This is a genomic window from Salegentibacter flavus, assembly GCF_900115145.1.
Taxonomy (GTDB): Bacteria; Bacteroidota; Bacteroidia; order Flavobacteriales; family Flavobacteriaceae; genus Salegentibacter; species Salegentibacter flavus.
Genome location: NZ_FOVL01000004.1, coordinates 109461 through 167131 on the forward strand (window position 1 = coordinate 109461; position 57671 = coordinate 167131).

Sequence of the window (57671 nt, forward strand, 5' to 3'; positions counted from 1 at the left end):
CATTTCCGGAGAGATCTTCGCGGGCATCAGGTTCAGTATACCCAAGATCTCCGGCTTGCTTCAAGACTTCAGAAAATTCCCCCTCGCTTTCAGAAAAAGTATTAAAGATAAAGCTCAGCGAGCCCGAAAAAACCCCGCGAATACGGATCACCTTCTCCCCAGCCTGGTGCAGCCCCTGCACGGTTTGCACAATAGGTAGGCCGGCACCAACATTGGTTTCGTAATAAAAATGTTTTTTGTGCTTTTCGAGTTCCCTTCTTAATCCATAATAAAATTCATCGGAAAGCGTATTGGCCACCTTGTTCGCTGCCACCAGATGAAAGCCGTTTTGCACAAGTTTGGGATAGTCGAGCACCAGGTCTTTACTGACCGTAGCATCTATGGCCACAGGATTTTCAAGCTGATGTTTTTGGCTGAATTCCAAAATATCTTCCAGTTTATAAGCCTCCGCATTCTTATCGAAATCCTCTTTCCAGTTTTCACCGATCCCTTTAGGCATAAAAAGGGCTTTTCCCGAATTTGCGATTACGGGGATATTAAGTCTAATCCCTGATTCGGCGGTCCACCGGGACCTGATTTTTAAAAATTGGTCTATAAGCGTACTGCCTACATTACCTACTCCAAATAAGATGATGTTCACTTTTTTCAATTTTGTTGGTTTTAAAAACAGGTTTTAAAAATCGGGTTAGTTGGGAGGCTTCGATTAAAAAGGCATCATGCCCGTGTATGGATTTGATTTCGTGAATACTCACATTGGGTTTGGCCAGAGACAGATCCACATAGGTTTCCCAGTTTTCATCAGCCAGGAAAAACCAGTCTGAATTCACCGTGATAATGTGGATATTTCCTTTTATTTTTCTAGCGGCTTCCAGGTAATTCCCGCTGCCACTGCTGATATCTATAGTGGTAAGCAGGTGATTCATCAATTTGTACGAAGCCAGTTGAAAGCGCTCCTCCAGCTTATCGCCATGGTATTTCAACCAACCTTCTACTTTGTAACATGCCTGCGCTTCTTCCCGCGAGCGATTAAATTTTCTGGCGAGCGATTGCGGGGTTCGGTAGAAGGTCATCGCGTGCATCCGGGCATCCTTTACCGGACTGCTGGAATTATTTAAAATTTGTTCCTGCACCTTGCAGTTTGCAATTACCCAATCGGTGGCTTTATAATCGGTTGCGATGGGAATGATATTTTCGGCAAGATCGGGTTGTAAAGCTGCCAGCTCCCAGGCCAGAGCTCCTCCAATAGATCCGCCGATTACGGCAAACAGCTTTGTGATTCCCAGCTCTTCCAGAGCGAGCGACTGTATGCGGGCGATATCTTTTAAGCTGAAATCCTTATAGTTTTCTATCAGGTCCTCTTTTTTTCCGCTAAAACCATTTCCGGGAATATTAAACGCCAGCACCGCATATTGATCGGTATCTATAGTTTTTCCCGGGCCTACGATCCCACTCCACCAGCCATTTTGGCCGGTGATCTGGGAATTTCCGGTTAGGGCATGATTTACCAGTACTACCGGGGCCAACTCAAGAGGCCGCCCGAAAAGCTGGAAACTAAGCCGAATATCCTGAATCCCGCCGGCGGAATTTTTAAAGTCTTTTATCCAAATCTCGTGAAGCATATTTTCTTTTTTTTTCGAAAGGCGGCAAGGGAAAAGTCTTAACCTGGATGCTTTTCCCTGCGCCTTCCAACCAACAAATAATTATACCAATGCTTTTTTTCCAATCTTAGAAAATGCTTCTTTAAGATCGTTTTTCAGGTCTTCCACATCTTCCAACCCAACCGAAAGTCGTATAAGGTCCTGGGTAACTCCCGTGGTTGCTTGTTGTTCTTCGTTGAGTTGCTGGTGAGTAGTACTGGCGGGATGGATAATAAGGGATTTAGTATCACCAATATTGGCTACTAAAGAAAAGAGTTTGGTCTCATCGGCCACCACTTTTGCCGATTCGTAGCCGCCATCAACCCCAAAGGTTACTACCCCGCTTTGTCCTTTCGGAAGATATTGCTTCGCCAACTTGTAGTATTTGCTGCTTTCTAGTCCGGGATAATTCACCCATTTTACTTCCGGTTGTTCCTGAAGCCATTTGGCCAGTTCCAGCGCATTTTCGCTATGCTGTTTAATGCGTATCTCCAGGGTTTCCAGCCCCTGGAGGATCTGGAAAGCATTAAACGGACTTAGTGCAGCCCCATGATCTCTCAAACCTTCAATACGCACTTTCGCGATAAAGGCAGCTTCCTTTAGAGCTTCGTGATAAACCAGGCCGTGGTAGCCCGGAGAAGGTTCGGTAAACTCGGGAAATTTTCCATTAGCCCAGTCGAATCTTCCGGCATCGATTATCGCGCCGCCAAGGGCAGTACCATTTCCGTTGATGTATTTTGTTAGGGATTCGATCACGATATCGGCGCCGTGCTCTATGGGTTTCAGAAGTGATGGGGTTGCCACCGTATTATCGACGATAAAAGGAACTTTAAATTTTTTAGCTTCCGCAGAGATTGCTTTAAGATCAAGCACATCCAGTTTTGGATTCCCCAGGGATTCCACAAAGAACACCCTGGTATTCTCTTTGGCCGCTTTACTAAAGTTTTCCGGATTCCCTGGTTCCACAAAAGTGGTGGTAATCCCAAGGCGAGGCAGGGTTACATTCAGGAGATTATAGGTTCCACCGTACAAACTGTTGGAGGCCACGATATGATCTCCCGCTTTCAACAAAGTTAACAGAGTCGTATTTATAGCCGCGGTTCCCGAGGCGGTAACCACCGCTGCGATTCCACCTTCCACTGCGGCAAGACGCTGTTCCAAAATATCGTTTGTAGGATTATTGATTCGGGTGTAAATGAATCCCGGCTCGGCCAATGAAAAAAGATCGGCGGCGTGTTGGGAATTCTTAAATACGTAGGAAGTAGATTGATAAAGCGGTACTGCTCTGGTTCCGGCGTTAGCTGTTACATCGTATCCTGCGTGAAGGGCGTTGGTTGAAAATTTTTGAGTACTCATGATATTAGTTTTTTAATGTTTGAATTTCGTTTTGAGATTTCCACCTGCGCGGAAATGACTAATGTTTAAATGAAAAATCCCCCTGGTTTCGCTATTACCAGGGGGACTTGAATCGAACTTTAAAAACTAAGTTACATTCGCTTCTGGCAATAGCATTTCATGTGCATAGACATACACATCATCATAATTTGCATCATCATATTTTTTGCTATTGACAGATTATTACTCATACTAATTATTTTTTGTCATTCCCTCGGAGGCGGGAATCTTTACTCTTTATTCTTTCTCTGGATTTCCGTCTTCACGGAAAAGACAAATTATTATATAAAAAAAGCCGCTGCGGTGGCAGCGGCTTTTGCAAAATATCTTTTCAGTTTTATGCAATAGTGCGCGCTGCGGAGACTTTCCACATCATCATACGCATCATATTGCAAATAAACTTGTACATTTCGTTGTTTTGTTGGCTACAAAGATAAGTGCACAATCTTTTAATATCCAAGCTAAAGACCAACTTTTACGAAATATTTATTTTAAATGAAAAAAAAGTTGTTTTTCAGAAAATTAATATAGCTTTCCTAAAGTTCTTTTAAAATAACCGGTTACCTTCCGAGGGAAAGAGTTGAATTAAACTTTAAAAAAGAAATATTGAATCCCGCTTATTTTTATACATTTGTATCCGAATAATTTAAAGGGAAGGATTTGACTGATTGCAACCCTATATACACTAAGGTGTATTGAAAAATGCTAAAGCAGTAATATTACTCCTGTTAGCTCCACACGTCAAATTCCGCCCATAATTCTATAATACTTAAAAGAAATATGGCTTATTTATTTACTTCTGAAAGCGTTTCTGAAGGACACCCAGATAAGATCGCCGACCAGATTAGCGATACCCTTCTCGATAATTTTCTTGCTTTTGACGAAAACTCCAAAGTTGCATGTGAAACCCTGGTAACAACCGGACAGGTTGTTCTTGCCGGAGAAGTACGCAGCGATACTTACCTGGATGTGCAAACTATAGCACGGGATGTGATTAATGATATTGGGTATACCAAAGGTGCCTATAAATTCAGCGGGGATTCCTGTGGCGTCATCTCGCTTATTCACGAACAATCGCAGGAAATCAACCAGGGGGTGGATCGAGGAAATAAAGAAGAACAGGGTGCCGGCGACCAGGGAATGATGTTTGGTTACGCCACAAATGAAACCGAAAACTACATGCCCCTGGCTTTAGATATTTCTCACAAGATCCTTATTGAGCTGGCAAAAATAAGACGGGAGGAAAAAGAAATAACTTACCTGCGTCCCGATTCTAAAAGCCAGGTCACCATAGAATACAACGACGAAAATATTCCGCAGAAAATAGTTGCCATTGTAGTATCTACCCAGCACGACGAATTCGATGAAGATGAGGCGATGCAAAAACAAATTGAAAAAGATATTAAGGAAATTCTTATTCCTCGGGTTAAAGAACAATTGCCTGAATACGTACAGAAACTCTTTAATGAGGATATCACCTATCATATCAACCCTACCGGAAAATTTGTGATCGGCGGGCCACACGGTGATGCAGGATTAACCGGGAGAAAGATCATCGTAGATACTTACGGAGGGAAAGGCGCTCACGGAGGCGGTGCCTTTTCAGGAAAAGATCCGAGCAAGGTAGACCGATCGGCTGCCTACGCTGCAAGACATATTGCTAAGAATTTAGTTGCTGCAGGAGTGGCCGATGAAATTTTGGTACAGGTTTCATATGCCATTGGTGTGGTAGAACCTACTTCTATCTTTGTGGATACCTACAGAACTTCCAAAGTGAAACTTAAAGATGGAGAGATCGCCAAAAAAGTAAGAGAGATCTTCGATATGCGCCCTGCAGCCATCGAGGAACGACTAAAGCTAAGAAATCCAATATACCGCGAAACAGCTGCTTACGGGCATATGGGAAAAGAACCGAGGACCATCACCAAGGTTTTTGAAAGCCCGTATAATGGCAGGATTACGAAAGAAGTGGAACTCTTCACCTGGGAGAAACTGGATTATGTAGATAAGGTAAAAGAAGCTTTCGGACTTTAATTTTTTTCCATAAATAGTACTAAGTAGACCGCGATTTTCGCGGTTTACTTTTTTAGGTTTTCTTCGGAAAGCTTTAACAGCGGGCAGGAGAAATTATTCCTAATTTTAAGATCCAACCAATCCCACACTAAATGTCCGTTTTCAAAAAAGTTCGTGATACCTTCAGCCTACTAAGATCAGTTGACATGGAGCAGCTGGCAAAAATAAATCAACAAATAGATCTATCAGAAGCTATGAAAACTTTGGGTGCGCTTGATGAACGCCAACTCAAAGGGCTGATGAAAATGTTAAAAACGAAGCGGAAAAAAGGCAAAAGTGACCTACCTCCTATCGATGGGGATTTCTATGACCTGGATCTCAAATTAACCGAGGAACAGCGCAAATTGCAGATGGACGTCCGGAATTTTATGGAAGATGAGGTTCGACCTTTGGTTAATGATCACTGGAACCGGGCTGAATTTCCTTTCGAGATCATCGAAAAATTCAAAAAACTCAATATAACCGGTGTTCCTTATGAGGGTTACGGCTGTCCCAATCTTCCGTTTTTAATGGAAGGTATCATCGCTCAGGAAATCGCCCGGGTGGATGTTTCCATCTCCACATTTTTTGGAGTTCACAGCGGCCTGGCAATGGGGTCTATCTACCTCTGTGGAAGCGAGGAACAAAAGCAGGAATGGCTTCCGGAGATGCAGAAACTGGAAAAAATTGGTGCCTTTGGACTTACCGAACCAAACGTAGGTTCGGGAGTGGCAGGAGGTCTGGAAACCACCTGTAAATTAGATGGTGAAAACTGGATCTTAAACGGACAGAAAAAATGGATTGGCAATGCCACCTTTGCCGATGTGATAGTGATCTGGGCCCGCGATGAAGATTCCAACCAGGTTAAAGGTTTCCTGGTAAGAAAAGAAAATCCCGGTTTTAAAGCCGAAAAAATGAAAGATAAGATGGCGCTGCGAATTGTGCAGAATGCACTTATCACCCTGGAAAATTGCAAAATTCCTGAAAGCGACAGGTTGCAAAAGGCCAACAGCTTTAAGGATACAGCCAAGGTGCTGCGGATGACACGTGCCGGAGTTGCCTGGCAGGCCGTGGGTTGTGCCCGTGGTGCTTATGAAAGCGCCTTGAAGTATACTAGAAAACGGGAACAATTTGGAAGACCGATTGCTTCCTATCAGCTTATTCAAGATCACCTCGTTGAAATGCTTTCCAATCTTACCGCAATGCAAACCCTGGTTTTCCGACTTTCGGAAATGCAGGATGCCGGGTTGCTTTCAGATGAACATGCTTCTTTGGCCAAAGTCTTCTGTAGTATGCGCACCCGGGATGTGGTGAGCCGGGCCAGGGAAGTAATGGGAGGAAACGGAATTTTACTCGAATATGATGTGGCCCGGTTTGTGGCCGATGCCGAGGCTATCTACAGCTATGAAGGCACCAAAGAAATAAATTCATTAATTGTAGGCCGTGCCATAACTGGTCACAGTGCCTTTGTTAGTTAAATATAAACAATTTTAAAAGAAAACGAATGTCATTATTAATTGTTAGTCCGGGGAAAGACCCGAAACCTTGGGTAAAAGCTTTACAAAACCAACACCCGGGATTAAATATTTATGTATATCCTGAAGAACACGATAAGAAAGAAGTGGATTTTGTGCTTGCATGGAAGCATCCACGTGGACTATTCAAAAATTATCCAAATCTAAAAGTTATTGCCTCTATGGGCGCCGGAGTAGACCATATCACCTCCGACTCGGAGCTACCGGAAAATATACAGATAACCAAGGTTGTAGATAATATGCTTGAAGAAGATATGGGTAATTTTGTTTTAAGCCTTATTCTTAATTATCAGCGTAATCTTTTAATTTACCAAAAACAACAAGCGGAGAAAACCTGGAATCCCGTAACTTACAAGAGAAACAAAGACGTTAATGTGGGGGTCTTAGGTCTTGGCCATCTTGGCCAAACGACGGCAAAAACTTTGGCGAAAAACGGCTTCAAGGTACATGGCTTCTCAAAAACTCCGAAGAATATAGAAAATATTGAAAGTTTTTCAGGTGAAGATGAAATGGAAGCTTTCCTTGAAAAATCTGAAATACTGGTAAACCTACTCCCCCTTACCCCCGAAACCAAAAATATTCTTAACAAGGGACTATTTGAAAAACTTCCCGAAGGGGCCTATGTGATAAATGTAGCCCGGGGAGAACATCTTGTGGAACTCGATCTGATAGAAATGTTAGACAAGGACCATCTATCTGGAGCGGCTATGGATGTTTTCCGGCAGGAACCTCTGCCCGAGGATCATCCGTTTTGGGAACATCCAAAAGTTTTTATAACTCCTCACATAGCAAGTGTTACGCATCCAAATTACGTTGTCCCCCAAATCGTGGAGAATTATGAAAGAATGAAGGAAGACGAACCACTAAAAAATGTAGTAGAACGTGAAAAAGGTTATTAAACATTAATATTATGGATACATTTAAAAACATTCTGGTTGCCGTAGATTTCAATGACACTATTGGAGAACTTATGGGTTATGCGGAAAGCATTGCTGAAAAATTCGGATCGAAGATTTGGGTTGTTCACGTGGCTGAGCCAAGTCCCGAATTTACCGGATACGAAGTTGGTCCGCAGTATATCAGAGATGTAAAGGCGGATGAATTCCGGGAAGAACATCGGCAGCTGCAAGCCATTAGCAAACTCTTTGTAGATCAAAACATCGAATCTGAGGCTCTGCTTATTCAAGGATCTACGGTTCAGACTATCATCGAAGAAGTAAAAAAACTTAATGCCGACCTTTTGATCGTTGGCACCCACAAACACGGATTTCTCTTTAATATCCTTTCGGAAAATGTTTCCCTGGAATTACTCAAAAAGGCAGAAGTGCCCTTTTTGGCCATTCCAATTGAGGAAGAGAAATAAGAATCCGCATTTGGAAAGTTTTTGATTTTAGTGAGAAACCTTAACTTTAGGGATTAAATATTTTAATCCCTAATCCGGGTATTGCCCTTATTTCACAAGATGATTAGCAAAAGAGAATTTCAAAAGCTCCACGAAAATATAAAACCCCATATTCATCGCACACCTGTAATGAATTCCCATCTGCTTAACGAAATAGCTGGGACAGAAATTTTCTTTAAATGCGAAAATTTTCAGCGGGCCGGAGCTTTTAAAATGCGGGGTGCTACAGCAGCTATTTTGAACCTGAGCGAGGAAGCGCGGGAAAAAGGAGTGGTCACCCATTCTTCCGGAAATTTTGCCCAGGCAGTTTCTCTGGCAGCAAAAAGCCTGGGGATTCCTGCTTATATTGTAATGCCTTCTTCAGCTCCGGAAGTAAAGAAAGCAGCGGTTCAGAATTATGGCGGAAAAATCACAATTTGCCCTCCTACCATAAAAGACCGGGAGGAAGCCGCTGAAAAGATAGTGAAGGAGACCGGTGCTACTTTTTTACATCCTTCCAATCAACTTGATGTGATTTACGGGCAGGGAACCGCGGCCATCGAACTGCTGGAAGAGCATCCCGATCTGGATGTGCTGATCACTCCCGTAGGTGGTGGCGGACTCCTGGCCGGAACCGCCCTTGCGGTAGATTACTTCGGAAAAAACTGCAAATGCATTGGCGCCGAACCTTTTGAAGTCGATGACGCATACCGATCCCTTAAAAGCGGAAAGATAGAAACCAACGAGACAACAAACACCATTGCCGATGGTCTGAAAACCCAACTTGGAGACAAAAATTTTCCACTGATTCAAAAGTATGTTTCAGAAATTATTAGGGTGGAGGAAGATGAGATCATTTTAGCAATGCGCCTAATCTGGGAACGCATGAAGATTATCGTGGAGCCTTCGAGCGCGGTAGCCTTTGCGGCCGTGCTTCGCGAGAAAAAAAAATTCAGAGGAAAGAAAACTGGAATGATCATTTCGGGTGGAAATGTGGATTTAAGCAACCTGCCTTTCTAAAAAGCTGATTTCTATTTCGCTTTTATCAAAAAAAAGAAGCCGTATATTTATCCCCCTTAAAATATATAATATGTTTAAAAATTTCATTCCGGTCATATTTCTACTTCTGGCCGCCCCTAACCTGATCTCACAGGAAGAAAAAGACAAAGAAAAAGACAAATGGAACGTTAACGATCCTTATTCCGACGACTGGAATATCAAAGAGGTGCAGCTTCAAACCGACGAAGGTACCTGGATGAACCTTGACGTTAGCCCTGATGGGAAAACCATAGTTTTTGACCTTTTGGGCGATATTTATTCAATGTCTGTTTCTGGTGGAAAAGCCAAGGTCCTTCGCAGCGGGATGGCCTATGAAGTACAACCCCGGTTTAGCCCTGATGGATCCAAAATCTCCTTCACCAGCGATGCCGCCGGGGGTGATAATATCTGGATAATGGATAGTAATGGCGAAAACGCAAAGCAGCTCACCAAAGAAGATTTCAGACTTTTAAATAATGGGGAATGGACTGCTGATGGTAATTCCATCATTGCCAGAAAACATTTTACCTCAGGACGTTCCCTGGGTGCCGGTGAAATGTGGCAATATCATATTGGCGGAGAAGCAGGCCTGCAGCTAACCGAGCGCAAGAACGACCAGCAGGATGTAAATGAACCCAGCATTTCTCCCGATGGCAAATATCTTTATTACAGCGAAGATATGTATCCCGGAGGTGCTTTTCAGTATAATAAAGATCCTAACAAACAGATCTACGTGATCAAACGTTACGATTTTGAAACCGGCGAGAACACTACCATTACCGGAGGTCCCGGAGGCGCAGCAAGACCTCAGGTTTCACCCGATGGCAAGAAACTGGCTTTTGTGAAGCGCATCAGAACAAAATCTGTTTTATACATTCACGACTTGGAAACCGGCGAGGAATGGCCGGTTTATGATGAGCTAAGCAAAGACCAACAGGAAGCCTGGGCAATTTTTGGCGTTTATCCCGGCTATTCCTGGATGCCCAACAATAAGGAAATCGTATTCTGGGCCGAAGGCAAGATCAACAAAGTGAATATTGAAACTTTCGAAAGCCAGGTTATTCCTTTTGAGGTAGAAAACACTATTGAAATCGCAGAAAGCCACCGCAGTGAGCATCAGGTATTTTCTGAAGAATTTGATGCTAAAGTAATACGTCACGCCATGACTTCACCTAACGGAAAGACCTTAGTGTTTAGCGCCGTAGGTCATCTCTGGAAAAAAGACCTGCCCAACGGCAAACCTCAGCGCATCACTAAAAACGACGAATTTGAATTTGAACCTGCTTTTTCACCCGACGGAAAAGAGATCGCCTATGTAACCTGGACAGACGAGGGAATGGGCGCCTTGATGAAAGTTGGTCTTAATGGTAGGAATCCTCAAAAACTAACTTCAGAAAAAGGGATTTTCAGAAATCCTTCCTTTTCGAATGATGGAAAAACCATCGTATTCGTAAAGGAAAAAGGCAACTCAGACCAGGGACAGACTTTCAGCAAAGAGCCGGGAATTTACACTATTGATGCTTCCGGAGAGAATTTGAAAAAGATCCACGATTCCGGAGATTTCCCGCAATACAGCGCCGATGGTAAACGCATCTTTTTTCAAACCGGTGGCGGACTTATGGGCAGCATCGAGAAAAATCTAAAAAGTATTAACCTTAACGGCCATGAGGAGCGCACGCACATCAAGTCTAAATATGCGAACCGATTGGTTCCAAGCCCGGACAACAAATGGGTGGTTTTTTCACATTTGCATAAAGCCTATGTTGCCCCGCTTCCAATGAACGGTCGCCCGGTAGACCTGGACAATAACACCAAAACAGTTCCGGTGAGCCAGATCGCCAAAGATGCCGGACTTAACCTGCATTGGTCTAACGATAGCAAAAATTTGCACTGGACCCTGGGGGACGAATATTTCACCAACAAGGTATCAGAAAGGTTCACCTTTTTACAGAATTCGCCCGATTCTATTCCCCCAATTACTGAAAAAGGCACAAAAATAGGGCTAAAGCTGGAAACCGATGTTCCTTCAGGGCAGATCGCCTTTACCAATGCGCGCATCATCACTATGAACGGTGACAAGGTCATTGATAATGGAAGTATATTAATTGATGGCAATAAAATTGTTTCGGTTGGCGAAGCTTCCGAAGTGGATATCCCAAATCGCGCAAAGGTTTATGACCTGGAGGGCAAAACGGTTATGCCTGGGATCGTAGATGCTCACGCCCATATTGGCGCTTTCCGTTACGGGCTTACCCCTGAAAAGCACTGGCCCCTATATGCAAATCTTGCCTTCGGGGTAACTACAGTTCACGATCCTTCCGCACTGAGTGAAACGATCTTCAGTATGGCCGAGATGGTGAAGGCCGGAGAAATGATTGGCCCAAGGATTTATTCCACCGGAGTTATTCTTTACGGAGCCGATGGAGATTTTAAGGCCGTTATCAACAACCTGGAGGATGCACGCTCTGCCTTGAGAAGAACCAAAGCTTTTGGAGCGACTTCAGTAAAAAGTTACAATCAGCCGCGCCGGGAACAGCGTCAACAAATCATGCAGGCTGCTAAGGAACTGGAGATGAATGTTGTACCGGAAGGCGGAAGTACTTTTCTCCATAATATGAACATGATAGTTGACGGCCATACCGGAATAGAGCATAATATTCCTGTCGCGCCGGTTTACAAGGACATAGAAACCCTTTGGGGTAATAGCAGCGCCGGCTACACTCCTACTCTAATCGTGAATTACGGCGGCATTAACGGGGAGTATTATTTCTACGAAAAGGATAATGTATGGGAAAACGAGCGTTTGCTTAATTTCACCCCGCGATATTTGGTAGATTCCCGTTCACGTCACCGTACCAAACTTCCCGATGAAGAATATGAGAACGGGCCTGTGCTTGTATCAAAAACTGCTAAAGCCCTAACTGATATTGGCGTAAAAGTTAACCTGGGCGCCCACGGACAATTACAGGGCCTTGGTGCCCACTGGGAACTTTGGTTGCTTCAAATGGGCGGAATGACTAATATGGAAGCCCTACAGGCAGCTACCATTAACGGCGCTGATTATATTGGAATGGGAAGCGAGATAGGTTCTCTGGAAAATGGAAAACTGGCCGATTTGATCGTGTTGGAGAAGAATCCGCTGGAGGATATTCGCAACTCTGAAACTGTTATTTACACCATGGTAAACGGAAGATTATATGATGCTGAAACGATGAATGAGATTGGCAACGAGCCAAAGGAACGCGGTGATTTCTATTGGGAAAACAATAAATATAACGCAGCTTTTCCCTGGCATGAAGGCACTGAAAGCTTTACTGCACCGGGGTGCATCTGCCAGTAATTAGTATTTATTCATTAGAGGGTTAAAAAGATATGATTTGCAATACTATTTTTTAGTGGTGAAGAATGAAGGAGGACAGTACTTGCGTTTGTTTTTAGAATTTGAATCTTAAAAAGCTATCTTTTTAACCTGTTAAGAAAATAAAATTTATGAGGAAAGTTAAATTCGGAAGGCTTTTTACGGGAAGGAAGATAGATGAGAGTATCATCCGCGAACACCTTGCGCTGGAGCGGACGAAGCTCGCCAATGAGCGTACTCTGTTATCCTATACCCAGGCGGCGCTTTATTTTCTGCTTGGGGGTCTTGCGTTAATTCAGTTAAAGGAATATGAAGAGATGCATTACATTGGTTATCTCGCATTGGTATTCTCGGTGCTCTTTGTCACCGTGGGCATCTGGCGATTTATAGTTCTAAGGAATAAAATGAAGGATCTGCTGAGGGGAAAGGTGGAGTCTTCAGCCGAGGAGGAAGAAGAGGAGGATCCCGGGAATTTCTAAGTTAATCAGAAAATAATTCCAATTTCAAGGGATTCGATATTTATTATTAAGCATTCTAATTAGTTTCTAGGCACACTCCTTGGGTTCTGTTTCTAGTATATTATAATTGTACTTTAAAAGAGGTTGTATTTTAGAGGTATGGTTTTTGGAAAGTCAATTCCGAAACCGCCAACAAACAGAAAATAGTATACTCTGCAACTTCAACACATAACAACTCCAATTGCAAACTTTCACGCATTACTTCCTTCATTTTATAGCCATAGGTGCTATCGCCTACTGGTACAATAAAAAAAACTGGAAAAAGAACTGGCTGATTCTCCTGGCTACAATGGCAGTAGATCTCGACCACGTATTTGCGACGCCCCTTTTTGACCCTATGCGCTGCGGAATTGGCTATCATCCCCTACATTCAGAAATTCCAATATTGGGATATTTTTTAGGCGCCATTTTTGTAAAACATAAGACTATCAGGCTGATATTTATTGGTCTTTTATTCCATATGATCACCGATTTTATAGACTGCATGTGGATGTTCTCTAAATGTGAAGAATGCTATGTTAATTCTGAAATTTATAAATATTTCAGGTAAACTCTTCAGAAATAATGTTTAGCTATAAAAAACCGAGGCCTGAACATTTGAAGAAGTATTCAGGCCTCGGGTTTGATTTAAGTAACAAATTAAGGATTCAGCGTTTTGTTTTCTTCATCGGTTAACATTCTGGATTTGATGATGAACCGGTAACCGGTAGGAATATCAAGAGAAAAACTACCTCCTCTGCCCTTTATAATATCTACCGTAAGATGGGTATGTTTCCAATATTCAAACTGATCGTGGCTCATATAAAATTTAACACCACCAACTTCCCCCATTAAAATATCGTTCTCGTCTATATAGAAATCTTCCTTTGGTAGCAACATAGGCGAAGACCCGTCGCAACAGCCGCCGCTTTGGTGAAAGATTACCTCGCCGTGCTGTTGCTTGAGTTCTTGCAGCAGTTTTTCTGCTTCAGGAGTTATTTCTACTCGCTTAAATTCCATAGTCTAAAAGAATCCTAGTTTATTCTTATCATAAGAAATCAGCATATTCTTACTTTGTCGGTAGTGGTTTAGCATCATTAGGTGATTTTCCCTTCCAAAACCAGATTTCTTATAACCTCCAAACGGCGCGTGCGCAGGGTAGTCGTGATAGCAATTCACCCAAACCCGTCCGGCTTTTATCGCTCGCGGAATTTGATAAAGTTGATGCGCATCTCGTGTCCAAACCCCTGCACCAAGTCCATACATCGTGTCGTTTGCAATTTCAATAGCTTCGGCTTCATCTTTAAAGGTACAAACCGCCACCACAGGTCCAAAGATCTCTTCCTGGAAAACCCGCATTTTATTATGGCCTTTTAGAATAGTGGGTTGAATGTAAAATCCGTTAGCCAAATCTCCATCTAGTTTTGCGGAATCCCCACCGGCTAAAACCTCAGCACCTTCGTCTTTTCCTATTTTGATATATTCCAGAATTTTTTGGTGTTGATCGCTGGAAGCCTGAGCGCCCATCATCGTAGACTCCTCAAACGGATTGCCCATTTTAATGGCATTAGTGCGTTCAATTACCCGTTTAATAAATTCATCATAAATATCCTCCTGAATTAAAATCCTGGATGGCGCCGTACATACTTCTCCCTGATTAAAAGCGAAAAGCACGGCGCCTTCAATACATTTATCGAGGAAAGCATCGTCGTGATCCATAATACTATTAAAGAAAACATTTGGCGATTTTCCTCCCAATTCCATTGTTACAGGATGCAGGTTTTTTGAAGCATATTGCATAATTAACTGTCCCGTTGTAGTTTCTCCTGTAAAGGCCACTTTATCTACATTAGGGCTTGAAGCCAGTGGTTTTCCTGCTTCGGGGCCAAATCCATGAATTACGTTAAATACTCCGGGAGGTAAGAGATCGGCTATTTTTTCTGCTAAAAATGTTGCTGAAGCCGGTGTTTGTTCCGCAGGTTTTAAAACCACACAGTTTCCGGAAGCCAAAGCCGGAGCTACTTTCCATGCCAACATTAGTAATGGAAAGTTCCACGGAATAATTTGTGCAACCACGCCAAGCGGCTCATTGATAATTAAGGAAAGGGTATTTTCATTTAATTCTGTAGCCGATCCTTCTTCGGCTCTGATTGCGGAAGCAAAATACCTAAAATGATCTACCGCTAAGGGTACATCGGCATTCATTGTTTCCCGTATAGATTTCCCATTATCGGCCGTTTCCATTTGGGCGAAGGTTTCAAGGTTATCCTGGATAACATCAGCTATTTTATGTAGAATCGCAGCGCGCTCTGCAGCTGAAGTATTTCCCCACTCGTGTTTGGCATTATTGGCGGCTTCAATCGCACTTTTTACATCTTTCTCGTTAGAACGTGGATACTTAGCCAAAAGCTTGTTATTTACCGGCGAATGATTTTCAAAATACTCTCCATCTATAGGGTCCTGAAATTTTCCATTAATGAAGTTACCATATTTTTCTTTAAATTTTGGTGCTGAATAGCTCATAGAAATATTTTTTAAAATTAACACCGTAATATCCTTAATTTTAAAACCAATTAATTGAACATTTCTACAAATAAGTATTACATTACTACTAACTTATTAAATTAATCAGGAATTGAATACCAATCTGTCAAACTACAATCGCAATTTGAAGCTAAATACTTCTATTGAAAACAGAACAATTTACAGCGCCGATTACGCTGAATTAAATGTTTTTGAAACCCAGCAGGTTGCTGAGAAGGTGAATCTTCAATTTGGATTTCCAATTATTGCGAGTATGCTTACCGGTAAGAAAATAATGCACCTGGAAGGGATGAAATCTTTTGAATTTTTTCCCGGTGAATCGGTTGTCCTGCCTTCAGATAAAAAGATGGTGATAGATTTTCCGCTGGCAAATTCCAAGAACCCTACCCGTTGCCTCGCCCTGGGAATTGATCCCGATAAAATAAAGGAAACCGTTCAAATTTTTAATGAAAACACCCGTATCGAATTTGAAAATGACAGTCATAGTTTTGACGCCAGTGCCGTGCATTTAGCGAATAACCATCAGGTGCAATTTGTCTTGGATCGCATTTTTAGTACTTTTTTGGAAAACGGAAAAGCGAAAGATGCACTGCTGGACCTTATGGTAAAAGAATTAATTATCAGGTTGCTTCAAACCAAAGCGAAAGGGATGCTGGTAGATAATGAAACACTTTTTGATAATAACCGGATGGCATTTATTGTAAAGTATATGCGGGAACATCTTACAGAAAATATTAACGTTGACGATCTGGCTGGTAAAGCCTGTATGAGCACTTCTAATTTTTACCGAAGCTTTAAAAATACACTGGGAGAAACACCAATAGATTATTTAAACGGCGAGCGGATAAAATTTGCAAAAAAACTGATTCAAAAAACGGCATGGAAGTTTTCTGATATTGCATATAAAAGTGGGTTTAACAACACGAGTTATTTTAACCGGCAGTTTAAACGCTTTGAAAAAATCACCCCAAATCAATATAGAAAATTGGTAAAAAGTAATCTTGCTTAATTTTCTGCCGCTTTTTTACTTTTTAGGGTTTCGGCCGGTAACATCTTTAGCAATATCTTTCAGTCTCTTTTTTATATTTTTTAAAATCTTGCCTGACTTCAGCGCATGTCGGGTTTTTAGATGATTCACATCGCTATAAGCCAGAAACACCTTTCCTTTTTCATCTTACCCCAGAAAAATTTTCAGAGGGAGATCAAGACCGGTTACCTGCCGATTCTACATTAATGGGGTTCCTGCTTTGGTATTTCCGAAGATAATAAGCCTGGCAGGCTCCAATTGTAATCCGGCTTCCCGGCCATTTTTTAAATGATCAATTTCAGCAAGAATTTTTATTTCTGGATTTTCTGCGAGTCGATCTTTAAGACGGGTATAGGTTTCCTCAAAAGCAAAACAACTTTCGGCACGCATCACAGTAGTCTATTCCTCTTCCTGGACTTTTAACTGCCCCAGGAAGATAATTCTTGAAATTGCAAAAAACAGAGAATTAAAGAAGTGTACTGTTCCTGATTTTAAATTTTATAAGTAAATTTCACCGGGGCAAGCCCACGGTGCATTTTAGTGGAACACGTTTTCAAATTTTATAACATTTATAAACGAGGCTAGCCTCGGGGTATTTACCCTCCTAGAATAAATTGACAAACCCAAAAATTGGGTATTGTTCAAATCTTTTATCTTTACACCATCAATTACCAAATCTAACCAGCGAGTAAAATTTTGACTTATGCATGTAGCTATTGCAGGAAATATTGGGGCCGGAAAAACCACCCTCACAAAACTTTTAGCAAAACATTATAATTGGGAAGCTCATTTTGAGGACGTTCTGGAAAATCCTTACCTGGAGGATTTCTACAATACAATGGAACGCTGGTCTTTTAACCTGCAGATATACTTCTTAAACAGCAGGTTTAGACAAATTCTTCAGATTAGAGAAAGTGGAGAAAAAATCATTCAGGATCGAACCATTTACGAAGATGCCCATATTTTTGCTCCCAATCTGCACGCTATGGGTCTTATGACCAACCGTGACTTTGAGAATTACAGGTCTTTATTTGATTTAATGGAAAGTGTAGTACAAGGGCCGGATCTCTTGATTTATTTGCGCAGCAGCATCCCTAACCTTGTTAACCAAATACACAAACGCGGACGTGATTATGAAAATTCAATTTCCATTGATTACTTAAGCCGACTTAACGAACGTTACGAGGCCTGGGTTCACAATTACAACAAAGGGAATCTGCTTATTATTGATGTTGATAATATTAACTTTGTAGATAACCCGGAAGATCTTGGAAATATAATAAACCGGATTGACGGGGAATTGCATGGTTTATTTTAAAATCCAAAATTATGGAATCTACTAAACTAAAAAGACCAAAGCATAAGGGTTCTCCCAAATTATTCGATAATCCTATCCTGGAAAAATTAACCCATACCCACATTTCGCTTCCCCTGATAATTTTTGGAGCGATCGCTGCGGTTTTGGTATACTACGGAATTGTAGAAAAAGGCTTTGAAGCTCCTATGATGATCTTATTATTTATGGCTGGCTTATTTTTCTTTACCCTGGTAGAATATTTAATGCACCGATATATATATCATATTCCTGCAACCACCCCACGTAAAAAGAAAATCTCCTATACTATGCACGGCGTACATCATGACTATCCTAAGGATAAATCCCGTCTTGCTATGCCGCCGGTACTTAGCTTGATAATTGCTACCGTGCTTTTTATTATTTACCGGGCGGTTCTTGGTGATTATGTTTTCGGATTCCTGGCAGGATTTTTAATCGGTTACGCCGGCTATCTCGCTGTGCATTATTCAGTACACGCCTTTAAGGTTCCAAATAATTTTTTAAAGACCTTATGGCATCATCACAGTATTCATCATTACCGCGAACCTGACAGAGCTTTTGGAGTAACCTCTCCACTCTGGGATCATCTCTTTGGAACGATGCCTAGAAAAACCGGGAGATCAGAACGAACAGCGGTTGGAGCAAGTATAGACGACTAAAAAGCAAATCCCGCAAAAGGCGGAATTTTTTACTTAATAAAACCATTTTCACGGGCATGCTCCACGGCCTGTTTAGAGGATTCTACCATTAGAACCTCAGTGGTTTCAAAATTATCTATAATACTCTGCACCCGTTGCATTTGTCTCCTGTGCTTCACGCTTCTCAGGTAGATCGCCAGAATTCTATCAGGATATTGAGCAGCAATGTCAGTATAAATAGAAGCATCATGCTCCCCGCTATCGCCGATAAGAATAAAATTAAGGCTGGGATAGGTTTTTAAAATATTCGCAATCTCTTTTTGCTTATGAGGTTTTTCCGGTTTCAGGCTGCGATCAAAGGGAGTCCTGAAATTTCGAAGCAGGATTGGTCCTTTGGGAAACTGGTTATGGTCAAGGAATAGTTTAAGGTATTCATAAAGATTCCACGGACTGTTACTCAAATAAAACATCGGATTCTTATTCTTTCCTGAAGTTCCCAGATGTAGTTTTTTGTAAAATCCCGGGGCGCCTTTTAACGGGATTCTCTGGTAAGCATTGGTCAACAAACTATTTTTTAATAAACGCCATTTCAAAAAGGAAGTAACTCCCGTATGGAGAATAGTATCGTCTATATCGCTAATCACCCCAAATTCGGCTTCAGGATCAGGAATAAGAAAACTTCCGGTAAAAGGTTCTTCCAGTACTTCTGTTCTTTTACCTAGCGGGCCGCGGTAAAAAAGCTTAAAATCCACCCAACCTTCTTCATCTGCATGTTCAGCGAGGTTCTGGTCAAGAACATCGTCAAATAAGAAGTAACCTTCAGGCCCGGATTTGGTAGTTGCAATAATTTTGCCGGGTAACACCAACTCTACCTCCGCATCGGGAACCTCAAAAGTATCAAACTGTTTCCAGGTGTTTCTTATGGTTTTAAAAAAAGAAGGGTCTTTGGCGATTTGTAATGCTTCGTTATCCAATACCCTTCCAAGAATATAAAGGTGGGAATGAGTACCATAACTGCGGTATAACGTAATAAGGATCTGGTCTAACATTTTATATCTGCCAGCAAGTTTCCTTATTCGTTTCTTCATTATTCTTTGGTTTTAATCCAAGATATAAATTCTAAAGTCGCCTAAAACAGGCTTTAATTAAATTTTAGGAATTCTCCAGGCGCTTGATTGCCTTTTCTATAGAGATGCCTTTACCCAAGACTTTCTTAAAAAAGTCTTTCTTTTCTTTGAGGCGATCGGGTATAGTTTCAATAGTGAAATCTTTTATCTTCAGGCCAGACTTCACCTCTTCCCATTCCAGCGGTGCCGAAACCGGTGCCCCGGGTTTAGGCCTCACACAATATGGCGCTGCCAGGGTTTGCCCTCTACTGTTCTGAAGATAATCCAGGTAGATCTTCCCTTTTCGGCTTTTTACCGCTCGCTCCATGCTGGTGAGTTCAGGTAATCTCTCCTGAATGAAATAACAAAGCAACTTGGTGAAATCCCGGGCTTCATCATAAGTATATTTTGCAGCCAACGGAATATAAATATGCAAACCGCTGGAACCCGAAGTCTTACAATACCCATCGATTTTAGCGAGATCCAACACCTCCTTTGCAGCTTGTGCAACTTCAATAACCTCTTCAAAAGTATTTTTATCTGATGGATCCAGATCGATAACAGTATAATCGGGATGGTCAAGATCGTCTTTCCGGGAGTTCCAGGGGTTGATCTCTATACAACCCAGATTCGCCATATAAAGCAAGCTAGCTTCATTCTGACACAGCATATATTCTATCTCCTTCTCAGTAGATTCCGAATAAATACTGACACGTTCTATCCAATCGGGCATTTGGCCCTCGGTGTCTTTCTGATAGAACCCCTTCTTAGTAATACCGTTGGGATGCCGATGAAGATTCTGAGGTCGGTCCTTTAGATACCGCAACATATAATGGGCTACCTTGATATAATAATCTATAAGATCATATTTTCGAAAACCGGAATCGGGCCAATACACCTTCTCAAGATTAGTAAAATCTACTGAAATTCCGCCCACCTCAAGCGAAGCTCCCGATTTACTGGATTTCCCCTTCCCTTTAGGAGCTTTGGTTTGCTTTTCACGGGTGATCTCCTCAGGTTCTTTATCCTCCCTTAGTCCTTTAAAGACGGAATGCCTCAATAAGCCGTTTTTGGTCATTTCAGAATATTTTACCTCACAAATAAGTTTGGGTTGCATCCAGATAGGTTTTCTGCCTCTCAGGTTTATTTTCTTCGGAAAAGGACTTTCCTTTGTTTCGTGTTTTTTAAACTTTTTCAGCAGGTCTTTTTGTTCCTCATTGCTGAAACCCGTACCGCAATTCCCTATATAAATTAATTCTCCGTCCTTAAAAGTTCCCAGGATAAGAGAACCAAAAACAGATTCCTCCGAATCTGTGTAGCCACAAATAATAGCTTCCCGGGTTTGCACCGCCTTTATTTTTAACCAGCTTTCACTGCGATAACCCGGAGAATAAGTAGAATCCGCCTTTTTAGCAATTACCCCTTCCAGCCCTGCGTCTATTGCTTTCTTATAAAACGCATTTCCCATCCCCTGGATATGATCACAGTAAACCACAGCTTCCAGGTCTTCAAGTACCTCGGGAAGCAGACTCTTTCGCTCCAGCAACGGTAAATCCAGCATAGAATGATCGTTGAGATATAGCATGTCAAAAACATAATACCTCAACTCCCCCTTAGTCTTACTATCGTAGTTCTGTAAAGCCTGAAAATCGGGTACCCCATCCTCATTAAGGATCACCACTTCCCCATCCAGGATAGTGTCGTGAGGAATTTGCTCCAATTCCTTTCTAAGTCCGGGAAACTTTTTGTTGAATGAAATTCCGTTTCGGGAATATAAGTTTACCTCCCCATCCTGAATATTGGCAACTAGACGGTAACCATCCCATTTTATTTCATAAATCCAATCCGGATTATTGAATATCTTTTTAGTTACGGTAGCCAGCATGGGCTTTAAAAAATCTCCTGGGTCGATCTTTTTAATTTTTACAGGCTCTTTTTTGGAATCAGGTTTCTCTTTTTTTGCAAAGATTTCAGCATCATAATCCAGATCGGTAGAAAAGTCGCCTTTCTTCTTAATCAATAACCATTGATTTTGCTTTTCTCCCCTGCTGGTGTGTACCAGCGCGAATTCCCCTCTTATTTTTTGTCCTTTAAATTCGACTTTTAAATTACCCTCCTCCAATTGTTCCAGTAAATTATCGGCTGTACCTTCAGCGGCCCGGAAAGTTCCTTTATCCCAGATTTTCATCACGCCTGCTCCATAGTTCCCTTTGGGAATGGTTCCTTCAAAGTCCAGGTATTTTACAGGATGATCTTCGGTTTGAATTGCAAGGCGTTTATCCTTAGGATTCATAGAAGGCCCTTTGGGTACCGCCCAGCTTTTCAGGACCCCTTCCATTTCCAGCCTGAGGTCATAATGCAACCTGGAGGCCTGGTGTCTCTGGATCACGAACCTACCGCGGTTCTCATCGCTATAATCAGCCCCGGGTTCCGGAGTATCCTTAAAATTTCTTTTTTTCTTATAATCTTCAAGACCCATTTTCTAGGAGGCTTTTTTCTTTTTCTTTTCAAGGCTTGCCTTTAACTGGGCCATAAGATCTTTGGCGGGAGTGGGTTTGCTTTCGAAATCTTCAGTTTTAATCTTTTTACCCGTGCTTTTAGATTCGATGATCTTCATCAACTGGTCGTTATAAACATCCTTAAATTTATCGAGTTTAAATTTGGTGGTATGCTGCTCAATAAGGGATATGGCCATATCCACCTCTTTTTTTGTAACTTTTGTTTTTGGCAATTTAAGTTCTTCAGTATCCCGGATCTCATCAGAAAACCTTATGACGTGAAGAACCAATGCCTTTTTATAGACTCCAACTAAAGCCAGGTGTTCCTTCTGTCTCATTACGAAAGTGGCTACACCCAGTTTTTCGGTTTTTTTAAGGGCGTCTCTGAGTAAATTATAAGATTTACCGCCTTCTTTTTGCGGTTCAAGGAAATAAGGTTTTTTGTAAAGGACCTCCGCCACCTCATCTTCCCCGATAAATTCCTCAATATCTATGGTCTTGCTCTTTTTTAAATTTGCATTATCAAAATCTTTTTTCTCCAGGACCACGTAGGCGTCGCCTTTTTTAAAACCCTTTACAATATCTTTCCATTCAACTTCTTTTCCGGTTTCTTCGTTAACCCTTTTATATCTTATTCGTGCATTATCATGCTTATCAAGCATATCAAGTTCTATACGCCGGTCTTCTGAACCCGAATAAAGTTTTACCGGGATAGACACCAGCCCGAAACTTATTGAACCATTCCAAATCGACCTCATAATTAAGTATTTAGAACTTAAAATTAAGGGAATTATCTGCGAGCCTTAGTTGTAGCTATGTTAAAAATCATAATGCCGAATTCAAAAGCAATTTTAATAGAACCTCAACAAAGCTTTACCACATATTTAACTAAAAATGAACAACTTAGCCGTTAACTTTAATAGCCAATTTATTAACCATTCTAATTTAAATTTTATATAAAAAATTTCCGGATATGGCACCCTTGTTCGTTTTGCGAAAGAGCTGGGGCAAAAAGCGATCCCCAATAAAGTACAAAAAAACCTGGATGAGGAATATAAAGCCGATGACAATCTGGATAAACTTGCAGAAGGCAGAATTAATAAAAAAGCCAAATAACAAGTTTGAATTAGCCGAAAAAGCCCGTTTAAAGATAGACTTCAAACGGGCTTTTTTATTTAAGGTTTAAAAACTACTAAGTTTCCCTACACTTATTCTATACTAACTTCAAAAATATCCTCTGTTTGTGAAACCTCTCCTATCTGCGGAGTTTCTTCCGGTTCATTAGGAATTTCTTCCTCGGTGTGGCCTCCCAAAATTGGCGCCATCACCAATCCTATCAAACAGGTAAGTTTAATAAGGATATTCATAGAGGGCCCTGAAGTATCTTTAAAAGGATCTCCCACCGTATCACCGGTAACTGCAGCTTTGTGCGCTTCAGAGCCTTTATAGGTCATCTCACCGTTGATCATTACCCCGGCTTCAAAAGATTTTTTAGCGTTATCCCAGGCGCCACCGGCATTGTTCTGGAAAATCGCCCAAAGAACACCACTTACAGTTACTCCAGCCATATATCCTCCCAGCATTTCAGCAATAAGGAGATAATCATAGCCAAATAACATTGGTAAAACTACAATTGCAATCGGGAAACCAATGGTTAGCACTCCCGGCAATAACATTTCTTTTAAGGCCGCCTGTGTCGAAATAGCTACACATTTATCATATTCAGGTTTCCCCGTCCCTTCCATAATTCCGGGAATTTCCTTGAACTGGCGGCGTACTTCCTCTACCATTTTCATCGCTGCTTTCCCAACAGATTTCATCGCTAAAGCCGAAAATACCACCGGCACCATTCCACCGATAAATAGCATCGCCAAAACTGGAGCCTTAAAAATATTGATTCCGTCAATTCCAGTAAAGGTCACGTAGGCCGCAAAAAGAGCCAGCGAAGTAAGTGCTGCCGAAGCAATCGCAAAACCTTTTCCGGTAGCTGCGGTTGTGTTTCCTACGGAATCAAGGATATCTGTCCGCTCCCGGACTTCCGGGGGAAGTTCACTCATTTCGGCAATTCCTCCGGCGTTATCGGAAATTGGACCGAAAGCATCAATAGCAAGCTGCATTGCCGTGGTAGCCATCATCGCCGATGCTGCCAAAGCAACTCCGTAAAATCCTGCAAAAGCATAAGACGCCCAAATGGCAAATGCGAATAACAAAACTGAAAGGAAAGTAGAGATCATCCCGGTAGCAAGTCCGGCGATTATATTTGTTCCTGCTCCTGTACTTGAGTTCTGTACAATAGAAAGCACAGGTTTCTTACCAAGACCGGTATAATATTCGGTTACTGCGGAAATCACACCTCCTACAACAATACCTACAAGAGAAGCATAAAATACCCTGATGGCATCTATACTTTTATATTCAAAACCTTCAGCGCCTCCAACAAAGAAGCCCATTGTAAGCGAATCTGATGGTAACATCCAGGTTACCAGGAAAAAAGTAGCTACAGCTACCAAAATAATAGATACCCAGTTTCCTATATTAAGCGCTTTCTGAACTTCAGCTTCTTTTGCGCTATTACTGGTGATCTTCACCAACATAGTACCAACAATAGACATAATAATACCAACCCCGGCGATAGCCATAGGCAATAAGATAGGACCAATTCCGCCAAACCCGGAATCTACAATATTTCCGCCCATATCTTCAATGATATAATTTCCGAGTACCATAGCAGCAAGTACCGTGGCCACATAACTTCCGAAGAGGTCAGCACCCATTCCGGCAACATCCCCAACATTATCTCCTACGTTATCGGCAATGGTTGCCGGGTTACGTGGATCATCTTCCGGAATCCCGGCTTCAACTTTTCCTACCAGGTCGGCACCTACATCGGCTGCCTTGGTATAGATCCCCCCGCCAACACGTGCAAAGAGGGCGATAGATTCAGCTCCTAAAGAGAATCCTGCAAGGGTTTCAAGAACGATAGTCATTTGCGAAGTATCAGTCCATTGCCCCCCCATAAAATAATGGAAGAAAATAATAAAAAAGGTAGTTAATCCCAGTACTGCAAGTCCTGCAACGCCCAGCCCCATTACGGTACCTCCCCCAAATGAAACTTTCAGGGCTTTAGGTAAACTGGTCCTGGCTGCCTGGGTGGTACGAACATTAGTTTTGGTGGCAATCTTCATCCCCATATTTCCGGCTAGGGCAGAAAAAAAGGCCCCAAATATAAAGGCCACTATAATTAGGTAATGTGTGGTTGGCACCACATATGCAACCGCTGCCAGAGCAATACTGGCACCCACTACAAATATGCTGAGTAATTTATATTCTGCATTTAAAAAGGCGAGGGCTCCCTCATAGATATGCGATGAAATTTCTTTCATCTTGCCGTCTCCGGCATCCTGTTTTAAAACCCAGGATCTTTTAATGCCCATATAAATGAGCCCTATTATTGCCAGTATTGCAGGCATATAAATCATCATTGATTCCATATTAATCTGTTAAGTTTTAGTTAATACGGCTAAAGTAGTAAATTGAGGATAATTAAAAAAGCAATAACTTTTTAAGGTTATTGCTTTTTAATATTCAATGATGACGGTCAGTTTTTGCTATATCCCGAAGCGGTTTTTGTCCCCATCGTATTCTTCGAATCTCTTAACGCATTGTTTAATTATTTCACGCGCCTCACTTGCATCTCCCCATCCATCAACGTCAACTTTCTTCTTTTCAAGATCCTTGTAAACCTTAAAGAAATGCTCGATTTCCATAATAAGGTGACCGTTTAACTCTTTTAGGTCGTTCATTCTGTTCCAGATAGGATCTGAAACCGGTACGCAGATTATCTTTTCATCTGGCCCTTTTTCATCGGCCATATGAAAAACTCCAATTGGTTTCACTTCCATCACTATCCCGGGAAACGTAGGCTCTGCAACCAGCACTAACACATCCAGGGGATCATCATCAAGGGCCAGAGTATTGGGTATGAATCCATAATCAGCCGGATACATCATAGAAGAAAAGATCATCCTGTCGTATCGAACCCGCTTCAGTTTAAAATCGTACTCATATTTATTTCGACTCCCTTTCGGGATCTCTATCATTACATCAAAAGTCTCAGACATTTCTCTATTATTTTCTTATTTAAGGGCGGCAAATATAAGGAATTTTCAGCTTATTTACTCCCAATAAAAACCGAAAACCAATGTATCTGCGAAGGGTTCTTTCCTCGAAGGTGAATATTTTTACAATTCTGCTTAAAGGTAGATTCCTGGATTAAAAATTTCAGAAGAAATCATATCACAACAAACAAATAGCTCAATTCCATCTATAAAAAAAGCTTCACCTTTTTAAGATGAAGCTTTAATCCAGAGGATTCCTCTTTATTTAGTCTATATACATCACCTTTTTAACGGCCTTTACCACATCGTCGCTGTTAGGCAACCATTCTTTTAAAAGAACAGGGGAATAAGGAGCCGGGGTATCTGCAGTGTTAATCTTAACGATAGGTGCATCAAGGAAATCAAATGCTTTTTCCTGAACCTGGTAGGTGATCTCGGTAGCAACACTACCAAAAGGCCAGGATTCTTCCAAAATTACCAAACGGTTGGTTTTCTTAACCGATTCGATAATAGCATCGTGATCCATTGGCCGAACCGTTCTAAGATCAATGATCTCACAGGAGACATCATTTTCTTTTTCAAGTTTTTCGGCAGCCTTGTAAGCTTCTTTTATGATCTTCCCGAAAGAAACAATAGTCACATCTTTTCCTTCACGTTTAATATCGGCTTTTCCAATCTCAATGACGTATTCCTCTTCAGGCACCTCTCCCTTATCGCCGTACATCTGCTCACTTTCCATAAAGATAACAGGATCGTCATCTCTAATTGCTGCTTTTAAAAGTCCTTTGGCGTCATATGGATTTGAAGGTACGATCACTTTTAAACCGGGAGTATTGGCAAACCAACTTTCAAAAGCCTGGGAGTGTGTAGCACCCAATTGCCCAGCTGAACCTGTTGGCCCGCGAAAAACAATAGGAATATTGAACTGCCCACCACTCATCTGGCGCATTTTGGCAGCATTATTTATAATCTGGTCTATTCCAACCAAAGAGAAGTTGAAGGTCATATATTCAACAATAGGCCTGTTACCGTTCATTGCAGATCCTACCGCTATACCGGAAAAACCAAGTTCAGCGATTGGAGTATCTATTACGCGCTCCGGGCCAAACTCATCCAGCATCCCTTTAGATGCCTTATAGGCTCCGTTATATTCAGCAACTTCCTCCCCCATCAGGTAAATGCTCTCATCTCTGCGCATTTCTTCGCTCATCGCTTCGGCAACTGCTTCCCTAAATTGAATTGTCTTCATTATATTGTATCGTATTAATTGTAAAACTTGCGGTAACAAAAATAGTAATTAGCTAATGTTTATACCATATTAAGTCCACAAATTTTTCAAAACCGAATTTTTTCAAATTTATATTTAATTACTCTAAAAGAAATCTCCAACAAAAACATTTATTTCAGGAAATAAAACCACCGATTATTCCAATTCATTAACAATTCCTTAAACTTCGAAGAAAAACACTTCCTTAAATTTACTATGCGTGCATAGCTTTTTTTGATTTAAATTATGTAACTTCGTAAACGAAAACGATTTAATTAAAACATCTTTTTATATGAAAATATTAGTATGTATCAGCCACGTACCTGATACTACCTCAAAAATCAATTTCACCGACGGGGATTCGAAGTTCGATACCGCCGGAGTTCAATTTGTTATAAACCCTAACGATGAGTTCGGTTTAACCAGAGCCATGTGGTTTAAAGAAAAACAAGGCGCTACGGTAGATGTCGTAAATGTTGGCGGAACAGAAACCGAACCAACCTTGAGAAAAGCCCTTGCCATTGGGGCCGATTCAGCTATTAGAGTGGATGCCACTCCTACCGACGGCTTTTTTGTGGCTAAACAACTGGCCAAAGTTGCTAAAGAAGGAAATTACGACCTTATTATTGCCGGCCGTGAATCTATAGATTATAATGGAGGAATGGTACCGGGAATGATGGCAGCACTTATGGATGCGAATTTTGTAAACACCTGTATTAGCCTTGAAGTTGAAGGTGATACCGCTACAGCAATCCGTGAAATAGACGGCGGGAAGGAAACCCTAACCGCAAAACTTCCACTTGTAATTGGAGGCCAAAAAGGACTTGTACATGAAAAAGATCTTAAGATTCCAAATATGCGGGGTATCATGCAGGCACGTAAAAAACCGCTTAACGTGGTAGAAGCCGAAGACGTTTCAGCACAAACAGAAACGAAGAAGTTTGAAAAACCCGATCCAAAAGGAGAGGTTAAACTTGTAGATCCTGATAACCTGGACGAACTTATCGATCTGCTTCACAATGAAGCCAAGGCGATTTAAAAATAAAAAAGAGACCTCACCTTTAAATCTGTGAAGTATTCATAAAAATAAGATTTCCTCCTGCGAGGAAATGACTAAAAAATTCAAATATGTCAGTATTAGTATATACAGAATCCGAAGAAGGAAAATTCAAAAAGGCTGCTTTAGAGGTAGCCTCTTATGCTCGGGAAGTGGCCTCTAAGGCAGGTGGCAGCGTAACCGCTGTAACCTTTAATGCCGAAGATACTTCTGAGTTGGGCCAATATGGCGTAGATAAAGTATTGAACATCAAAAACGATAAATTAAGCAAGTTCAACGCTGAAGCTTATGCAGACGCACTTAAGCAAGCTGCCGAAAAAGAAGGCAGCAAAGTTATGGTGCTTAGCCAAAGCGCAAACAGCAAATACATTGCTCCTTTATTGGCAGTTCAGTTGAATGCCGGTTACGCTCCAAACGTGGTTGCGCTTCCTGAAAGCACCGATCCTTTTATTGTAAAAAGAAGTGTTTTCACCAACAAAGCTTTCAACTTGCTCCAGATTAATACCGAGGTTAAGATCGTTGGAGTATCTCAAAATGCTTTTGGTTTAAAGGAAAACCAGGCCGATGCCACTGTTGAGGAATTCAGCCCGAATCTCTCTGAGGAAGATTTCAGTGTAAACGTAGAATCTGTAGATAAAGCTACCGATAAAGTAACTATAGCCGATGCCGAGATCATCGTTTCCGGAGGACGCGGATTAAAAGGCCCGGAAAACTGGGGAATGATAGAAGAAATGGCCGAAATTCTTGGAGCAGCAACAGCCTGTTCTAAGCCGGTTAGTGATATGGGATGGAGACCTCACAGCGAACACGTAGGCCAAACCGGTAAGCCGGTAGCCTCCAACCTGTATATCGCCATAGGAATCTCCGGAGCTATCCAGCACCTGGCTGGAGTGAATGCCGCGAAAACCAAGGTGGTTATAAATAATGATCCTGAGGCCCCATTTTTTAAGGCCGCAGATTACGGGGTTGTTGGCGATGCTTTTGAAGTAGTGCCTAGGCTGAATGAAAAATTGAAGGAATTTAAAGCAAAAAACGCATAATTTTCATAACTTGTGCCCCTTAAAAGGGCTGTCTAAATCTGGTGCAAAGTCCTTATTTAGACAGCCTTTTTTAATTTTTGGAATATGAGTTTAGTCCGCCTTAATATAAAAGGAATTTCTTATAGTCAAACCCAAAACGGGGCATATGCCTTAATCCTGAGCGAAGAAGATGGCGAGCGAAAACTCCCAATCGTCATAGGCGCTTTCGAGGCGCAATCTATCGCCATCGCCCTGGAGAAGGAAATAAAACCTCCACGCCCCCTCACCCACGATCTATTTAAGAATTTCGCCGATAGGTTTGATATCACCGTTAAACAGGTAATCATTCATAAGCTGGTAGATGGGGTTTTCTATTCAAGCCTTATTTGTGAACGCGATAAAATAGAGGAAATTATAGATGCCCGCACCAGTGATGCTATAGCTCTGGCTTTGAGGTTTGATGCCCCTATTTTCACCTATAAAAATATTCTGGACAAAGCCGGTATTTACCTTAAAGGGGATGAAACTTCAGCTACCCCGGAAAAGGAACAGGAAGAGATAATTTCTGAAGAGGTCCTTCCTGACGATATTAGCATCAAATCAGATTCTACCGACTATAAAAAACTTCCCCTGGACGAATTAAAAACCCTTCTTTCGCAGGCCGTAAATAACGAAGATTACGAAAAAGCAGCGCGAATAAGAGACGAAATCTCCAAACGAAAATAATTCCCCCATTTTTTATGAACAAGACCTGGTTCTGTCTGTTTTTGATGATTTTCGGATTAAGCACCGCCTTTTCTCAAAGTATTTCAAAAACCTGGCAACTGCAATCTGATGTGGATAGCACCCAACAATCGCTGTTTTCTCCAAACACCCTTTTGAATTTAGATGAAGGCAGGTTTCAAATCAGCGAAGAAAATTCAGAAGAAAACCTGGCGGAAGGAGATTATATCTACCAGAACAATTTGCTGATTATTTTCGCCAATAAGCCAAAGGATAGCATAATAAACTATCGTATATCCTCACTTACAGACACCTCTATGGTGCTCTCAGATAGCCAAAGGGATTTTGTCTTTGCGGAAACCCTTAAAAGTACCGCAGAAATAATCCCTCCCGAGGCTGCCAAAAAAATGATCCCCAATCAGGGAATAAGTATCGACAGTGTAATTCGCGGTGCTGTTGGGATGTCCGTATTATTGCTTATAGCCTTCATATTTAGTACCAGGAGAAAAGCTATTAACTGGAAAACTGTAGGGATGGGCCTTGCCGCCCAGCTACTACTCGCTTTTGGGGTTTTACAGATACCCTTTATTCAAAGCATTTTTGAATTTGTAGGAAATATATTTGTGCTCATTCTGGATTTTACCGCAGCCGGTAGTGAATTTCTGCTTGGCGGAATGATGGATGTAGATAGTTTTGGATTTATCTTCCTGTTCCAGGTATTGCCTACAATCATATTTTTTTCAGCATTGACTTCAGTACTTTTTTATCTTGGAGTAATACAGATTGTAGTTAAAGGCCTGGCCTGGGTACTTACTAAACTTATGGGCATTTCCGGAGCAGAGAGTTTGAGTGTTGCCGGGAATATTTTTCTGGGGCAAACGGAAGCTCCTTTAATGATCAAAGCCTATCTGGAGCGTATGACCCGCTCTGAGATCCTGCTGGTAATGGTTGGTGGAATGGCTACTGTGGCCGGGGGGGTGCTTGCTGCTTACATTGGTTTCCTTGGAGGGGATGACCCGGTCTTAAGGCTTCAGTTTGCTAAACACCTGCTCGCCGCCTCTGTAATGGCCGCCCCGGGCGCCATCGTAGTGTCGAAAATCCTTTATCCGCAACTGGAACCCATCAATGAAAATGTAGAGGTTTCGTCAGATAAAATAGGCTCCAATATCCTGGATGCCATCGCCAACGGTACTACCGAGGGGTTAAAACTCGCCGCGAATGTAGGTGCTATGCTCCTGGTTTTTATCGCTTTTATCGCGATGATAAATTACGTGCTTAACTATACAGGAAATCTAACCGGGCTAAACGCCATTTTAGCCGAAAATACTCCCTACAGAGGTTTTTCCCTGGAATCTATCCTGGGAATAATCTTCGCCCCCCTTATGTGGATAATCGGGGTGGCAAAAGAAGATATGATGCTGATGGGGCAGCTCCTGGGAATAAAACTGGCCGCAAGTGAATTTGTAGGTTACGTGCAACTTGCAGAACTTAAAAACCCTGCGAATGCGCTTAGTCTTACCTACGAGAAATCGGTGATTATGGCTACTTATATGCTTTGTGGATTCGCGAATTTTGCTTCTATCGGAATCCAGATTGGCGGAATTGGCTCCCTTGCACCGGGACAGCGAAAAACCCTTTCGGAATTCGGGATGAAAGCCCTTATTGGCGGGACCCTGGCTTCTTTACTTTCAGCTACAATTGCCGGAATGATCTTAGGTTAACAACCTGGGGATAAAATAGTGCCGAAGTAAAGCTGAAAATAAATGTGGTTTGCTATTTTAGCTGAAGTATTCTTTTTACTTCAGAAATAGCAACATGAAACAATATCACGATCTTCTAAATCACATCCTGGAAAACGGAACCGACAAAGGTGACCGCACAGGTACCGGCACCCGAAGCGTCTTTGGTTACCAGATGCGCTTTGACCTAAGCGAAGGTTTCCCCATGGTTACCACCAAAAAACTCCATCTGAAATCTATTATCTACGAACTGCTCTGGTTCCTTAAAGGAGATACCAATGTGAAATATCTCCAGGAAAATGGGGTACGCATCTGGAATGAATGGGCCGATAAGAATGGAGATCTTGGCCCGGTATACGGCCATCAATGGAGAAACTGGAACAGCGAAGACATAGACCAGATCAAAGAGATCGTTGAAACCCTGAAAAAAAATCCGAACAGCCGCCGGATGCTGGTTTCGGCCTGGAATCCTTCGGTTTTGCCGGACACTTCCAAGTCTTTTTCAGAAAATGTAGCAAACGGCAAGGCAGCCCTTCCCCCCTGCCACGCCTTTTTCCAGTTTTATGTGGCCGATGGAAAATTATCCCTTCAACTTTACCAACGTAGTGCCGATGTCTTTCTGGGAGTGCCCTTTAACATCGCTTCCTACGCCCTGCTTACCCTCATGATGGCACAGGTATGTGGGTATGAACCGGGAGATTTTATCCATACCTTTGGCGATGTTCATATCTATAATAACCATATGGATCAGGTTAAACTCCAATTGAGCCGGGATCCTCGCCCTCTTCCTCAAATGAAGCTCAACAAGAAAGTAACCGATATTTTTGGATTTGATTTCGAAGATTTTATCTTAGAAAATTATAATCCCCACCCAGGAATTAAAGCTCCTGTGGCAGTTTAAAATGAATTAAAAATTTAAAAAATTGTAATGAAGAATCTATTTGTAATCGCTTTGTTTTTTGTGACAGGTTTTGGTTTCGCCCAGGAAACTTCGGTAGAAGGTAATACGGTAACCTCAAAACAAACCGCCCCTGTTTGGCCTGGTTGTGAAGATGAGTCCGATAAAAAATCCTGCTTCAACATGAATCTCATGACTCATGTGAAAGAAAATTATAAGTACCCTAAAAATGATGAAGGTGAATATCTACGCGGAAAAGTAACCATAAAAATGGAAGTGAACGAAGAAGGAATTGTGGTGATAAAATCGGTGGAAGGAGACAATCCAAAGGTCAATGCTGCCGCAACCGAAATGATCGAAAAAATGCCAAAGATGCAACCCGGCACTCTGGACGGGAAACCTTCAGCAATAAGTTATACTATTCCTTTAAACTTATAAAAGCACATGAAATACTTTGCAATTTTATTCCTGATGCTTGTTTTCCCTACAGCTAATTCACAGGAAAGCAAGGCATCAGGTAAAATTGTGCCTTTTAAACTCGTAGAACAGCCTCCGGTTTTTGAGGGCTGTGAAGATGAAGACCGCGACTGCACCCTTCAAAAAATCACCAACTTCTTTGTTATGGAATTTAACCGGAAAGTTCTTCCGGATAACTTAGAAGAAACCGATCTTGCAATTAAGATCATCCTTGATGAAGCCGGTGCTCTCACCTGGCAAAGGATTGCAACAGATTCTCCGGAAGTGGAAGCAGAAGCTATCCGCAGCTTAAAAGTACTACCAACATTAACTCCAGCTATGCACAACGGAACCGAAGTAGGAGTTATAATAGATTTCGCAGTTAAATTAGGCTATGGAGACCTTGCTGACTCCCAGGTGGACACCCCACCCTTCCCTGATGAATGTAAAAGTTCAGAAGTAAAGAAGGAATGTCTTTCCAAATTTATTCAGAGTTTTGTAAATAAAAATGTTGAAATACCTAAAGTGAAAAAAGGGGGGCATTTTGCCGAACTATCTTTCGTGATTGATGCTGAAGGGAAAGTCGCAGAGATTAAAGTAACAGGAGAAACTGAAAAATTAAACCGGGCTCTATTAACCGTAATTAAAAAACTTCCCCAAATACATCCGGCTACAAAAAATGGGCAGAAGGTACCCTACCCTCTTCGATTACCAATTTATATAGAGAAGCGCTAACACTTTAACTTCGCGTTAACCTGGTTTAAGTCTTATCCTATTCAAAATTCATTAAATTTGAGAGAAAACCATTAGCTTTTTCTCAGTTTTATGCAATCACAACAGGAATTAATATCTTTTTTTAACGAAACCAGGGCCAGGTCTGAACTCATTTGTTCATTCCTGGAAACTGAAGACTATGTCGTGCAACCTATCGTTGATGTTTCCCCACCAAAGTGGCATCTGGGACATACCACATGGTTCTTCGAAGAATTTGTGCTCAAACCGCATAAACCGGGCTATAAACTATTCGATGAAAATTCAGCCTATGTCTTTAATTCCTACTATGAGAGCGTTGGGGAAAAGGTAATTCGCACCAACCGCGGAAACCTGTCAAGGCCTACGGTAGCCTGGGTTTACGATTACCGCACCTATGTCTCAAAAGCCCTTCAGGAACTTATGAAATCTGAAGAGCTTTCAGAAGAAATCCTGGAACTCATAGAAATTGGCTGTCATCACGAAAAACAACACCAGGAACTGCTCTATACCGATATAAAATACATCCTGGGAAACAATCCGCTTTTTCCAAAATACAACGATCAATTCAAAGAAAATCCCATCGAGGACTTCAAAGCAGAGTGGATAAAATTATCTGAAGGACTTTACGAAATTGGCCATAACACCAATGATTTTTGTTATGACAACGAGCTGGGGCAACACAAAGTGTTTCTTGATGATTTCGTGATCTCCAGTAAACTTCTTACCAATGCCGAGTACCTGGAATTTATGGAATCAGGTGGTTACAATGATGTATTGTTATGGCACGCCGAAGGCTGGGATTGGATAAACAACAACAAAATCAATTCTCCTTTGTACTGGCATAAAATAGAAGGCGAATGGCACAGTTACGGGCTGAATGGTCTGCACCCGGTAATCCCCGAAGCGCCTGTAACACATATTTCCTATTTTGAGGCTTTTGCCTATGCCCAGTGGAGAGGTTTGCGCCTTCCAACGGAATTTGAATGGGAAGCGGCCAACGAGTATTTTAAGTGGGGAAGCCGCTGGGAGTGGACTGAAAGTGCTTATTCTCCATATCCTGGTTACACCAAAGCTCCAGGCGCCCTGGGCGAATACAACGGAAAATTTATGGTTAACCAAAAGGTGTTGAGAGGCGGCTCGGTAGCCACTTCAAAAAACCATACCCGCCCCACCTACCGAAACTTTTTCCATCCCCAGCTTAGATGGCAATTCACCGGCTTAAGATTAGCAAAATAACCACCAGAGAAAATATGAAATCCATACCTACTACCGGTTTTAAAACTGCATTTGAAGAAGATGTTTATAAGGGACTTACCAGCTATCCAAAATATTTGCTTTCCAAGTATATCTACGATGAAAAAGGCGACAAGCTTTTTCAGCAAATTATGGATATGCCGGAGTATTACCTCACCAATTGCGAAATGGGTATTCTTCAGGAATATACCGCCCAAATAGCCGACTCTTTTACTGCCACAGGCGGCTTCGATCTTATCGAACTAGGTGCAGGCGACGGGAAAAAGACCAAAGTGCTCCTTAAGCATTTAAATGAGCAGAATTATGAGTTCACTTATCTCCCTATTGATATCAGCGAGCACGTTTTGAAGGTTCTGGAGGCTTCAGTAAAAAAAGAAATGCCAGGAATAGACATAAAACCTCAGCAGGGTACTTATTTCAAGACACTGGAAAACCTCGCAGATTTCAGCAAGAGAAAAAAAGTGATTCTGGTATTAGGTTCCAACATCGGTAATCTATTGCACGAAAACGCGATTGAATTTCTGCGGAATATTCAGCAGGCGATGGCGCCGGAAGATATGTTATTTATGGGTTTTGATCAGAAAAAGAATCCACAGAAGATCCTAGATGCCTATAACGATCCGCACGGAATTACCGAGGCCTTCAACAAAAATTTGCTGGTTAGGATTAATTATGAATTAGGCGGAAATTTTAACCCTGATACCTTTAAACACTGGGAAACTTACGACCCCGAAACCGGAACGGCAAAAAGCTTCCTTGTGAGCAAACTGGATCAGGAAGTTTTCATTGAAGCCTTTAATTTAAAAGTGCATTTTGATGCCTGGGAAAGCATTCACACCGAAATCTCCCAGAAATACGATGAAAAGATAGTCGAATGGCTGGCAGGGGAAGCAGGTTTAAAGATCGAAACCCGCTTCGCAGATTCCGAAGATTGTTTCCGAAACTATATTTTCAGAAAGCTATAAATTCTCAACCGGCAAATTTCTTAAGTTGTTTTATAAGAAAATCTACTTCCTTCTCGGTATTGAAATAGTGAAAACTAATCCTTATCCCATCCCCTCTTCTGGAAGTGATAATATTCTGGCTGCGCAAAGAATTATATAACTTTTCATCCCCTTTTATATTGAAAATTGAGGAATGTTGCTCGCGTTTAATCACGGCTTCTTCCAGCAAACCAAGTTCTTCGAAAGCAGCTTTTGATTTTTCCAGTAGTTTCTGCAGTTGGTTTTCTATCTCCTTCAGCCCCATGGTTTTTAATAATTCCAGCGCAACCTTCAGGCTTCCGAAATTCAGGGTATCTAAATGCCCGGGCTCAAATTTTCCAATAAAATTGCCTTCCCTTTCCTTGTATTTTCCCTGCAGGGAACCAAAACCAAGTGCTTTTGGGGAGACTTTCCCCTGGATGCTCTCATTAAAAAGCATAAAACCATTACCGTAGCCCGCATTAAGCCATTTATAGGAGCTGCAGATCAAAACATCCAGGCCTGAAGCTTCAAAATCAAATTCCTCCGTACCGCAATATTGGGTGCCATCAGCGATAAAAATGGTATCGGGGTAATTTTCCTTCAGTTCCTTAAAAAAATCAATACTCAGTTTGATCCCGTTTAGGTACTGCACAATGCTAAAGGCAAAAAAGTCGGGTTGCTCTTTTTTGAAAGCTTCAGCAATATTCTGCTCAAGGTTTTCATCAATTTCAGCATAACTCACTTCAAAATTTCGGGATTCTACTGCCCAGTTTATCGAGGGATAATCCTGTTTCAGCAATAAGGCTTTTTGAGGTTTTTCCAAACCTTCCAAAAGCGTATTAAATCCGAAAGAAAAATTAGGCACCAAAGCCACCTGATTCGCAGGGCAATTAAAAAAACTGCCCACGCTTTCTCTCACCTCTGTAAGAAGTTCTCCCATTTTCTCCTTTAACACTCCCGCTTTTATAAGAAAATCCAGGTCATGATCCTGCCTGAATTCCCATACTTTTTCCGGAAGCAAGCCCGAAGCCGCCGTATTGAGGTAAGTATATTGCTCTAAAACCGGGAAACCTTTTCTAAATTTATCCATAAGCAGTGGTTAATTATTGCTAAAACCTGTAAATTTGATTAGACACTAAAGTACTATTATGTTTTCTAAAAAGAAAAACCCTTCGAAACTCGATGCCGAGCAGCGTGAACTCTATGATAATGCCCGCCATAGAACACTCCAAAAAAGACATCTTTTCCAGCATTTTGTGATATTCCTTATAGGCGCTACTTTTTTAATTGTACTTAATGTGGTCATTGGCTACAAAGAAGAGTTTAAATTGCTGGGCTACGACTGGTTTGTTACTGTTATTTTGGTTTGGGGTTTCCTCTTTTTTATTCATCTCATTAATGTTTTTGTTATCAACAGTTTTATGGGCAAGGCCTGGAAGAATCGGCAGATGGAACGCCTGGTAAGCAAACAACAGGAAAAGATTGCCGAAATGCAGAAACAGGTGGAAAAAGATTATCCCTTGCCGGAGCATCAAAAAACAAAACCGGTTGAAAAACCAAAAGAAATAAAACCCGGTCCTGAAAAATCAATTGATCCGGATGATTTTGACCAACCTTACAATACCTGAAATATGCTCACGATGATTGCGGCAGCAGCCGAAAATAATGCCCTGGGAAAGGAAAACGATCTGGTTTGGCATCTTCCCGATGATTTCAAGCGCTTTAAAAAACTTACCACGGGCCATCATATTATCATGGGAAGAAAGACCTTTGAATCTTTTCCGCAAGCTTTACCCAACCGCACTCACATTATCATTACCCGTAACAAAGATTATAAAGCTAAAGGAGCCGTAGTGGTTCATTCCCTTGAAAGAGCCTTAGAAATAGCTAAGGATGATCCACAGCCATTTATTATTGGTGGGGGTGAGATATATAAACAGGCACTTCCCTATTCTGAGAAAATTGAACTCACCAGGGTGCACTCTGAATTTGAAGCTGACACCTTTTTTCCCAAGATTGACAATACTAATTGGGAACTGGTTAATGAAGAATTTCATCCTACCGACGAAAAGCATAAATATGCCTTTACTTACTTAACTTATGAGCGTCGCTAAGCTGTTAGACCAAATAGCAGAGCGAAATAACTTCGGAATAAAAGCTTATTCCCGGCTTACCGGGGGAGATATTAATGATGTTTTTCTGCTCACTTCCAAAGAGGGCAAAAAGTCAGTGGTAAAACTTAACGATGCCGATAAATATCCGGGAATGTTCGAGGCCGAAAAAGCTGGGTTGGAACAACTCGCCAGGCCTGGAGTTATCGATATTCCTGAAGTTCTTGCCGTGGGAAATATTGAAAACACAGCTTATCTCTTGCTGGAATATAAAGGCTCCGCCCCGAAGGCACCTGATTTTGCGGAAAAATTCGGGATGCAACTTGCTGCACTTCACAAAACAACTTCAGAGGAATTCGGGTTCCCTGAAGATAATTATATTGGAAGTCTTCCGCAGTACAACAAGTCTTCGAAATCAGCAGCCGATTTCTATATAAGTCAGCGGCTCGAACCACAACTCAACAAGGCGAAAGACCGAGGCTATTCCCTTCAGCTTAGCGAGTACTTCTTCAAAAATATTTCAGAAATAATTCCGGAAGAACCACCTGCGCTCATTCACGGCGATCTCTGGAACGGCAATTACCTGGTAAACGAGAAAGGTCTGCCTTGCCTTATTGATCCCGCCACGGCCTATGCCCCCAGGGAAATGGATCTGGCAATGATGAAGCTCTTTGGAGGATTTGAAGAAGAGGTCTTCACTGTTTACAATGATTATTTTCCAATAGTTCCAGGCCTGGAGAAACGGATTCCGCTCTGGCAGCTTTATTACCTGCTTGTTCACCTTAATCTCTTTGGAACAGGCTATCTGGCCTCTGTTAGCAACATCATTAAAAAGTACAGCTAACTTCACATTTATTAACATTAACTGCTTAATTTTTAGCACTTTATTGGCGAGATGGGGAATTATAGGTCTTTATCTTCAGCTTTTCAACTATAGATCCTTTGAAGTATGAGCACCCAAAATCTAAATCACAAACAAGCCCTGGAAAAAATGACCAACCTGGTAGAAAGCATAAAAACCGGAATGCTGATCACCTGTTTAAGTGACCGCCCGCTTAATGTCGTACCCATGACCACAAAAAAAATTGACGGCGAAGGTAACATCTGGTTTTTAAGCAGGCTGGACAGCAGTCAAAACTGTAATATCGCTCAGGAACCTGAAATACAGTTGCTTTACAGTGCCCCTAATAACAAGGAATTCATTAGCATTTACGGGATGGCTTCCATCAGTCTCAATCCTGAAAAACTTAAAGAGCTTTATCATACGAGCGATGATGCCTGGTTCACCGGTCTTGACGATCCCAATCTCACGGCTATAAAAGTCATTCCAAAACAATCGTATTACTGGGATGAAAAACGAAATAATTATGCCGACCCCTTTGCCAGCGATCGCATCCCTGAAAAGGATAAAATAAGAACAGGCGAAAAAGGAAAACTTCAGTTATAGCTTAAAAAGCATTCAAAAAGGCCTCAGGTTATGAGGTCTTTTTTATTCTTTCTATTTTAGCCGAAAATTTTATCGGTTTAATTTCTTTGCGAAAAACCGGTATCTAAACTTCAAAACAATGAAAGCATATATTTTTCCCGGACAGGGAGCACAATTTCCGGGAATGGGACTGGACCTTTTTGAAAAATCGGTTGAAGCACAAGATATGTTCAAAGCCGCTAACGCGATTTTAGGTTATTCGATTACCGATATTATGTTTGAAGGTAGCGCCGAAGATCTGAAACAAACTAAAGTTACCCAGCCGGCCATATTTATTCATTCGGTGATCCTAAGTAAATTGCTTGGGGATAAATTTCAACCTGATATGGTAGCGGGGCATTCCCTCGGAGAATTTTCTGCACTGGTGGCTAATAAAGTATTGAGTTTTGAGGAAGGGCTTCAGTTGGTCTATAAAAGAGCAATGGCGATGCAGGAGGCTTGTGAGTTACAGCCTTCCACTATGGCTGCCGTTCTCGGTCTGGAAGATGAAATGGTAGAAGCTGTTTGTGCTGAAACCGAAGGCACCGTAGTAGCAGCTAATTACAACTGTCCCGGGCAGCTAGTTATTTCAGGAGATGTAAAAGCCGTGGAACTGGCCTGTGAGAATTTAAAAGAACGTGGCGCCAGAAGAGCGATGATCCTTCCTGTAGGCGGGGCATTTCATTCTCCATTGATGGAACCGGCAAGAAAAGAACTGGCAGCCGCTATAGAAAATATGACCTTCAGAAAACCTATCTGCCCGGTATACCAAAACGTAAGTACTTTTGCAGTAACCAATCCTGAAGAGATCAAGAAAAATCTTGTTTTTCAGCTTACATCTCCGGTAAAATGGACGCAAAGCGTTCAGAATATGATAAAAGACGGTGCCACCGAATTTATTGAAGTTGGTCCTGGAAAAGTGCTACAGGGTCTTGTAAAGAAAATTGATCGTAGTATGAATGTTTCTTCTGCAGAAGTTTTTTAGTAAAGACTCATTTTTTTTTAAGTATAGTTCCTCAAAAAAGAACAATAAAAAACTCCCGGTATTGCTTCCGGGAGTTTTTTATTTCGATAAGAATTTCTTTTATTTCCTGTAGATCTTCCCTTCCTTCATCACGAATTTTACGTTTTGAAGGCTTTGAATATTCTCTATAGGATCCTCATCAACCGCGATGATGTCGGCTAAAAAACCTTCCTGCAGTTGACCTATTTTATCTTGCATATTTAGTAAACGGGCATTGGTAATAGTCGCCGATTGGATTGCCTCCATAGCGGGCATTCCGGCTTCGGTCATATACACAAATTCCCTCGCATTTTCCCCGTGTTTAAAAACTCCGGCATCGGTTCCAAAAGCGATTGGCACTCCCTTTTTGTAGGCGCGCGCAAACATATCCTGGATCTGAGGCCCTATCTCTCTTGCTTTTGGTACAACCACTTCCGGGTAATAACCTTCCACCTCAGCCTTTTCGGTCACTTCCTTTCCTGCAGTAATTGTTGGAACCAGGTAAGCATCATGCTTTTTCATTAATTCCATGGTCTCATCGCTCATCTTGGTTCCGTGCTCAATGGTTTTTACTCCTGCCCTAATCGCCCTTTGCATGCCTTCATCGCCATGAGCATGAGCTGCAACGTGAAAATCGTAGTCTTTAGCCGTTTCAACAATTGCCCTGATCTCTTCTTCAGAAAACTGCGGATTAGAACTGCTCTTAGCTACACTCAATACACCGCCGGTTGCAGTGATCTTTATCAGATCGGCGCCGTTTTTATAGCGTTGTCTTACAGCTTTTCGGGCGTCATCTATATTATTCACCACGCCTTCCTTTGGCCCCGGATCTTCCATCAATTTTTGGTTCATCCCACTGGTAGGATCGGCGTGGCCTCCTGTAGAAGCAATAGATTTGCCTACGGTAAAAATTCTTGGCCCATCTATTCTACCTTTATTTATAGCATCGCGCAGTGAGATATTCACCCCACTCCCACCAAGTTCACGAACGGTAGTAAAACCGGCCATTAGCGTGGTTTTCGCAAAACCTACAGCATTAAAAGCATTGTCGGCCTCGTTATTAACATACCGCTCCAGATATTTTCCGGGGTTGGTCTCGCTTTCCAGATGAACATGCAAATCAATTAAACCGGGCAACAAGGTCTTATCCTTCATATCGATAAGAGTATCACCATCCTTTTCCGGGGACAAAAATCCGTTTTCAATACTCCTGATTTTCTCTCCGGAAACAATTATAGTTTTATTGGTTAAAACCTTACCGTTCTTCGTGTCAATAATTTTACCTGCCTGGATGTAGATATCCTGAGCCTGTAGTGTAACGGAAAGAAAAATTCCGAAGCAAAAGATCAAAAGTTTTTTCATTAGGTTTCTATTGATTTAAAAAGTCCTTGATTGTTTTAGCAATATAATTAATCTGTTCGTCATCCAGTTCGGTATGCATCGGTAGGGAAAGAACTTCCTTCACCAGTTGATTGGTAACAGGAAAATCGGCTTCATCATACCTTTCATCGGCATAGGCCTTCTGGCTATGCAGCGGAATGGGATAATAGATACCGAAAGGTATTCCTTTTTCTTGCAGGTGTTTTGCCAGGGCATCTCGTTTCCCATTGGTGATCTTCAGGGTATATTGATGAAAAACGTGGGTATCAGGTTTTCCGGTGATCACCGGAGTAACTATCCCCTCTTGCCCTGTAAAGGCGGCATTATATTTTTCGGCTGCTGCTTTCCTGGCGTCGTTGTATTTGTCAAGGCGTGGCAGTTTAGCCCTCAAAACCGCAGCCTGCAAACTATCTAACCTGGAGTTAACCCCAACCACATCGTGGTGATAACGCTCATACATCCCATGGTTTACGACTCCGCGGATGGTATGTGCCAGCTTATCATCGTTAGTAAAGATGGCGCCGCCATCGCCGTAGCATCCAAGGTTCTTAGACGGAAAAAAGGAAGTTGCTCCCACATCACCTATTACTCCGGTCTTATAGCTCTTCCCATCTTCTGAATGGAAATTCCCTCCTATGGCCTGCGCATTATCTTCTATTACATATAAATTATTTTCTTTTGCGATTTCCATGATTTCATCCATATCGGCAGACTGACCAAAAAGATGAACAGGAACTATAGCTTTGGTTTTCGGCGTGATGGCTTTTTTAATCGCCTCAGGATCAATATTAAAGGTGTCTGGTTTTACATCTACCAACACCGGGGTTAATTGTAACAAGGCAATCACTTCAACCGTAGCGGCAAAGGTAAAATCGGCAGTGATTACTTCATCTCCTGGTTTTAAGTCTAGTCCCATCATTGCTATTTGCAGGGCATCTGTGCCATTGCCGCAGGGGATAACGTGCTTTACCCCGAGGTTTTCTTCTAGTTCCTTTTGAAATTTCTGAACCTGCGGTCCGTTAATAAATGCGGCTGATTCTATAACCTCCTTAAATGAGGCATCTACTTCATCTTTTATTTCGGCATATTGACCCTTAAGGTCAACCATTTGTAAGTCTTTCATAGGTGTTTTTTATAAAGCACGAAAATACGAAATATCACTACTCCCGCCAATCTATTTTCAGGAAAGGCCTATTTTAGCAGAAGAAAAACCGGATTTTGCAAATCATCTATAATTTATTCATCAGTTTAACCGAATTTCTCCTACCAATAGCCGGGATCTTTAGTCATAAAATGAAGCTTTTTGTTAAAGGTAGAAAGGAGATTTTCCAACGCTTAAAAAGTGAAATCCAGGTTGGAGAAAAATACATCTGGATTCACGCCGCTTCCCTGGGAGAGTTTGAACAGGCCGTTCCTGTTATTGAACTCCTGAAGGAAAAATATCCAGGCCACAGAATCCTGGTGACCTTCTTTTCCCCCTCTGGATATGAAAATAAGAAGAAACATCCACTCGCAGATGTGATCACATATCTACCTATTGATACTCCGGGCAATGCCCGCAAATTTCTCGAGTTGGTAAAACCAGAGCTCGTGTTCTTCGTAAAATACGACATCTGGCCCAATTTTCTCCAGGAAATAAAACAAAGAGGGATTCGCAGTTTCCTTATTTCTGGAGTCTTCAGAAAAGATCAGGTTTATTTTAAAAGCTATGGTAGCTGGATGAAAAAAGCCCTGCAAAGCTTTGAACATATTTTTGTTCAGAATCAGGAGTCAAAAGAACTCCTAGAGAAAAATGGTTTCAACAATGTCAGCCTGAGTGGAGACACCAGATTCGACCGGGTTTCGCGGCAACTCACATATGATAATAAACTAGAAATCCTGGAAAATTTTCTTCAGGATGAACTCTGTATCGTGGCCGGAAGCACCTGGCCGGAAGACGAAGAACTGCTGCTGGAATACATCAATTCTGCTCCGGCGAAGGTGAAATTCATTATCGCCCCTCACGAGATAAAGGCGGAAAAAATCAATGATTTCAGAAAAAAATTAAAAGTGTCATCGGTTTTATATTCTGAAACTTCTTCCCAGGAGCCCAAAGATTTTCAATTACTTATAATAGACAATATTGGCCTGCTAAGCAGGATTTATAGTTATGCTGATATTGCTTACGTGGGGGGGGCGGCAGGTAATACCGGCCTTCACAATATCCTGGAACCCGCAACCTTCGGTATTCCAATAGTTATAGGTGAAAACTTCGAAAAGTTCCCGGAAGCGAAAAGACTCCAGCAACTGGCCGGATTATATTCGGTAGCTTCGGCAGCAGAATTAATGGAAATCTTTGAGAAATTGGTTAAAAACCAGGATTTCAGAAAACAAACGGGAATGATTGCCGGGCATTTTATAAATTCCAATACCGGCGCAACCCGGGTAATAAGCACCTATCTTTCAGAGAGGCCTTAATAATTTTTCTATTTTTTTAAGAGTTTCTGCTAAATAATCATAAATAAAAGCCCTGGGAAAGATTTTCAGCTTAATTTCGAAGATTGAACTAAAAACTACAATTTTATGAAACGTGTATTTGTATTAGGAAGTTTATTCCTTGTAAGTACTTTAAGTCTTATTTCCTGTCGTGAAACTTCTGAAGAAAATGAAAAAGAAGTGATCGTACGAGAAGTGGAAGTTGAGAAAGAAACACCGGCCGAAACCGAAGAACGCAAAGGTATCCTGGAAAGGACCGGCGAAAGAGTTGACAAGGAAGTCAACGAAGAGATCGATGAAGAAATTGATAAAATTGGAGACGATAATTAGATAAAAACTTATATTTTATCTTAATTAATGCGTATTTCTTGTAATTTTATGAAAATTTTAGCAATAAAATAAGCCTTACAATAAGTCACATCTCTAATTTTGCTGAATACATAAACTAAAAAACAACCAAATTATGAAACGACCAATTTTATTACTAGCAATGATATTTACGTTATCAACCGCTTTAACTTCCTGTAGAGAAGTAAAGGAGGAAGAAAACGAAATGGAAATGCATAGCGATGACATGGACGATATGAATGATGTAGGAGATGATATCGAGGAAGCCGCCGATGATACCGGTGATGCTATTGAGAATTCTGTAGACGAAACAGGAGATGCCATTGACGAAGGTGCTCAGGAAGTCGAAGATGAGCTTGAAGGTAACGACGATCTTTAATAAATATATTTAAATTATGAAAAAGTTAGTTTTTTTACTGGCATTAACATTTAGCACCGCTGCGGTTTTCACATCCTGCAGGGATGATCGCTCCGGTGTTGAAAAAGCTGCAGATGACATTGAGGATGCAGCAGATGACGTAGGTGATGCCATAGACGATGCTACAGACGATATTTAGTGGCACAACAAAGGATTATTAACCCCTAAAAACCCTCTTACCCGGAGGGTTTTTTTATGCCTCTTTTTTAAAGGCTTTCAAATCTCTTTTTAATTCTTCCATAGATTCCTGAAGCTCCCGGAAGAGTCCGCTCTGGGAAGGGTTATCCAAGTTAAAGGTCAATTTGCTATTCACCTGCCAGATCTCCTGAATATCGTTTACATCAACTTCCACTGGTAAGTATTCTTCGTTGAAGGAAATAAGCAATACCTTAGAGGAATCTGGTAATTTCTGAAGTTTTTTTACAAGTACAGAGTCATATAACACAACTACATAAACCTTATTGTTAGAAGCCTGATCCAGATCGGCAACGGCTTTACCCAATACCCATTCCCCGGGATAATAATTTGGCAGCATACTGTCGCCTTCTATCTGAAACCCACGGTAAGTAGCATTACGGAATTCCGGCAGGGGAATATCGAAAGCAGGGAGTTGATGATACCATTCCACATCCTGAACATTATGAGGATATCCCGCTGCAGCCTTCTGATTGACCATCAGAATATTCTCTTTATCCGCACTGTCTACAGTAACCACCTTTGGGCTCACATCTCCTTTGCTAAGCTGCAGGTATTTCTGACCGCTTTCTCCAAACAGCCAGAGGGGATTAATCCCAAACCGACTCAAAAGCCCGGCCACTACCTTACCCGATAATTTCGTTCGGCCACGTTCAATATCAGCCGTGGAATTTTTTATCCCCAGCAGTTCTGCAAATTCAGATTGAGTAAAGTTGTTTTCTTCTCTTACTTCCTTAAAGTGCTTGATCTCAATAGAAGGCGGTGTTCCCATATCAGAATATTTTTGGAATTATTCCCAGTGTAAATCCAAATTTATTGGATTTATTCCGATAGCGCAACATAAAATTCTATTTTTTTATAAAATTATTGTGCGAGGTAACCTCCGTCTATAGGATAATAGGCTCCGGTAGCGAAGGAGGCCCGATCCCCGGCCAGCCACATAAACAGCTCGGCAACTTCCTCGGGTTCTCCCAGGCGCCCAATGGGGTGAGCACTAACCAATTGATCAAGCAAATCCTTATCCAGGCCATCCAGTAAAGGCGTTTTGATAAAAGCAGGACCTACCGAATTTACCCGTATTCCTTTGGCAGAATATTCCAGGGCAGCTGATTTCGTTAGCCCGACAATTCCATGCTTAGCCGCCACATAAGCCGCTGAATTGGCAAAACCAACGCTCCCAAGTATGGATGTTACATTTATAATTGAGCCCTTACCCTTCTTCAGCATAGCAGGGATCTGGTATCGCATTCCGTAGAAAACCCCCGAAAGATTTATCCCGATCACTTTATCCCAGGACTCAATGCCATACTCGCCTACCGGCAGTTGCTCCCCGCCAATTCCGGCATTGTTAACTGCAATGTCCAGTTTACCAAAATGGGACAAGGCCTCTTCTACACTTCTTTCTGAATCCTCAGGTTTCGAGGCATCTGCTTTCACAAAAACTGCCTTGTCTCCGGTAGCTTTAATTTCTTCTGCCAGCGCTTTACCTTTTTCCTCATCGATGTCGGTTAGCAAAACTGAGGCTCCGTTTTTCGCAAAAAGAAGCGCAGTACTTTTCCCTATTCCCGATGCCGCTCCTGTAATAAGAGCTACTTTTCCTTTTAGTTCCATAATTATTTTTTTTTATTCCTTTAAAAATACACCAAAAGAGACTTAGAAACTATGAGAAAACTCAGGAAAGCTTATTTTACTTAAATTGCCGGGAAATTCCCCGTATGAAACCCTTATTTCTCACACTTGCCATTCTTCTTTGTCTTTCGGGACAGGGACAGGACAGGGTATTGCCTGAAGGATTTATATACCTCCACCAGATGATCCCCGGTATTGAACTTGACATCCGTTACGCGGGAGATCATAATTTTCTTGGCAACCCCGTAAATGGGTATAACCGGCCGGTGGCCATTCTTAGTAAGCCCGCTGCAGATGCCTTGATAAAAGTCCAGCATGGTCTAATGCAACAAGGCTACTGTCTTAAAGTTTTTGATGCCTACCGCCCGCAAATGGCGGTAGATCATTTTGTAGTTTGGGCCCGGGATACAAACGATACCCTGGCCAAACAGGAATTCTATCCCGATGTCCCAAAATCAGAGCTTTTCCAGCGGGGTTATATCGCCTCAAAATCGGGGCATTCCCGTGGTAGCACCGTAGATCTCACTATCATCGATGCCAAAACTAAAAAGGAGTTGGATATGGGTAGTTCCTATGATTTCTTCGGAATTATCTCTCATCACGACTCCGGGCAGGTAACCAAAGAGCAAAGGGCCAACCGCGAGTTGCTTAAAAGCTTGATGAAAAAACAAGGCTTTCACCCCTACCCTGAAGAATGGTGGCACTACACGCTTAGGAACGAGCCATATCCTGAGACTTATTTTGATTTTCCTGTGGAATAACCCCTCGACTACGCTCGGGATGATATTTCCCTCGTCTCCGCTTTTTGAGTCCAGGGTCACTTCGAGCTTAGAAGAGATGGAGGGCAGACAAGACCTACAATTAAGCCTTTAAAAAGTCAGCTTTTGTCGTTTGCATTCCTAATTTTGTAAACTGAAAGCCGAAAACACCCCAAACATGAAAATACTCCACACCGCCGATTGGCATATAGGCAAAAAACTACATAAACATGAGCTTTCTGAAGATTTTGAGCTCTTTATTGCCTGGCTGTGTGATTTTATTGAAAAAGAAGCTGTGGATGTTTTACTGATCTCGGGAGATGTATTTGATCTTGCGAACCCATCCTCTGAGGCGAGAAAGCAATATTACCGCGCCCTGATGCGGCTTCGGAAGCTTGACTGTAAGCTCGTAATTACCGGCGGAAACCACGATTCCCCATCCATGCTGGACGCCCCACAGGAGATCCTTCGGGAACTGGAAATGCATGTTATTGGTGGTCTTCCAGAAAATATGGAAGAGCTACTCATCCCCATAAAAAATAAGAAAGAAGAAACTGAACTGGTGATCGCCGCCCTGCCATACCTCCGTGATGCCGATCTGCGTAGCGCCGCTGATGGCCAGACTTATGAGGACAGGTTGGAAGCTATCCGTGCGGGAATTCAGCAGTGTTTTGAAAATGCTGCCGACTTATGCCGGAAAAATTATCCCGGGATTCCGACCATAGCCATGGGGCACCTTTTTGCAGCCGGGGCTGAAACCTCGGAGAGCGAGCGGGAAATACAGATCGGCAACCTGGCGGCCTTCAATGCGAATCAGTTTGGGGATTATTTTAATTATATCGCTTTAGGACATATCCATAAACCACAAAAATTAAATTCTTCCATACCCACTTATTACAGTGGCTCTCCCCTTCCGCTTTCCTTCAGCGAAAGAAAAGATAACAAACGGGTATTGCTGTTAAATACCGAAAACGGTTGGGAACCGGAAAATATCCCGGTACCCGCTTTCCGCAGTCTGTTGAAAATAAGTGGAAGTCTGGAAGACCTTGAGCTGAAACTGAGAGATCCCGGGGACCGAAAAAACCTGGAATCGCTTATAGAAGTGGAACTCACCGAGGAAAATTATGATGCCGCTAAGATCCTCCAGCTTGACACTATAGTCAGCAATTTTGAGCTTGAGGGTTTCAGGATAGTAAAACACCGAGTGAATTTCAGAAACCGTATTGCAGGTGCTTCTGAAATCTACCAAGAGCAAAAACTGGAGGATCTCAAACCCAGAGAGGTATTTCTGGAACTCATCAGCAGGCAGGAATACGACGACAAAACCAAAGAGGAGATTCTGAGCGCTTTTGAAGAATTACTCGGCGAAACCTATCAAAACGAGAACCTGTAAGCTATGAAGATACTCAGGATAGAATTCAAAAATATAAACTCCCTAAAGGGAGAGCACGAGATAGATTTCACCGATGTTCCTTTTACCGGCAGTTCACTTTTTGCCATTACAGGACCTACCGGTAGCGGGAAAAGCACTATTCTGGATGTGATCTCGCTTGCCCTGTTCAATAACATCCCCCGAATGGGAAAGATTTCCACCTCAGAGATCAATAAGACCGGAGCCATCCTAACCCGTAACCAGCAGGATGCGATGGCAGCAGTAACCTACCAGGGGAAATCCGGGAAATACAGGTCCCAATGGAGCATTTCAACTGCCCGAACCGGAAATCTTCGCGATTATGAAATGGAGCTGAGCAATGCGGAAACCGGAACTCTCATAGATCTTAAGAAATCGGAGGTACCCGGCAAGAACGAAGAGCTCATAGGCCTCAATTACAACCAGTTTATCAAGGCTGTATTATTGGCCCAAGGGGAATTTGCTCAATTCCTGAAGGCTAAAAAGGATGAGCGGGGTGAGTTGCTGGAAAAGATAACCGGCACCGGAATTTACAGGCAATTAGGGATAAAAGCCTTTCAGAAATACAGGGAAGAAAACCGGGAAATTCAAGGTCAGCAAAACAGGATAGAAGCGATTAAGGAACAGTTGCTTAGCGAAGAAAAATATGCTGGAATCACTGAAGAACTAAAGGTAAAAGACCAGCTTGAGCAGGATCTAAAAAAGAAAATTGAAAGCCTGAATAAAAACCTGGAATTAAAGAATAAAATCCTTTTACAGGAAAAAGAGATCAAAATCAGGGAAAATGAAAATTCACAAGCCAAAAATAACCTGAAAACATTTGAACAGGAACACGGCTACCCCCTTAGGCAACACGAAAAAATAGAAGATAGCGCAGAGGAATTGCGCAGCTGGACCATTCTTAGAAAGGAGCTAACAGATCTGGAGCTTGAGCTTAAGAACATCCGCCAAAGTGAGCAGTTGAATAAACGAAGCCGAACTACCTGTCTCACTGAAGCAGAAGGACTCACCGGCACCGAATTAAAGCCGGAAACCATCGAAGAAGGCTTAGAAGCTTTTTATCAAAAAATAAGCTGGCTGGAAGAAGAACGCCGGGCAAAACGCCAGGAATACAGAGGGCTTTGCAATCAGTTTCAGAGTGAGACAAGGGAGCTTTCATTTACATTAGATGAAGAAGTTCCTGGGAAAAGCAAGGAAGATTTATTACAGCTGGCCCACACTTCAGAAGAAGAGAGGAATAAAATTCAGCAGAGACTTTCCGGTTTGGATATTACCAATCATTCCGGAGAAAAGCAACAGATAAGTTCCCGACTTGAGCAGGCACGGGAAGCCTGGCGCAAGGAAGAAGAGATAAAAAATATAACCGCAGAAACAAAAAGGCTGCAAAATGAAGCTGAAAGTATTGAGGCTAAATTAAAAGCTCTTCCGCAGGAAATCGAAAAGGCGAAAGACCGATGCGATTTGCTGGAAGAGCGACAGGAAAAATTAAGCCTAAAAAAGCAGAATCAGCTACTGCAAGCAAAGTTCGAGGAGCAACGACATATTCTGGAAGACGGAAAACCCTGCCCCCTCTGCGGCGCCCTGGAACATCCCTTTGCTGAAGAACTTCCTGAAAAGGATGATACTCTGGAAGTAGAAATAAAACAAACCGGGAATGAGCTCTCAAATTGGAGTAAAAAGCTCAGCACTTCTGAAGCTGAATTGAGTCACCATAAAACACGTCTGGAAGGTTTACTGCAGGAACAGCAGGTGATACAATCAAACCTGAATATCAGGAAAAAGAACTTCACCGAAAAATACGGGCATCTTCAGGAGAAGGAAAGCCTTAATTGGGAAGAACTTTGTAATAATTGGCAGGAAAAACTCAATGATCTGGAGGCTTGGGAAAAGGAACAAAACAGACTAAGGGCAATTAGGACCGGGATTCCTTTGCTGGAAAAACTTCAGGAAGTCCTTGAAAAGGGTAAAAAGCTTAGCCGGGAACGGGAAAACCTCTACCAGGGAAAGGATATTTCCCAGGATACCGGAAGACTAAAAACCCGATGGACCAGCCTTCAGCAGGAGCAAAAACATCTAAAAGAAAGACTTCAGGAATTAGAAAAACGATCAGGTCTTAAAAGGACTAAACTTGAGGAACTGGAAGAAAAATTACTGCCGCAGGTTAAGGAAAAAGGCTTCGAAAATATAAGCACAGCCCGGCAGGCCTTAATGGCCGAAGCAGAGTGTCGTGCACTTCGGGTGCAAAGAGAAGAAATAGAAAAAACCATAACCGCTGCGGGATCCTCTCTTAAATTGCTTCATTCCCAACTTGAAAAGCTTAAAAACGAAGATACTGATGAATCCCAGGAGAGCCTGGAAGATAAACTAAGCGAACAAAAGCAACGTCTAGCCGAGGTTTCAACAGAATGCAGGGAACTTTACAGCAGCATCAAAAACCACGAAAACAACCTGAAACATTTGGAGGAGATCAAAGCTTTGATCGCTGAAAAAGAGAAGCAGATTAGGCGATGGCGCCTGCTGGATGAGCTTATAGGAGATTCAAAAGGAAAAAAATTCAACGATTTCGCCCAGGACCTGAGTTTAAGCCAGCTGCTTCACCTGGCCAATCACCGACTGAAAGACCTTAGCGATCGCTACCGCATAGACAAACCCGAAGAGGAAGAAGATGACGGATTGGTGGCTATAGACGAGCATATGGGTGGTCAACGTCGATCGGTAAAAACCCTTTCAGGCGGGGAAACCTTTATTCTGAGCTTATCTATGGCCCTGGCCTTATCAGATCTGGCCTCCCGTAACGTAGAGATCAATTCCCTTTTTATAGACGAAGGCTTTGGTACGCTTGATCCTGAAACTCTCGAGCAAACCCTGGACACTCTGGAGAAACTGCAGGCCGAGTCCTCAAAGATTATCGGAATTATCAGCCACGTAGACTCCCTGAAGGAACGAATCGCGACACAAATTCAATTACAGCGAAACGGACAGGGCTATAGCAGTTTGGAGATAAAGGGATAATATTTCTTTGGTCGATAAACAGAAAACCTATCACTAAATTACGGGATCATAACTCCAGGAATGCACATGGACATTAAAAAATCACACCCGGCCCGGAAATATTAAAAATTGTTAACAGCAATAAATCCAATGACTAAAAATCTATCTTGCATTTCCTAATCAAAGAATAATTATGGCTTCAGGAATATTTGCACTTCTGGATGATATTGCAACTTTAATGGATGATGTGGCGATGATGAGCAAAGTCGCTGGAAAAAAAACCGCGGGACTCTTAGGCGACGATTTGGCCGTAAATGCTGAAAAGGCTTCCGGCTTCGTTTCTTCCCGGGAATTGCCGGTGCTCTGGGCCATTACCAAAGGTTCATTCCTTAATAAGCTAATTATACTACCCCTGGCATTTTTACTCAGCGCTTTCTTTCCCGTTGCCATTACTGTAATTTTAGTAATGGGTGGGCTTTACCTGGCTTACGAAGGTGCTGAAAAGATATTTGAATATTTTTTTCCTCATTCTACTAAAGCCGAAAAACCTAAACTCGAAAAACTTACCGAAGAGGAAGTGCTTAGCAGAGAAAAAGAAAAAATAAAATCTGCGATTCTTACCGATTTTATACTTTCGGTAGAAATCGTTATCATAGCTCTCACCAGCGTGGAAGGTCAGGACTTGCTCATGAAAATCCTTGTGGTCACCATAATCGCCCTGATAGCTACCGTAGGAGTTTACGGAATTGTAGCCCTTATCGTTAGAATGGATGACTACGGACTTAAGCTTATCGAATTAAACAGAGAAAACAGCTTTTCCGATAAAATTGGTCACTTCCTGGTGAATGCACTACCTAAGGTCATCAAAAGCCTTACGGTAATTGGGACCATAGCTTTGCTTTTAGTGTCAGGAGGCATTTTTGTACACAACATAGAATTCTTGCACGGACTGTTTGAGAGCCTCCCCGGTATTCTCGTAGAGTTCGTGACTGGCCTGGTGGTTGGAATTATCGTTTTGCTGATCATAAAAGGAAGTAGCAAAGTCTGGAAAAGCCTTAAGAGCTGATTTAAAATAAAAAACGCAACAAAACACCAACCCTAAACAGTTTCAAACTGGGAACTCAAAGAAGAACACCAAACAATAAACTCCATACTACGAGCAGCTTGCCAGCATTTCCTCCAGCCTGTTTTCAGCTATATCCAGCGAGGCTTCAAACCCATTCGGGAAGGAATTCTCCACAAGTAATGCACGGTAATAAGCGATTCCTTCCTTCAGACTTTTAGCAAAATTATTCTGGTTCCGCAGGGTTTTCTTATCGGGATTTTTAGTCTCTTCCAGTTCTTCCTGAAAATAATCCAGATACAGTTCCAGCTCTTTAACAAACATATGGGGCCTGGCTTTATTACTAAGCAGGTCTTTTCTTCCGTAGATATGATCGGTCATTTCCTGAAGGGAAGCGATTTTTGAGTAATTAGCGATATTTGGTCCCGGGCAGATGGTCACCGCTTCCAGTTTTTTCAGGAAAGGCTCCTTATAAGTCACCGGCGCGGCATTGCTCAGGCCTATACAAAGACACTCTTTCGCCAATACCTCCTCCAATTGCTTTTTAAATTCCTGCTCCGGCAATCCAGCTTCCTCCAGCTGTTTCACCTTTAGTTTTTGGTATTTCGTGGAAGCCGTACAAATAGGTTCTTTGGTGAATTCGGTATTGGAAACCAAATACTTTTCGGTACAGGGACTTCCGGGCTTACCATTTTTTATTCGGTCCAGTTTTTCCTTTTCGGCACTGGTATCCTTAAGATAATTGAAACGAACCCCTAAAGGAGAATTCTTACTCAATACCACATCCTTCTCCCCGGCTTTACTTAAAAGTTCAAGGGTATTTTCATCAACTGTTGTGGCTTCCGGGCAAAGTAGAAAAGGCGTGCCCCAACCGGTACTATCAATCCCGTATTTTGTTTGCAGAAATGTGGCCTCTTCAGCAGTCCCTATCCCGCCCTGAACGGTAATTTTTATGGGGTGCGGCTTCTCAAAGCCTGATTGTCCTTTAGCCCTTAGCGCCGGATCGTATAAACTAAAAAGCTCTTCAGCCAGTTCTTCTCTTTTACTGCTGAATTCCTCCAGGATTGGCCCCAGTAATAGACCCTGGGTGGCAAAGGCGTGCCCGCCACAATTCAGGCCTGATTCTATTCTGAATTCACTCACCCAGATGCCTTTTTTGGCCAGGTATTTTCCCTGGATCAATGCCGAGCGGTAATCGCTCACCTTGATCACGATCCGTTTGCTGAAACTTCCCCAGGCAGTAGCGTCGAATTCCCTGAAATCTTCCAGGTAATTATAAAGTCTAGGATTCATCCCAGCCGAAAAGATCACCGCCGAGTTGTCCAGACTGCTTTTTGCATAGGCCTTTAAAGCCTCAAGCGCATCCGATCCGTTAGGGATAGGCTCTCCCGATTTATCAAAATTGTTCTTATCTATTTTGGTCATTATATTCACCTCGATAGCCCCGGCTTTAACCTCTTTGCGCAAGAGATTCTCCAAAGTCCTTTTCAACTCTGCATCGCTTGTTTTGATGAATTCATGGTATTTCTCCTTTAAGCCAGAGTTTTCCGGCAACATCTCGAAATACTTAACCAGATCTGAACCCGTTTCAAAGGCAGAATTCCTGATTTTTTCCAAACGATTCTGTACATTCCGGTTTACCAGGTCCAGGTAATCAGTGATACGGCGGGAGCGATAATTCTCTTCCTTGTTAGAGATCGGGACATAGGTTTCTCCGGTATCCTGGTAATAATATTTTCTCATAGTCTCGATAAGGTTGTCTTCAATGATGGAAAGCGCCGAGCTTATACCAAAAGCGGCAACCTTAACAGGAGAATCAATAGTAAAAGCAAGGCCCATAACCGGGATATGGAACTGGTGTGGAGATAGTGTATTCATAGCACAGATAATTTTAAGCCGATAAAGGTGAAGATTCGACAGGCAATAAAATATGAGCAGAATCATATTTTTGAAATTTGTATCAAGGTTGCTGATTCTTCATTGTTGAACATCTTTTGTATCTTCAGCTTAGAACTAACTAATTTAGAATATCAACTATGAAAAGCGCATCCCTTACCAGAAACCTTAAATACAATGATTCAAAACCGGCCATAGAAATCCTACTGGATACAGATAGCAGCAAGGAAATCCGTATCCTGATAAAAAAAGGCCAGGTAATGAAAGAACATAAAACCTCCTACCCTATCATGGTGGAGATCTTCGAGGGCAAAATTTCCTTCGGAGTTAATGGCGACACCCACCAGCTTGAAAAAGGTGACCTGGTATCCCTGGAGGCCAGTATCCCTCATGACCTCAAAGCCGAAGAAGACAGCACGATAAGACTGTCGCTTTCCAAGGCAGACTCTGTAGAAAGAGTAAAAGAAGTGGCAAAAGGAAGTTAGAACCGACTGGATTCAAAATGCAAGATTCCAGATTCAATTGAATTTTAAAAACTAAAAACCCGGAACGGACAACTGAGAACCGATTTCAAGAAAGCTTCTCAGGGATTTCGTATTCTCTTCTGAGTTCTTTCATATCCATCTTCTTTCCCATCGCCTCATTAACGAGGATAAACTCATAGATATTTTCCTTATCTATTATGCCCAGCAGCTCTCCGTTTTGCACTACGGGTGCCACCGAAATACTTTGTTCCAAAATTTGCTGATATACCTCCTGCAGCGGCATCTCGGGATCAAGGCTAAGGAAATCGGTTTGCATGGCATCAGTTACCGGGGAAGAATTCCCTTTTTCCGATAAACCCTTTATCAGGTCATTCCGGCTTAGTATTCCCAGCACTTTTCCCTCTTCTACGATCACAAAGTCGTGGGCCTGCCCGTCAAGCAGGAGTTCCACGGCCTTCCCCAGATTATCCCGCGGACTAAGCCTGGCAAACTGTTTCATCAGTATATCTTTCACCTTGTATCCCGTAAGAGAGGTTTTAGTCATTTCCATTTCGGCTTCGGCTCCGGCACCCAAATAGATAAAGATTCCTATAAATACCAGGAAAATATTGGCGTATAATCCCAAAAAGACAAACCCGATAGCTAAAAACTGCCCGATTCCTGCCGCGATTTTTGTAGCCTTCCCCCGTTCAAATTTAAAGAGCAACAAAGCCCGAAGTATCCTTCCCCCATCCATAGGAAAGGCCGGAATAAGATTGAAAATAGCAAGAATCATATTAGCAAAAAGCAGGTTATACCAGAATCCCACCCCGCTAAAGTTCATAAGGTTCATGGGTTCAGAAAAGGACGGAAAACTATTAAAAGCTAACAGGACCAGAAGAATAAAAACACCTATTACAAGATTTACCAGGGGGCCTGCAATGGCTACCAAAAGCTCCTGCATGGGTTTTTCAGGGAATTTCTCCAGGCGTGCGAGTCCGCCGATTGGCAAAAGAGTTATGCTTTTTGTGTTGATATCATATCTTTTGGCCGTTAAGGCGTGGCCAAATTCATGCAGGGTGACACATAGAAAGAGCGCCAGGATAAACACAACGCCCAGGATACCCTGCATCATGTCCTGCTCCAGCCGGTAATGCAGAATAAATATCCATACCAGGAGGATCATAAATGTCCAGTGAACCGAGACTTTTATCCCGGCAATACGCCCAAGTTTTAAAGACCATTTCATTTCCATAATCTCAGCCTGTTAATTAGTTTCCAGTGAAGTATGACAGGAATTCTCCCTTAAATTTACTGAATTTTCCGCGACCTTTTTCAAACTTATGCAGAAAGCTTTGAGTAGAAGGTCAGTCAGGGATTGTATAGGCCTTCTGAAATTTGTTTCTGAATACCGACCGATAAAGGGTCAGAAGAACCTCAAAATTCCGTAAATTAAGACTATGAAAAAGCATTATAATATCATTATTGCCGGTGCCGGTGGTATTGCTGAAGCTGCCGCCCTGCTTCTCGCAGAATGGAGCGGGGTCACTCCCTCTATTTATATAGGAAACCGTACGCTCTCTAATGCACAGGAATTAGTGAAATGGGTTAGAGAAGGAACCACTAAAAATTGTGAAATAGAGGCCTTTCATCTCCCGGGAGATAAAGTGACCGAAGAAATGAAAGCCATCCTGCAAAAAGCAGATATCATCCTGGATTGTTTGCCGGGTAGCCTGGCACCCAGAATTGCAAAGCTGGCAAAAGACCATAAGT

55 protein-coding genes (2 of these 55 cut by a window edge) are annotated in these 57671 nt (G+C 42.0%); 36 read left to right on the forward strand and 19 right to left on the reverse strand.

Annotated elements, in window-relative coordinates; genetic code table 11:
* From BM266_RS05010 to BM266_RS05020, 3 genes are all read right to left on the reverse strand, one after another.
* Positions 1-640, reverse strand: partial view of a homoserine dehydrogenase family protein gene (locus BM266_RS05010; RefSeq protein ID WP_245760385.1) — the 5' portion only. Its footprint begins 425 nt before the window's first position; the window shows 640 of its 1065 coding nt (coding positions 1-640); the start codon lies at positions 638-640; the stop codon falls past the left edge of the window.
* Positions 612-1619: an alpha/beta fold hydrolase gene (locus BM266_RS05015; RefSeq protein WP_093406672.1), complete on the reverse strand. Its 1008-nt coding sequence runs from the start codon at positions 1617-1619 to the stop codon at positions 612-614. The genes BM266_RS05010 and BM266_RS05015 overlap by 29 nt, the downstream gene beginning before the upstream one ends.
* 81 nt (positions 1620-1700) lie before the next feature.
* Positions 1701-2993 (reverse strand): O-acetylhomoserine aminocarboxypropyltransferase/cysteine synthase family protein, encoded by a 1293-nt coding sequence (locus tag BM266_RS05020; protein WP_093406675.1) that lies wholly within the window; start codon positions 2991-2993, stop codon positions 1701-1703.
* Positions 2994-3812: 819 nt separating this feature from the next.
* On the opposite strand from BM266_RS05020, the gene metK reads away from it, so the two are divergent.
* The 8 genes from metK (at position 3813) to BM266_RS05060 (ending at position 13464) form a co-directional block, all read left to right on the forward strand.
* Complete coding sequence (gene metK, locus BM266_RS05025; protein ID WP_093406677.1) at positions 3813-5066, forward strand: methionine adenosyltransferase; 1254 nt, start codon at positions 3813-3815, stop codon at positions 5064-5066.
* 131 nt (positions 5067-5197) lie between these two features.
* The gene (locus BM266_RS05030; RefSeq protein ID WP_093406679.1) at positions 5198-6562 is read left to right on the forward strand and encodes an acyl-CoA dehydrogenase family protein; all 1365 of its coding nucleotides are present in this window, start codon (positions 5198-5200) and stop codon (positions 6560-6562) included.
* Positions 6563-6588: 26 nt separating this feature from the next.
* Positions 6589-7518, forward strand: coding sequence for a 2-hydroxyacid dehydrogenase (locus tag BM266_RS05035; protein ID WP_093406681.1), 930 nt, complete (start codon positions 6589-6591; stop codon positions 7516-7518).
* An 11-nt stretch (positions 7519-7529) separates the two neighbouring features.
* Positions 7530-7982, forward strand: a complete 453-nt coding sequence (locus BM266_RS05040; protein ID WP_093406683.1) for a universal stress protein — start codon at positions 7530-7532, stop codon at positions 7980-7982.
* Positions 7983-8081: 99 nt separating this feature from the next.
* A complete protein-coding gene (locus BM266_RS05045) occupies positions 8082-9020 on the forward strand; it encodes a pyridoxal-phosphate dependent enzyme (protein ID WP_093406685.1) in 939 nt (312 codons plus the stop codon).
* A 70-nt stretch (positions 9021-9090) separates the two neighbouring features.
* A complete protein-coding gene (locus BM266_RS05050) occupies positions 9091-12378 on the forward strand; it encodes an amidohydrolase family protein (RefSeq protein ID WP_093406687.1) in 3288 nt (1095 codons plus the stop codon).
* Positions 12379-12527: 149 nt separating this feature from the next.
* On the forward strand, positions 12528-12875 hold the full coding sequence (locus BM266_RS05055; protein ID WP_093406689.1) for a DUF202 domain-containing protein: 348 nt from the start codon (positions 12528-12530) through the stop codon (positions 12873-12875).
* 220 nt (positions 12876-13095) lie between these two features.
* Entirely contained in the window at positions 13096-13464 is a 369-nt protein-coding gene (locus BM266_RS05060; protein WP_093406691.1) for a DUF6122 family protein, read from the forward strand.
* Positions 13465-13553: 89 nt separating this feature from the next.
* Here the strand turns inward: BM266_RS05060 and BM266_RS05065 are convergent, their stop codons facing one another.
* Both BM266_RS05065 and BM266_RS05070 read right to left on the reverse strand, forming a co-directional pair.
* A complete protein-coding gene (locus BM266_RS05065; protein ID WP_093406694.1) occupies positions 13554-13913 on the reverse strand; it encodes a DUF779 domain-containing protein in 360 nt (119 codons plus the stop codon).
* A gap of 3 nt (positions 13914-13916) precedes the next feature.
* Positions 13917-15416: an aldehyde dehydrogenase family protein gene (locus BM266_RS05070; RefSeq protein ID WP_093406697.1), complete on the reverse strand. Its 1500-nt coding sequence runs from the start codon at positions 15414-15416 to the stop codon at positions 13917-13919.
* Between the two features lie 112 nt (positions 15417-15528).
* Between BM266_RS05070 and BM266_RS05075 the strand changes: the two genes are divergently transcribed.
* Positions 15529-16446, forward strand: coding sequence for an AraC family transcriptional regulator (locus tag BM266_RS05075; RefSeq protein ID WP_093406699.1), 918 nt, complete (start codon positions 15529-15531; stop codon positions 16444-16446).
* A gap of 216 nt (positions 16447-16662) precedes the next feature.
* Here BM266_RS05075 and BM266_RS05080 read toward each other — a convergent pair whose 3' ends face one another.
* Entirely contained in the window at positions 16663-16854 is a 192-nt protein-coding gene (locus BM266_RS05080) for a DUF302 domain-containing protein (RefSeq protein WP_093406702.1), read from the reverse strand.
* 313 nt (positions 16855-17167) lie between these two features.
* Here BM266_RS05080 and BM266_RS05085 point away from each other — a divergent pair, with 313 nt between their 5' ends.
* Both BM266_RS05085 and BM266_RS05090 read left to right on the forward strand, forming a co-directional pair.
* On the forward strand, positions 17168-17782 hold the full coding sequence (locus BM266_RS05085; RefSeq protein ID WP_093406704.1) for a deoxynucleoside kinase: 615 nt from the start codon (positions 17168-17170) through the stop codon (positions 17780-17782).
* 11 nt (positions 17783-17793) lie between these two features.
* Positions 17794-18459: a sterol desaturase family protein gene (locus BM266_RS05090; RefSeq protein ID WP_093406707.1), complete on the forward strand. Its 666-nt coding sequence runs from the start codon at positions 17794-17796 to the stop codon at positions 18457-18459.
* A 29-nt stretch (positions 18460-18488) separates the two neighbouring features.
* Here the strand turns inward: BM266_RS05090 and BM266_RS05095 are convergent, their stop codons facing one another.
* The 3 genes from BM266_RS05095 to ku form a co-directional block, all read right to left on the reverse strand.
* A complete protein-coding gene (locus tag BM266_RS05095) occupies positions 18489-19526 on the reverse strand; it encodes an App1 family protein (protein WP_093406708.1) in 1038 nt (345 codons plus the stop codon).
* 64 nt (positions 19527-19590) lie between these two features.
* The gene (ligD, locus tag BM266_RS05100; RefSeq protein WP_093406711.1) at positions 19591-22023 is read right to left on the reverse strand and encodes a DNA ligase D; all 2433 of its coding nucleotides are present in this window, start codon (positions 22021-22023) and stop codon (positions 19591-19593) included.
* 3 nt (positions 22024-22026) lie between these two features.
* A complete protein-coding gene (ku, locus tag BM266_RS05105) occupies positions 22027-22800 on the reverse strand; it encodes a non-homologous end joining protein Ku (RefSeq protein ID WP_093406713.1) in 774 nt (257 codons plus the stop codon).
* A 205-nt stretch (positions 22801-23005) separates the two neighbouring features.
* Here ku and BM266_RS17475 point away from each other — a divergent pair, with 205 nt between their 5' ends.
* On the forward strand, positions 23006-23158 hold the full coding sequence (locus BM266_RS17475; protein ID WP_093406833.1) for a DUF892 family protein: 153 nt from the start codon (positions 23006-23008) through the stop codon (positions 23156-23158).
* Between the two features lie 92 nt (positions 23159-23250).
* Here the strand turns inward: BM266_RS17475 and BM266_RS05115 are convergent, their stop codons facing one another.
* The 3 genes from BM266_RS05115 to BM266_RS05125 form a co-directional block, all read right to left on the reverse strand.
* Positions 23251-25533 carry a sodium-translocating pyrophosphatase gene (locus BM266_RS05115; protein ID WP_093406716.1) on the reverse strand — a complete coding sequence of 761 codons (2283 nt, stop codon included), beginning with the start codon at positions 25531-25533 and terminating at the stop codon, positions 23251-23253.
* A 117-nt stretch (positions 25534-25650) separates the two neighbouring features.
* Positions 25651-26163, reverse strand: coding sequence for an inorganic diphosphatase (locus tag BM266_RS05120; protein ID WP_093406718.1), 513 nt, complete (start codon positions 26161-26163; stop codon positions 25651-25653).
* Positions 26164-26425: 262 nt separating this feature from the next.
* Positions 26426-27409, reverse strand: a complete 984-nt coding sequence (locus BM266_RS05125) for a pyruvate dehydrogenase complex E1 component subunit beta (protein ID WP_093406721.1) — start codon at positions 27407-27409, stop codon at positions 26426-26428.
* Between the two features lie 310 nt (positions 27410-27719).
* On the opposite strand from BM266_RS05125, the gene BM266_RS05130 reads away from it, so the two are divergent.
* From BM266_RS05130 to BM266_RS05170, 9 genes are all read left to right on the forward strand, one after another.
* Positions 27720-28466 carry an electron transfer flavoprotein subunit beta/FixA family protein gene (locus BM266_RS05130; protein WP_093406724.1) on the forward strand — a complete coding sequence of 249 codons (747 nt, stop codon included), beginning with the start codon at positions 27720-27722 and terminating at the stop codon, positions 28464-28466.
* 89 nt (positions 28467-28555) lie between these two features.
* Positions 28556-29524, forward strand: a complete 969-nt coding sequence (locus BM266_RS05135) for an electron transfer flavoprotein subunit alpha/FixB family protein (RefSeq protein ID WP_093406726.1) — start codon at positions 28556-28558, stop codon at positions 29522-29524.
* A gap of 84 nt (positions 29525-29608) precedes the next feature.
* Positions 29609-30229, forward strand: a complete 621-nt coding sequence (locus BM266_RS05140) for a bifunctional nuclease family protein (protein WP_093406728.1) — start codon at positions 29609-29611, stop codon at positions 30227-30229.
* Between the two features lie 14 nt (positions 30230-30243).
* The gene (locus BM266_RS05145; protein WP_093406730.1) at positions 30244-31947 is read left to right on the forward strand and encodes a NupC/NupG family nucleoside CNT transporter; all 1704 of its coding nucleotides are present in this window, start codon (positions 30244-30246) and stop codon (positions 31945-31947) included.
* A gap of 94 nt (positions 31948-32041) precedes the next feature.
* Positions 32042-32866 carry a thymidylate synthase gene (locus BM266_RS05150; RefSeq protein WP_093406732.1) on the forward strand — a complete coding sequence of 275 codons (825 nt, stop codon included), beginning with the start codon at positions 32042-32044 and terminating at the stop codon, positions 32864-32866.
* Between the two features lie 27 nt (positions 32867-32893).
* Entirely contained in the window at positions 32894-33301 is a 408-nt protein-coding gene (locus BM266_RS05155; RefSeq protein ID WP_093406735.1) for an energy transducer TonB, read from the forward strand.
* Between the two features lie 6 nt (positions 33302-33307).
* Positions 33308-34054 (forward strand): energy transducer TonB, encoded by a 747-nt coding sequence (locus BM266_RS05160; protein WP_093406737.1) that lies wholly within the window; start codon positions 33308-33310, stop codon positions 34052-34054.
* A 90-nt stretch (positions 34055-34144) separates the two neighbouring features.
* Positions 34145-35308: an ergothioneine biosynthesis protein EgtB gene (gene egtB / locus BM266_RS05165; protein WP_093406740.1), complete on the forward strand. Its 1164-nt coding sequence runs from the start codon at positions 34145-34147 to the stop codon at positions 35306-35308.
* A gap of 14 nt (positions 35309-35322) precedes the next feature.
* Positions 35323-36291, forward strand: coding sequence for an L-histidine N(alpha)-methyltransferase (locus tag BM266_RS05170; RefSeq protein WP_093406835.1), 969 nt, complete (start codon positions 35323-35325; stop codon positions 36289-36291).
* 4 nt (positions 36292-36295) lie between these two features.
* Here the strand turns inward: BM266_RS05170 and BM266_RS05175 are convergent, their stop codons facing one another.
* A complete protein-coding gene (locus tag BM266_RS05175) occupies positions 36296-37381 on the reverse strand; it encodes an aminotransferase class V-fold PLP-dependent enzyme (protein WP_093406742.1) in 1086 nt (361 codons plus the stop codon).
* Between the two features lie 58 nt (positions 37382-37439).
* Here BM266_RS05175 and BM266_RS05180 point away from each other — a divergent pair, with 58 nt between their 5' ends.
* From BM266_RS05180 to fabD, 5 genes are all read left to right on the forward strand, one after another.
* Complete coding sequence (locus tag BM266_RS05180) at positions 37440-37919, forward strand: 2TM domain-containing protein (RefSeq protein WP_093406745.1); 480 nt, start codon at positions 37440-37442, stop codon at positions 37917-37919.
* A gap of 3 nt (positions 37920-37922) precedes the next feature.
* The gene (locus tag BM266_RS05185) at positions 37923-38405 is read left to right on the forward strand and encodes a dihydrofolate reductase (protein ID WP_093406746.1); all 483 of its coding nucleotides are present in this window, start codon (positions 37923-37925) and stop codon (positions 38403-38405) included.
* Positions 38392-39246: a fructosamine kinase family protein gene (locus BM266_RS05190; RefSeq protein ID WP_093406749.1), complete on the forward strand. Its 855-nt coding sequence runs from the start codon at positions 38392-38394 to the stop codon at positions 39244-39246. Before BM266_RS05185 ends, BM266_RS05190 begins: the two co-directional genes overlap by 14 nt.
* A 105-nt stretch (positions 39247-39351) precedes the next feature.
* Complete coding sequence (locus BM266_RS05195; protein ID WP_093406751.1) at positions 39352-39849, forward strand: pyridoxamine 5'-phosphate oxidase family protein; 498 nt, start codon at positions 39352-39354, stop codon at positions 39847-39849.
* 118 nt (positions 39850-39967) lie between these two features.
* Positions 39968-40852 (forward strand): ACP S-malonyltransferase, encoded by an 885-nt coding sequence (gene fabD, locus BM266_RS05200; RefSeq protein ID WP_093406754.1) that lies wholly within the window; start codon positions 39968-39970, stop codon positions 40850-40852.
* A 99-nt stretch (positions 40853-40951) separates the two neighbouring features.
* On the opposite strand, the gene BM266_RS05205 is transcribed toward fabD, so the two are convergent.
* Both BM266_RS05205 and BM266_RS05210 read right to left on the reverse strand, forming a co-directional pair.
* Positions 40952-42232, reverse strand: a complete 1281-nt coding sequence (locus BM266_RS05205; RefSeq protein WP_093406756.1) for a metal-dependent hydrolase family protein — start codon at positions 42230-42232, stop codon at positions 40952-40954.
* A 7-nt stretch (positions 42233-42239) separates the two neighbouring features.
* The gene (locus BM266_RS05210; protein WP_175494756.1) at positions 42240-43373 is read right to left on the reverse strand and encodes a DegT/DnrJ/EryC1/StrS family aminotransferase; all 1134 of its coding nucleotides are present in this window, start codon (positions 43371-43373) and stop codon (positions 42240-42242) included.
* Positions 43374-43468: 95 nt separating this feature from the next.
* Between BM266_RS05210 and BM266_RS05215 the strand changes: the two genes are divergently transcribed.
* From BM266_RS05215 to BM266_RS17025, 4 genes are all read left to right on the forward strand, one after another.
* Entirely contained in the window at positions 43469-44707 is a 1239-nt protein-coding gene (locus BM266_RS05215) for a 3-deoxy-D-manno-octulosonic acid transferase (RefSeq protein ID WP_093406759.1), read from the forward strand.
* Between the two features lie 105 nt (positions 44708-44812).
* Entirely contained in the window at positions 44813-45055 is a 243-nt protein-coding gene (locus tag BM266_RS05220) for a hypothetical protein (RefSeq protein ID WP_093406761.1), read from the forward strand.
* Positions 45056-45188: 133 nt separating this feature from the next.
* Complete coding sequence (locus BM266_RS05225) at positions 45189-45452, forward strand: hypothetical protein (protein ID WP_093406764.1); 264 nt, start codon at positions 45189-45191, stop codon at positions 45450-45452.
* Between the two features lie 16 nt (positions 45453-45468).
* Positions 45469-45630 (forward strand): hypothetical protein, encoded by a 162-nt coding sequence (locus tag BM266_RS17025; protein WP_175494757.1) that lies wholly within the window; start codon positions 45469-45471, stop codon positions 45628-45630.
* Positions 45631-45684: 54 nt separating this feature from the next.
* Here the strand turns inward: BM266_RS17025 and BM266_RS05230 are convergent, their stop codons facing one another.
* Positions 45685-46458: an XRE family transcriptional regulator gene (locus tag BM266_RS05230; protein ID WP_093406766.1), complete on the reverse strand. Its 774-nt coding sequence runs from the start codon at positions 46456-46458 to the stop codon at positions 45685-45687.
* 92 nt (positions 46459-46550) lie between these two features.
* On the reverse strand, positions 46551-47297 hold the full coding sequence (locus BM266_RS05235) for an SDR family NAD(P)-dependent oxidoreductase (RefSeq protein ID WP_093406769.1): 747 nt from the start codon (positions 47295-47297) through the stop codon (positions 46551-46553).
* Positions 47298-47401: 104 nt separating this feature from the next.
* Here BM266_RS05235 and BM266_RS05240 point away from each other — a divergent pair, with 104 nt between their 5' ends.
* The 4 genes from BM266_RS05240 (at position 47402) to BM266_RS05255 (ending at position 53541) form a co-directional block, all read left to right on the forward strand.
* Positions 47402-48076, forward strand: a complete 675-nt coding sequence (locus BM266_RS05240) for a M15 family metallopeptidase (RefSeq protein ID WP_093406771.1) — start codon at positions 47402-47404, stop codon at positions 48074-48076.
* 175 nt (positions 48077-48251) lie between these two features.
* The gene (locus BM266_RS05245; RefSeq protein WP_093406774.1) at positions 48252-49466 is read left to right on the forward strand and encodes an exonuclease SbcCD subunit D C-terminal domain-containing protein; all 1215 of its coding nucleotides are present in this window, start codon (positions 48252-48254) and stop codon (positions 49464-49466) included.
* A gap of 3 nt (positions 49467-49469) precedes the next feature.
* Positions 49470-52496, forward strand: a complete 3027-nt coding sequence (locus BM266_RS05250; RefSeq protein ID WP_093406777.1) for an AAA family ATPase — start codon at positions 49470-49472, stop codon at positions 52494-52496.
* Positions 52497-52668: 172 nt separating this feature from the next.
* Complete coding sequence (locus BM266_RS05255; RefSeq protein WP_093406779.1) at positions 52669-53541, forward strand: DUF808 domain-containing protein; 873 nt, start codon at positions 52669-52671, stop codon at positions 53539-53541.
* An 87-nt stretch (positions 53542-53628) separates the two neighbouring features.
* On the opposite strand, the gene BM266_RS05260 is transcribed toward BM266_RS05255, so the two are convergent.
* Positions 53629-55416 (reverse strand): hypothetical protein, encoded by a 1788-nt coding sequence (locus BM266_RS05260; RefSeq protein WP_093406782.1) that lies wholly within the window; start codon positions 55414-55416, stop codon positions 53629-53631.
* Positions 55417-55574: 158 nt separating this feature from the next.
* Here BM266_RS05260 and BM266_RS05265 point away from each other — a divergent pair, with 158 nt between their 5' ends.
* The gene (locus BM266_RS05265; protein WP_093406784.1) at positions 55575-55919 is read left to right on the forward strand and encodes a cupin domain-containing protein; all 345 of its coding nucleotides are present in this window, start codon (positions 55575-55577) and stop codon (positions 55917-55919) included.
* An 85-nt stretch (positions 55920-56004) separates the two neighbouring features.
* Here the strand turns inward: BM266_RS05265 and BM266_RS05270 are convergent, their stop codons facing one another.
* On the reverse strand, positions 56005-57153 hold the full coding sequence (locus tag BM266_RS05270) for a site-2 protease family protein (RefSeq protein WP_093406787.1): 1149 nt from the start codon (positions 57151-57153) through the stop codon (positions 56005-56007).
* A 205-nt stretch (positions 57154-57358) separates the two neighbouring features.
* On the opposite strand from BM266_RS05270, the gene BM266_RS05275 reads away from it, so the two are divergent.
* Positions 57359-57671, forward strand: partial view of a saccharopine dehydrogenase family protein gene (locus BM266_RS05275; protein ID WP_093406789.1) — the start only. Its footprint extends 830 nt past the window's final position; only the first 313 of its 1143 coding nucleotides appear in the window; its start codon is at positions 57359-57361; its stop codon lies off the right edge, out of view.

Bases quoted from the DNA above. Each gene is read 5' to 3' on its own strand.
- BM266_RS05015 (WP_093406672.1), bottom strand. From the start codon at position 1,619: ATGCTTCACGAGATTTGGATAAAAGACTTTAAAAATTCCGCCGGCGGG.
- BM266_RS05020 (WP_093406675.1), bottom strand. From the start codon at position 2,993: ATGAGTACTCAAAAATTTTCAACCAACGCCCTTCACGCAGGATACGAT.
- metK (WP_093406677.1), top strand. From the start codon at position 3,813: ATGGCTTATTTATTTACTTCTGAAAGCGTTTCTGAAGGACACCCAGAT.
- BM266_RS05030 (WP_093406679.1), top strand. From the start codon at position 5,198: ATGTCCGTTTTCAAAAAAGTTCGTGATACCTTCAGCCTACTAAGATCA.
- BM266_RS05035 (WP_093406681.1), top strand. From the start codon at position 6,589: ATGTCATTATTAATTGTTAGTCCGGGGAAAGACCCGAAACCTTGGGTA.
- BM266_RS05040 (WP_093406683.1), top strand. From the start codon at position 7,530: ATGGATACATTTAAAAACATTCTGGTTGCCGTAGATTTCAATGACACT.
- BM266_RS05045 (WP_093406685.1), top strand. From the start codon at position 8,082: ATGATTAGCAAAAGAGAATTTCAAAAGCTCCACGAAAATATAAAACCC.
- BM266_RS05050 (WP_093406687.1), top strand. From the start codon at position 9,091: ATGTTTAAAAATTTCATTCCGGTCATATTTCTACTTCTGGCCGCCCCT.
- BM266_RS05055 (WP_093406689.1), top strand. From the start codon at position 12,528: ATGAGGAAAGTTAAATTCGGAAGGCTTTTTACGGGAAGGAAGATAGAT.
- BM266_RS05065 (WP_093406694.1), bottom strand. From the start codon at position 13,913: ATGGAATTTAAGCGAGTAGAAATAACTCCTGAAGCAGAAAAACTGCTG.
- BM266_RS05070 (WP_093406697.1), bottom strand. From the start codon at position 15,416: ATGAGCTATTCAGCACCAAAATTTAAAGAAAAATATGGTAACTTCATT.
- BM266_RS05080 (WP_093406702.1), bottom strand. From the start codon at position 16,854: ATGCGTGCCGAAAGTTGTTTTGCTTTTGAGGAAACCTATACCCGTCTT.
- BM266_RS05085 (WP_093406704.1), top strand. From the start codon at position 17,168: ATGCATGTAGCTATTGCAGGAAATATTGGGGCCGGAAAAACCACCCTC.
- BM266_RS05090 (WP_093406707.1), top strand. From the start codon at position 17,794: ATGGAATCTACTAAACTAAAAAGACCAAAGCATAAGGGTTCTCCCAAA.
- BM266_RS05095 (WP_093406708.1), bottom strand. From the start codon at position 19,526: ATGAAGAAACGAATAAGGAAACTTGCTGGCAGATATAAAATGTTAGAC.
- ligD (WP_093406711.1), bottom strand. From the start codon at position 22,023: ATGGGTCTTGAAGATTATAAGAAAAAAAGAAATTTTAAGGATACTCCG.
- ku (WP_093406713.1), bottom strand. From the start codon at position 22,800: ATGAGGTCGATTTGGAATGGTTCAATAAGTTTCGGGCTGGTGTCTATC.
- BM266_RS05115 (WP_093406716.1), bottom strand. From the start codon at position 25,533: ATGGAATCAATGATGATTTATATGCCTGCAATACTGGCAATAATAGGG.
- BM266_RS05120 (WP_093406718.1), bottom strand. From the start codon at position 26,163: ATGTCTGAGACTTTTGATGTAATGATAGAGATCCCGAAAGGGAGTCGA.
- BM266_RS05125 (WP_093406721.1), bottom strand. From the start codon at position 27,409: ATGAAGACAATTCAATTTAGGGAAGCAGTTGCCGAAGCGATGAGCGAA.
- BM266_RS05130 (WP_093406724.1), top strand. From the start codon at position 27,720: ATGAAAATATTAGTATGTATCAGCCACGTACCTGATACTACCTCAAAA.
- BM266_RS05135 (WP_093406726.1), top strand. From the start codon at position 28,556: ATGTCAGTATTAGTATATACAGAATCCGAAGAAGGAAAATTCAAAAAG.
- BM266_RS05140 (WP_093406728.1), top strand. From the start codon at position 29,609: ATGAGTTTAGTCCGCCTTAATATAAAAGGAATTTCTTATAGTCAAACC.
- BM266_RS05145 (WP_093406730.1), top strand. From the start codon at position 30,244: ATGAACAAGACCTGGTTCTGTCTGTTTTTGATGATTTTCGGATTAAGC.
- BM266_RS05150 (WP_093406732.1), top strand. From the start codon at position 32,042: ATGAAACAATATCACGATCTTCTAAATCACATCCTGGAAAACGGAACC.
- BM266_RS05155 (WP_093406735.1), top strand. From the start codon at position 32,894: ATGAAGAATCTATTTGTAATCGCTTTGTTTTTTGTGACAGGTTTTGGT.
- BM266_RS05160 (WP_093406737.1), top strand. From the start codon at position 33,308: ATGAAATACTTTGCAATTTTATTCCTGATGCTTGTTTTCCCTACAGCT.
- egtB (WP_093406740.1), top strand. From the start codon at position 34,145: ATGCAATCACAACAGGAATTAATATCTTTTTTTAACGAAACCAGGGCC.
- BM266_RS05170 (WP_093406835.1), top strand. From the start codon at position 35,323: ATGAAATCCATACCTACTACCGGTTTTAAAACTGCATTTGAAGAAGAT.
- BM266_RS05175 (WP_093406742.1), bottom strand. From the start codon at position 37,381: ATGGATAAATTTAGAAAAGGTTTCCCGGTTTTAGAGCAATATACTTAC.
- BM266_RS05180 (WP_093406745.1), top strand. From the start codon at position 37,440: ATGTTTTCTAAAAAGAAAAACCCTTCGAAACTCGATGCCGAGCAGCGT.
- BM266_RS05185 (WP_093406746.1), top strand. From the start codon at position 37,923: ATGCTCACGATGATTGCGGCAGCAGCCGAAAATAATGCCCTGGGAAAG.
- BM266_RS05190 (WP_093406749.1), top strand. From the start codon at position 38,392: ATGAGCGTCGCTAAGCTGTTAGACCAAATAGCAGAGCGAAATAACTTC.
- BM266_RS05195 (WP_093406751.1), top strand. From the start codon at position 39,352: ATGAGCACCCAAAATCTAAATCACAAACAAGCCCTGGAAAAAATGACC.
- fabD (WP_093406754.1), top strand. From the start codon at position 39,968: ATGAAAGCATATATTTTTCCCGGACAGGGAGCACAATTTCCGGGAATG.
- BM266_RS05205 (WP_093406756.1), bottom strand. From the start codon at position 42,232: ATGAAAAAACTTTTGATCTTTTGCTTCGGAATTTTTCTTTCCGTTACA.
- BM266_RS05210 (WP_175494756.1), bottom strand. From the start codon at position 43,373: ATGAAAGACTTACAAATGGTTGACCTTAAGGGTCAATATGCCGAAATA.
- BM266_RS05220 (WP_093406761.1), top strand. From the start codon at position 44,813: ATGAAACGTGTATTTGTATTAGGAAGTTTATTCCTTGTAAGTACTTTA.
- BM266_RS05225 (WP_093406764.1), top strand. From the start codon at position 45,189: ATGAAACGACCAATTTTATTACTAGCAATGATATTTACGTTATCAACC.
- BM266_RS17025 (WP_175494757.1), top strand. From the start codon at position 45,469: ATGAAAAAGTTAGTTTTTTTACTGGCATTAACATTTAGCACCGCTGCG.
- BM266_RS05230 (WP_093406766.1), bottom strand. From the start codon at position 46,458: ATGGGAACACCGCCTTCTATTGAGATCAAGCACTTTAAGGAAGTAAGA.
- BM266_RS05235 (WP_093406769.1), bottom strand. From the start codon at position 47,297: ATGGAACTAAAAGGAAAAGTAGCTCTTATTACAGGAGCGGCATCGGGA.
- BM266_RS05240 (WP_093406771.1), top strand. From the start codon at position 47,402: ATGAAACCCTTATTTCTCACACTTGCCATTCTTCTTTGTCTTTCGGGA.
- BM266_RS05245 (WP_093406774.1), top strand. From the start codon at position 48,252: ATGAAAATACTCCACACCGCCGATTGGCATATAGGCAAAAAACTACAT.
- BM266_RS05250 (WP_093406777.1), top strand. From the start codon at position 49,470: ATGAAGATACTCAGGATAGAATTCAAAAATATAAACTCCCTAAAGGGA.
- BM266_RS05255 (WP_093406779.1), top strand. From the start codon at position 52,669: ATGGCTTCAGGAATATTTGCACTTCTGGATGATATTGCAACTTTAATG.
- BM266_RS05260 (WP_093406782.1), bottom strand. From the start codon at position 55,416: ATGAATACACTATCTCCACACCAGTTCCATATCCCGGTTATGGGCCTT.
- BM266_RS05265 (WP_093406784.1), top strand. From the start codon at position 55,575: ATGAAAAGCGCATCCCTTACCAGAAACCTTAAATACAATGATTCAAAA.
- BM266_RS05270 (WP_093406787.1), bottom strand. From the start codon at position 57,153: ATGGAAATGAAATGGTCTTTAAAACTTGGGCGTATTGCCGGGATAAAA.